The 56,577-nt window shown below is 68.3% G+C and carries 51 protein-coding genes and 3 tRNA genes (1 of these 54 only partly in view); 40 read left to right on the top strand and 14 right to left on the bottom strand.

The annotated features are described in order from the left end of the window. Positions 1-1,595, bottom strand: the 5' portion of a protein-coding gene (gene hrpB, locus AB1634_02360) for an ATP-dependent helicase HrpB (GenBank protein MEW6218358.1). Its footprint begins 997 nt before the window's first position; the window shows 1,595 of its 2,592 coding nt (coding positions 1-1,595); it begins with the start codon at positions 1,593-1,595; its stop codon lies beyond the left edge, outside the window. 95 nt (positions 1,596-1,690) lie between these two features. Between hrpB and AB1634_02355 the strand changes: the two genes are divergently transcribed. Both AB1634_02355 and AB1634_02350 read left to right on the top strand, forming a co-directional pair. Then, the gene (locus AB1634_02355) at positions 1,691-2,254 is read left to right on the top strand and encodes a metal-dependent hydrolase (GenBank protein MEW6218357.1); all 564 of its coding nucleotides are present in this window, start codon (positions 1,691-1,693) and stop codon (positions 2,252-2,254) included. Between the two features lie 27 nt (positions 2,255-2,281). After that, a complete protein-coding gene (locus tag AB1634_02350) occupies positions 2,282-3,466 on the top strand; it encodes a class I SAM-dependent methyltransferase (protein MEW6218356.1) in 1,185 nt (394 codons plus the stop codon). Positions 3,467-3,551: 85 nt separating this feature from the next. Here AB1634_02350 and AB1634_02345 read toward each other — a convergent pair whose 3' ends face one another. After that, on the bottom strand, positions 3,552-4,145 hold the full coding sequence (locus AB1634_02345) for a MarC family protein (GenBank protein ID MEW6218355.1): 594 nt from the start codon (positions 4,143-4,145) through the stop codon (positions 3,552-3,554). Positions 4,146-4,147: 2 nt separating this feature from the next. After that, complete coding sequence (locus tag AB1634_02340; protein ID MEW6218354.1) at positions 4,148-4,450, bottom strand: DUF503 domain-containing protein; 303 nt, start codon at positions 4,448-4,450, stop codon at positions 4,148-4,150. 178 nt (positions 4,451-4,628) lie between these two features. On the opposite strand from AB1634_02340, the gene AB1634_02335 reads away from it, so the two are divergent. The 5 genes from AB1634_02335 to AB1634_02315 all read left to right on the top strand — a co-directional run bounded on the left by AB1634_02335 (position 4,629) and on the right by AB1634_02315 (position 11,362). Continuing rightward, positions 4,629-5,963: a CheR family methyltransferase gene (locus tag AB1634_02335; protein ID MEW6218353.1), complete on the top strand. Its 1,335-nt coding sequence runs from the start codon at positions 4,629-4,631 to the stop codon at positions 5,961-5,963. Positions 5,964-6,182: 219 nt separating this feature from the next. Further along, a complete protein-coding gene (locus tag AB1634_02330) occupies positions 6,183-7,277 on the top strand; it encodes a radical SAM protein (protein ID MEW6218352.1) in 1,095 nt (364 codons plus the stop codon). A 45-nt stretch (positions 7,278-7,322) separates the two neighbouring features. After that, complete coding sequence (gene hemE, locus AB1634_02325) at positions 7,323-8,357, top strand: uroporphyrinogen decarboxylase (GenBank protein MEW6218351.1); 1,035 nt, start codon at positions 7,323-7,325, stop codon at positions 8,355-8,357. A 5-nt stretch (positions 8,358-8,362) separates the two neighbouring features. Beyond that, the gene (hemH, locus tag AB1634_02320; protein ID MEW6218350.1) at positions 8,363-9,349 is read left to right on the top strand and encodes a ferrochelatase; all 987 of its coding nucleotides are present in this window, start codon (positions 8,363-8,365) and stop codon (positions 9,347-9,349) included. Positions 9,350-9,358: 9 nt separating this feature from the next. After that, on the top strand, positions 9,359-11,362 hold the full coding sequence (locus AB1634_02315) for a CBS domain-containing protein (GenBank protein MEW6218349.1): 2,004 nt from the start codon (positions 9,359-9,361) through the stop codon (positions 11,360-11,362). A gap of 1 nt (position 11,363) precedes the next feature. Here AB1634_02315 and rodA read toward each other — a convergent pair whose 3' ends face one another. The 5 genes from rodA to AB1634_02290 form a co-directional block, all read right to left on the bottom strand. Beyond that, complete coding sequence (rodA, locus tag AB1634_02310) at positions 11,364-12,488, bottom strand: rod shape-determining protein RodA (protein ID MEW6218348.1); 1,125 nt, start codon at positions 12,486-12,488, stop codon at positions 11,364-11,366. Beyond that, positions 12,454-14,340: a penicillin-binding protein 2 gene (mrdA, locus tag AB1634_02305; protein MEW6218347.1), complete on the bottom strand. Its 1,887-nt coding sequence runs from the start codon at positions 14,338-14,340 to the stop codon at positions 12,454-12,456. The genes rodA and mrdA overlap by 35 nt, the downstream gene beginning before the upstream one ends. Further along, positions 14,337-14,843: a hypothetical protein gene (locus AB1634_02300; protein MEW6218346.1), complete on the bottom strand. Its 507-nt coding sequence runs from the start codon at positions 14,841-14,843 to the stop codon at positions 14,337-14,339. The genes mrdA and AB1634_02300 overlap by 4 nt, the downstream gene beginning before the upstream one ends. A gap of 5 nt (positions 14,844-14,848) precedes the next feature. Beyond that, positions 14,849-15,781 carry a rod shape-determining protein MreC gene (mreC, locus tag AB1634_02295; GenBank protein ID MEW6218345.1) on the bottom strand — a complete coding sequence of 311 codons (933 nt, stop codon included), beginning with the start codon at positions 15,779-15,781 and terminating at the stop codon, positions 14,849-14,851. A 142-nt stretch (positions 15,782-15,923) separates the two neighbouring features. Continuing rightward, positions 15,924-16,961 (bottom strand): rod shape-determining protein, encoded by a 1,038-nt coding sequence (locus AB1634_02290; GenBank protein MEW6218344.1) that lies wholly within the window; start codon positions 16,959-16,961, stop codon positions 15,924-15,926. 310 nt (positions 16,962-17,271) lie between these two features. Between AB1634_02290 and AB1634_02285 the strand changes: the two genes are divergently transcribed. The 3 genes from AB1634_02285 to AB1634_02275 all read left to right on the top strand — a co-directional run bounded on the left by AB1634_02285 (position 17,272) and on the right by AB1634_02275 (position 18,056). Continuing rightward, a tRNA-Ala gene (locus AB1634_02285) sits at positions 17,272-17,347 on the top strand. A gap of 132 nt (positions 17,348-17,479) precedes the next feature. Next, positions 17,480-17,692, top strand: coding sequence for a cold-shock protein (locus AB1634_02280; GenBank protein MEW6218343.1), 213 nt, complete (start codon positions 17,480-17,482; stop codon positions 17,690-17,692). Positions 17,693-17,837: 145 nt separating this feature from the next. After that, on the top strand, positions 17,838-18,056 hold the full coding sequence (locus tag AB1634_02275; protein MEW6218342.1) for a hypothetical protein: 219 nt from the start codon (positions 17,838-17,840) through the stop codon (positions 18,054-18,056). Here AB1634_02275 and AB1634_02270 read toward each other — a convergent pair. Next, complete coding sequence (locus tag AB1634_02270) at positions 18,029-20,515, bottom strand: response regulator (GenBank protein ID MEW6218341.1); 2,487 nt, start codon at positions 20,513-20,515, stop codon at positions 18,029-18,031. The genes AB1634_02275 and AB1634_02270 overlap by 28 nt on opposite strands. 556 nt (positions 20,516-21,071) lie before the next feature. Here AB1634_02270 and AB1634_02265 point away from each other — a divergent pair. The 4 genes from AB1634_02265 to AB1634_02250 all read left to right on the top strand — a co-directional run bounded on the left by AB1634_02265 (position 21,072) and on the right by AB1634_02250 (position 23,653). Further along, the gene (locus AB1634_02265) at positions 21,072-21,275 is read left to right on the top strand and encodes a hypothetical protein (protein ID MEW6218340.1); all 204 of its coding nucleotides are present in this window, start codon (positions 21,072-21,074) and stop codon (positions 21,273-21,275) included. Continuing rightward, positions 21,272-22,732, top strand: a complete 1,461-nt coding sequence (mpl, locus tag AB1634_02260; protein ID MEW6218339.1) for a UDP-N-acetylmuramate:L-alanyl-gamma-D-glutamyl-meso-diaminopimelate ligase — start codon at positions 21,272-21,274, stop codon at positions 22,730-22,732. Before AB1634_02265 ends, mpl begins: the two co-directional genes overlap by 4 nt. A 449-nt stretch (positions 22,733-23,181) precedes the next feature. Next, positions 23,182-23,394 (top strand): DUF6290 family protein, encoded by a 213-nt coding sequence (locus AB1634_02255; protein MEW6218338.1) that lies wholly within the window; start codon positions 23,182-23,184, stop codon positions 23,392-23,394. Continuing rightward, positions 23,378-23,653, top strand: coding sequence for a type II toxin-antitoxin system RelE/ParE family toxin (locus tag AB1634_02250; protein MEW6218337.1), 276 nt, complete (start codon positions 23,378-23,380; stop codon positions 23,651-23,653). Before AB1634_02255 ends, AB1634_02250 begins: the two co-directional genes overlap by 17 nt. Before the next feature lie 260 nt (positions 23,654-23,913). Here AB1634_02250 and AB1634_02245 read toward each other — a convergent pair whose 3' ends face one another. The 3 genes from AB1634_02245 to AB1634_02235 all read right to left on the bottom strand — a co-directional run bounded on the left by AB1634_02245 (position 23,914) and on the right by AB1634_02235 (position 27,077). Then, on the bottom strand, positions 23,914-24,207 hold the full coding sequence (locus tag AB1634_02245) for a nucleotidyltransferase domain-containing protein (protein MEW6218336.1): 294 nt from the start codon (positions 24,205-24,207) through the stop codon (positions 23,914-23,916). Between the two features lie 154 nt (positions 24,208-24,361). Continuing rightward, on the bottom strand, positions 24,362-25,708 hold the full coding sequence (locus AB1634_02240; protein MEW6218335.1) for an FAD-dependent oxidoreductase: 1,347 nt from the start codon (positions 25,706-25,708) through the stop codon (positions 24,362-24,364). Between the two features lie 31 nt (positions 25,709-25,739). Continuing rightward, positions 25,740-27,077: a S8 family serine peptidase gene (locus AB1634_02235; GenBank protein MEW6218334.1), complete on the bottom strand. Its 1,338-nt coding sequence runs from the start codon at positions 27,075-27,077 to the stop codon at positions 25,740-25,742. A gap of 278 nt (positions 27,078-27,355) precedes the next feature. Between AB1634_02235 and AB1634_02230 the strand changes: the two genes are divergently transcribed. Genes AB1634_02230 through AB1634_02170 form a run of 13 tightly spaced genes read left to right on the top strand, consistent with a single transcriptional unit; the run spans position 27,356 to position 38,674 of the window. Further along, complete coding sequence (locus tag AB1634_02230) at positions 27,356-27,748, top strand: NADH-quinone oxidoreductase subunit A (GenBank protein ID MEW6218333.1); 393 nt, start codon at positions 27,356-27,358, stop codon at positions 27,746-27,748. Continuing rightward, positions 27,718-28,215, top strand: a complete 498-nt coding sequence (gene nuoB / locus AB1634_02225; protein MEW6218332.1) for an NADH-quinone oxidoreductase subunit NuoB — start codon at positions 27,718-27,720, stop codon at positions 28,213-28,215. The genes AB1634_02230 and nuoB overlap by 31 nt, the downstream gene beginning before the upstream one ends. A 1-nt stretch (position 28,216) precedes the next feature. Continuing rightward, a complete protein-coding gene (locus AB1634_02220; protein MEW6218331.1) occupies positions 28,217-28,666 on the top strand; it encodes an NADH-quinone oxidoreductase subunit C in 450 nt (149 codons plus the stop codon). After that, positions 28,663-29,790, top strand: a complete 1,128-nt coding sequence (locus tag AB1634_02215; GenBank protein ID MEW6218330.1) for an NADH-quinone oxidoreductase subunit D — start codon at positions 28,663-28,665, stop codon at positions 29,788-29,790. The genes AB1634_02220 and AB1634_02215 overlap by 4 nt, the downstream gene beginning before the upstream one ends. A gap of 44 nt (positions 29,791-29,834) precedes the next feature. Beyond that, positions 29,835-30,830 carry an NADH-quinone oxidoreductase subunit NuoH gene (nuoH, locus tag AB1634_02210; protein ID MEW6218329.1) on the top strand — a complete coding sequence of 332 codons (996 nt, stop codon included), beginning with the start codon at positions 29,835-29,837 and terminating at the stop codon, positions 30,828-30,830. Next, positions 30,827-31,270 (top strand): NADH-quinone oxidoreductase subunit I, encoded by a 444-nt coding sequence (locus tag AB1634_02205; GenBank protein MEW6218328.1) that lies wholly within the window; start codon positions 30,827-30,829, stop codon positions 31,268-31,270. The genes nuoH and AB1634_02205 overlap by 4 nt, the downstream gene beginning before the upstream one ends. Continuing rightward, a complete protein-coding gene (locus AB1634_02200) occupies positions 31,267-31,791 on the top strand; it encodes an NADH-quinone oxidoreductase subunit J (protein MEW6218327.1) in 525 nt (174 codons plus the stop codon). The genes AB1634_02205 and AB1634_02200 overlap by 4 nt, the downstream gene beginning before the upstream one ends. Before the next feature lies 1 nt (position 31,792). Continuing rightward, a complete protein-coding gene (gene nuoK, locus AB1634_02195) occupies positions 31,793-32,113 on the top strand; it encodes an NADH-quinone oxidoreductase subunit NuoK (GenBank protein MEW6218326.1) in 321 nt (106 codons plus the stop codon). A gap of 18 nt (positions 32,114-32,131) precedes the next feature. Further along, the gene (locus AB1634_02190; protein ID MEW6218325.1) at positions 32,132-33,619 is read left to right on the top strand and encodes a monovalent cation/H+ antiporter subunit D family protein; all 1,488 of its coding nucleotides are present in this window, start codon (positions 32,132-32,134) and stop codon (positions 33,617-33,619) included. Continuing rightward, entirely contained in the window at positions 33,606-33,860 is a 255-nt protein-coding gene (locus AB1634_02185) for a hypothetical protein (GenBank protein ID MEW6218324.1), read from the top strand. Before AB1634_02190 ends, AB1634_02185 begins: the two co-directional genes overlap by 14 nt. Further along, on the top strand, positions 33,850-35,652 hold the full coding sequence (locus AB1634_02180) for a Na(+)/H(+) antiporter subunit D (GenBank protein ID MEW6218323.1): 1,803 nt from the start codon (positions 33,850-33,852) through the stop codon (positions 35,650-35,652). The genes AB1634_02185 and AB1634_02180 overlap by 11 nt, the downstream gene beginning before the upstream one ends. A 22-nt stretch (positions 35,653-35,674) precedes the next feature. Further along, the gene (locus AB1634_02175; GenBank protein MEW6218322.1) at positions 35,675-37,201 is read left to right on the top strand and encodes an NADH-quinone oxidoreductase subunit M; all 1,527 of its coding nucleotides are present in this window, start codon (positions 35,675-35,677) and stop codon (positions 37,199-37,201) included. A 51-nt stretch (positions 37,202-37,252) separates the two neighbouring features. Continuing rightward, on the top strand, positions 37,253-38,674 hold the full coding sequence (locus AB1634_02170) for an NADH-quinone oxidoreductase subunit N (protein MEW6218321.1): 1,422 nt from the start codon (positions 37,253-37,255) through the stop codon (positions 38,672-38,674). Between the two features lie 219 nt (positions 38,675-38,893). Here the strand turns inward: AB1634_02170 and AB1634_02165 are convergent. Further along, a tRNA-Cys gene (locus tag AB1634_02165) sits at positions 38,894-38,969 on the bottom strand. A 383-nt stretch (positions 38,970-39,352) separates the two neighbouring features. On the opposite strand from AB1634_02165, the gene AB1634_02160 reads away from it, so the two are divergent. Further along, entirely contained in the window at positions 39,353-41,068 is a 1,716-nt protein-coding gene (locus AB1634_02160) for a methyl-accepting chemotaxis protein (GenBank protein ID MEW6218320.1), read from the top strand. Between the two features lie 30 nt (positions 41,069-41,098). Here the strand turns inward: AB1634_02160 and AB1634_02155 are convergent, their stop codons facing one another. Continuing rightward, positions 41,099-41,695, bottom strand: a complete 597-nt coding sequence (locus AB1634_02155) for a DUF615 domain-containing protein (GenBank protein ID MEW6218319.1) — start codon at positions 41,693-41,695, stop codon at positions 41,099-41,101. Between the two features lie 134 nt (positions 41,696-41,829). Between AB1634_02155 and AB1634_02150 the strand changes: the two genes are divergently transcribed. From AB1634_02150 to AB1634_02095, 12 genes are all read left to right on the top strand, one after another. After that, positions 41,830-41,905: transfer RNA gene (locus AB1634_02150), tRNA-Ala, on the top strand. A 163-nt stretch (positions 41,906-42,068) separates the two neighbouring features. After that, positions 42,069-42,674 carry an acyltransferase gene (locus AB1634_02145; GenBank protein ID MEW6218318.1) on the top strand — a complete coding sequence of 202 codons (606 nt, stop codon included), beginning with the start codon at positions 42,069-42,071 and terminating at the stop codon, positions 42,672-42,674. Between the two features lie 93 nt (positions 42,675-42,767). Beyond that, on the top strand, positions 42,768-43,958 hold the full coding sequence (locus tag AB1634_02140; protein ID MEW6218317.1) for a glycosyltransferase: 1,191 nt from the start codon (positions 42,768-42,770) through the stop codon (positions 43,956-43,958). Positions 43,959-43,969: 11 nt separating this feature from the next. Beyond that, a complete protein-coding gene (locus tag AB1634_02135; protein MEW6218316.1) occupies positions 43,970-45,220 on the top strand; it encodes a glycosyltransferase in 1,251 nt (416 codons plus the stop codon). Positions 45,221-45,326: 106 nt separating this feature from the next. Next, the gene (locus AB1634_02130; protein ID MEW6218315.1) at positions 45,327-46,451 is read left to right on the top strand and encodes a glycosyltransferase family 4 protein; all 1,125 of its coding nucleotides are present in this window, start codon (positions 45,327-45,329) and stop codon (positions 46,449-46,451) included. Then, complete coding sequence (locus AB1634_02125) at positions 46,448-47,047, top strand: histidine phosphatase family protein (protein MEW6218314.1); 600 nt, start codon at positions 46,448-46,450, stop codon at positions 47,045-47,047. Before AB1634_02130 ends, AB1634_02125 begins: the two co-directional genes overlap by 4 nt. After that, positions 47,044-48,201: a glycosyltransferase gene (locus AB1634_02120; GenBank protein ID MEW6218313.1), complete on the top strand. Its 1,158-nt coding sequence runs from the start codon at positions 47,044-47,046 to the stop codon at positions 48,199-48,201. Before AB1634_02125 ends, AB1634_02120 begins: the two co-directional genes overlap by 4 nt. After that, complete coding sequence (locus tag AB1634_02115; protein ID MEW6218312.1) at positions 48,198-49,016, top strand: polysaccharide deacetylase; 819 nt, start codon at positions 48,198-48,200, stop codon at positions 49,014-49,016. The genes AB1634_02120 and AB1634_02115 overlap by 4 nt, the downstream gene beginning before the upstream one ends. A 13-nt stretch (positions 49,017-49,029) precedes the next feature. Next, the gene (locus tag AB1634_02110) at positions 49,030-49,731 is read left to right on the top strand and encodes an FtsX-like permease family protein (GenBank protein MEW6218311.1); all 702 of its coding nucleotides are present in this window, start codon (positions 49,030-49,032) and stop codon (positions 49,729-49,731) included. A gap of 68 nt (positions 49,732-49,799) precedes the next feature. Continuing rightward, entirely contained in the window at positions 49,800-50,537 is a 738-nt protein-coding gene (locus tag AB1634_02105; GenBank protein MEW6218310.1) for an ABC transporter ATP-binding protein, read from the top strand. Next, entirely contained in the window at positions 50,530-55,380 is a 4,851-nt protein-coding gene (locus AB1634_02100) for an ABC transporter permease (protein MEW6218309.1), read from the top strand. The genes AB1634_02105 and AB1634_02100 overlap by 8 nt, the downstream gene beginning before the upstream one ends. Beyond that, on the top strand, positions 55,377-56,577 hold a 1,201-nt coding region (locus tag AB1634_02095; GenBank protein ID MEW6218308.1), incomplete at its 3' end, for a DUF6785 family protein. The genes AB1634_02100 and AB1634_02095, both read left to right, overlap by 4 nt.

Genomic DNA, 56,577 nt, shown 5'->3' with positions numbered 1-56,577 from the left:
GACGCGTCTGACCGGTCGGATTCGCCCTGCCTTGCCGGCAACAGCCGCTCCCAGGCGCGGCTGGCCTGGGTGACCCGGCGGCAGGCCTCCGGGTCGGCGCCCCGGGAGCGGGCCGCGGCACCGCCTTGTTGGCGGAAGGCCGCCAGGGCCTGCAGCCGCAGCTCCAGGTCGCAGGGCCGGGGTTGGGCGGTGGGCAGCAGCAGATCCCGCTCGGATAAGATGGCCGCCAGGTCGCAGCCCAGGGCAGGGACACCCCACTGGGCCGCAGCCAGGAGCAGGCTGGCCAGCCGGGGCTCGGCCGGCAGCCGGGCCATGGCGCGGCCGCGCGCCGTGAGCTGGCCCGCAGCATCCAGGGCACCCAGCTCGGCGAGGAGCGCCCGGCCCTGCTCCCAGGCCGCGGCCGGTGGCGGATCCAGCCAGCGCAGGGCCGAAGGGTCATGAACCCCCCAAGCCGCCAGCTCCAGGGCCAGGCCGGCCAGATCGCTGGCCAGCATCTCCGGCAGCCGGTCCGGCCGCAGGCTGGGGGTGAGGGAGGCGGGCCAGAGGCGCAGGCAGCGGCCCGGCCCCAGGCGGCCCGCCCGGCCGGCCCGCTGGCTGGCCTCGGCCTGGGAGACCCGCACCGTCACCAGGCGGCCGAGGCCGCGGTTGGCATCGAAGCGGGGCGCCCTGGTCCAGCCGCAGTCCACCACCCCCTCCACGCCCTCGATGGTCAGGCTGGTCTCGGCAATGGCCGAGGCCAGGACCACCCGCCGCCGGCCACCAGGGTCAGGCATGAGGGCCCGCTCCTGATCGATCCGGGGCAGATCGCCGTAGAGGGGGGCGGTGAGGAGGCCTTCCTGGGGCCGTGCGGCCAGCTCGGCCATGGTGGCCCGGATCTCGCCGCCGCCGGGAAGAAAGGCCAGAAGATCACCGGTGGTCTCGGCCAGGAGCTGCCGGATTCCGGCCGCGGTCTGGCGGGCCAGGTCCTGGCGACGCTCCGGCAAGGCCAGGGCCACCCCCTCGGGCAGATGCTGGATCGTCACCGGAAAGGCCCGACCCTGGGCGGCGAGGACCGGGGCCCCGCCCAGAAGGCCGGCCACCGCCGCCGTATCCAGGGTGGCGGACATGACCAGCAGGCGCAAGTCTGGCCGCAAGACCTCCTGAACATCCAGACAGAGGGCAAGGCCGAGATCGGCCTCCAGAGAGCGCTCGTGGAATTCATCGAAGATCACCAGGCCCACGCCGGCCAGCTCCGGATCGCTTTGCAGGCGGCGGGTGAGCACCCCTTCGGTCAGGACCTCGATGCGCGTGCCCGCAGACACCTTTGTTTCAAAGCGGATGCAAAAGCCCACCGTGGCACCCACCGGCTCAGTCAGCAGCTCGGCCATGCGGGCCGCGGCAGCGCGGGCGGCCAGACGACGCGGCTCCAGGAGCAGGATCTTCCGGCCCGCCAACCAGGGGGCGGCGAGCAGGGCCAGGGGCACGGCGGTGGTCTTGCCGGCACCCGGCGGCGCCGCCAGCACGGCGGACTGATAGTCAGCCAGGGTGACGGTCAGCTCCGGCAGCAGGGGCAGGATAGGGAGAGCCGGGGGCAGGGCGGGCGCAAAACGGTCCATGGTCAAGGGTGGCCGGGGATAGGGTTTGGTGCCGGCCAGGAGAGAGTGTACAATGCCGGAAGGATTCCCCCCACCATCCGGATGACGCGACGCCCATGCCCATGCCCCTCGGACATGCGGCCGTGGGCCTTCTGGCCTATCGGCTGGCAAGCCTGCTCCGGCGCCGGCCCTGGTCCTGGGCTGTTGCCGGCGCCGTGGCGGTCCTGGCCAACCTGCCGGATGTGGACATCCTGGCTGGGCTGGTGCTGCGGGACAACGCCCTGGCCTTCCACCGGGGGCCCACCCACTCCCTGCTCTTTGCCCTGGTCCTGGGTCTGGGGACGGCGTGGCTGTGGCGCCGGGCCAGCGGGAGGGCGAGTCTCGATCCGGTGGCAGCGGTGGCGGTGGTCCTTTCCCATCTGGCCGCCGACGTTTTGTGGAGCGGCATCCCGATCTCCTTCTTCTGGCCCCTGGAGGTCTACTGGGCGACCGGCCGCCGGGGCTGGCCCCAGATCAGCCGCGCCCTGGCCGCCTCCGGTCGCCTGGACGCCTGGCTCATCGCCGGCGCCCTGGTCCTGCTTCTGCTCACCCTGCTGTGGCGCCGGCGGGGAGCCGCCCATCCCCCGGCCGGAGCCGCCTCCAGACCGGGCACCACGGATCCTGGCGGCAGCCAGGGCTAGAATCCGTTGCGTACAGGAGCAAGCCGCATGGCACAGGTGGTTCTGAAGCCAGGCCGGGACAAGAGCGTCCGGCGCCGCCATCCCTGGATCTTCTCCGGCGCTGTGGCGCGGGTGGACGGGGAGCCCGCCGCCGGCGCCACCGTGAAGGTGGTGGCCGCAGACGGCCGGCTCCTGGGCCGGGGGGCCTATTCCCCCCTTTCCCAGATCCTGGTGCGGCTGTGGAGCCTGGACCCGGTGGAGGCCATCGACGACGCCTTCTGGCAGCGACGTCTGGCGCGCTGCCTGGCGCGCCGGCAGGATCTGGCCAGCCGGGACGACGCGACGGCGTATCGGCTGGTCAACGGGGAAGGCGATGGCCTGCCCGGCCTGGTGGTGGACCGCTATGGCGATTTTCTGGTCTGCCAGCTGCTGGCGGCCGGCCCCGAGGCGTGGCGGGCGACCATCGTCGACACCCTGGGGGCGCTGGTGCCGGTGGCCGGGATCTTCGAGCGCTCCGACGCCGGGGTGCGGGCCAAGGAGGGGTTGGCGCCCCGGGTGGGGCTCCTGGCCGGCGAGGAGCCGCCAGCTTGGATCCCCATCGTCGAGGGCCCCTGCCGCTTCCAGGTGGATGTGCGCTCCGGCCACAAGACCGGCTTCTATCTCGACCAGCGGGACAACCGGGCGCGGGTGACGGCCCTGGCGGCGGGCCGGGAGGTGCTCAACGCCTTCGCCTACACCGGCGCTTTCGGCATCAGTGCCCTGGCCGGCGGCGCCACTCGGGTCACCAACCTGGAGACCTCGGCCGCTGCCTTGGCCCAGGCCGCCGTCCATGCCCGGGACAACGGCTTTGCTGCCGAGCGGCTGGAGAGCCTGGAGGCGGATGTCTTTGTCGCCCTGCGCCGCTTCCGGGACATGGGCCGCTTCTTTGACTGCATCATCCTCGATCCCCCCAAGTTCGCTGAATCGGCGAGCCAGGTGCCTGCTGCCAGCCGGGGCTACAAGGACATCAATCTGCTGGCCATGAAGCTCCTGCGGCCGGACGGCCTCCTGGTCACCTTCTCCTGCTCCGGCCATGTCTCCCCGGAGATCTTCGAGGCCATCGTCGCCGAGGCGGCCCGGGACGCCGGCCGGGACCCCCAGGTCCTGGCCCGCCTCGGCCAGCCGGCCGACCACCCCTTTACCCTCCACTTCCCGGAGGGCAGCTATCTCAAGGGGCTGATCTGCCGGGTGTAGGTGGACGGTATGGACGTCATGGACAGCATGGACGTGATGGACCCGGCCCGGCGGTCCATGGCGTCCATGTTGTCCAGATGGTCCATCACGGGCTGCCGCTGCCGGTGACCAGGGCCACCAGGCCCCGTCGCACCATCATGACCGCGATGGCGGCCAGGAGGAGGCTCGCGATCTTGGAGAGGGTCTTGGAGCCGGCTCGGCCCAGGACCCGGTGGATGGCGCCGGCGAAGAGAAAGGTGATGCCGGCGATGAGGATGTTGGTCACCACCGCCAGGGCGGCGATGACAAAGCCGTGCTGGTGCATGACCAAAAGGGAGGTGGTGAGGACCGCTGGCCCGGTGATGAGGGGCACGCCGATGGGCACCGCGCCCAGGCTGTCCGGGTCCACTTGGCGCAAGGCCTTGTCCGCGGTGAGGAGATCCCGCAAGGAGAGGGCGAACAGCACGCAGCCGCCGGCGATCATGAAGTCGGCGATGGTGAGCCCCAGAAGGCGCAGGATCCAGGTGCCGGCCACCAGGAAGGTCAGGGCCACCACGGTGGCCGTGGCCACCGACTGGCTGATGATCCGCCGCCGCGCCGCCTGGTCCAGGTCCTCGGTGAGGCCGAGGTACAAAGGCAGCACCCCCAGGGCATCCACGGCCACGAACAGGGGCACGAAGGCCAGCCAGAAGGCCTTCACGGCTAGCACCACTCCAGGCGGGCGGCCACGATCTCGATCTCGCTCTCCTCGTCGAACAGGCCCCGGACCAGATTCATCTGCTCGTCCACCAGGCGGCGGTCGTTGCCCAGAACCGCTACTCCGAGGAGCGAGCGCTGCCATTCCTCCAGGAGCCCCAGCTCCGCCACCGAGGCGTTGCACTCGTTGCGGATCCGGCGTTTGAGGCTGGAGGTGACCTTTCGCTTCGACTTCAGGGAGCCGGAGTGGGGGATGAAGATCTCGACGGTCAGGAGGGCGAGATGGATGGTGGCCGGGTGCGGGGTCATGGCGGCTGGGTGGGGAGCGGCAGGGCTGGGGACGCCTTGTCTGTCGCTGGGGCATTGTGCGATAATCCGGCGAGGGCCGGCAGTGGCCGGCCCTGGATGCCGGCGAAGCGCAGTGTAGCAACGAGCCGCGTTCGGCGTCCAGTCCTTTGTGGCCGGCCTTCCAGGCTCGGCACTGCTCATGCCCCGACACGCAACCGATTCTCAGCTGGCGACGGTGAGTCGCATTCTGGCCAGCCGCCTGGGCCTCCTGTTCCGGCCCGAGCGCTGGGACGAGCTGGACCGCCAGCTGGTGCAGGCCGCTGACCTCCTGCGGCAGGGCGACAGCGACCGGCTGGTGCACCGCCTCGTGAGCGGCCTCCTCACCCCGGAGGAGGCCGAGGCCCTGACCGGCTGTCTGACGGTGGGCGAGACCTACTTCTTCCGAGAGCCCAAGTCGTTTGCCACCCTGACCGACAAGATCCTGCCGGAGCGGCTGGCCGCCCGTGCGGGTAGCCGCCGCCGGCTGCGCCTGTGGAGCATCGCCTGCAGCACCGGCGAGGAGGCCTATTCCCTGGCCATGGTCCTGGATCGCTATCGGGCCGAGCTGGGTGGCTGGCAGGTGGCTGTCCTGGGCACCGACATCAACGCCGCAGCCCTGGCCACCGCCAGCCGCGGGGTCTATGGCCCCTGGTCCTTCCGGGGCCTGGACGAGGAGAGCCGGCAGACCTTCTTCCGGCCCCTGGCCAACGGGCGCTGGGAGATCGTCCCCCGTCTCCGGCGGCTGGTGACCTTCCGCCACTGCAACCTGGCCAAGGCGCCGCTGCCGGACGAGGCGGCAGCTCGCCAGGACCAGGATGTGATCTTCTGCCGCAATCTTCTCATGTACTGGGAGCCGGAGATGGCGGCAGCCCTGGTGGCCAGGCTGCACGCCAACCTGGCTCCGGAGGGCTGGCTGGTGGCCGGCCCCACCGACGCCCCCTTCTTTCTCGCCTCCGGGCTCTTTACCCTGGCCGGCCATGGCCCGATGATCTTCCGCCCCCAGGGACCGGCCTCTCCGGTAGCGGGACCGCCACCGGAGAGGCCGGTGGCTGCCGCCGAGGGACTGGCCGAGCCGCCGGCCGCAGACCGGGCCGCCTGCCTGCTTCTGGCCCGCTGCCACGCCAAGAAGGGGCAGCTTGCGGCCGCCGCCACTTGGTGCCAGCGGGCCCTGGCCCTGGAGCGTCTCGATCCCGAGGCCCATTACCTGGCCGCAGGCATTGCCCTGGAGCTGGGACAGGCGCACGAGGGGATCAAGGCCCTGGAGCGTTGTCTCTACCTGGCCCCGGAGCATCTGCTGGCCCATTTCACCCTGGGCAATCTGCGCTGCCAACAGGGGAACCTCCGGGCCGGCCGGCGGCACCTGGTAGCCGCCCTGACCCTTGCCCGCCGCTATCCCCCGGCGGCGATCCTGCCCGGCGAGACAGGCCTCAGTGCCGGCCGTCTGGTCGCCATCATCGCCACCATGCTGGGCGGCGAGGGCAGCGCCCACGGCTGATGGGGTCAGAACCGGGGCCGCCGGTTGCGACCTGGGGGACCAGGATGGCGCCAGCGCCCCCTGGGCCGAGGCCATGGGGCCAGGGCCGTGGAATGGTCTTGCCACCGGCCGGAATTGCCGCCAAACTGGGGCAGTCCTTCGTTGACAGCCTGGCCGGTCCGTGGCAAATAGCCCCGATCCCTTCACCGGCCGTAACAAGCCCTTCTTTGGAGGCTGCCTGTGGAATTTGTGCCCAAGTGGATCGCCTGGGAGATCACCCGGCGCTGCAACCTCAAGTGTGTCCACTGCCGCTCGTCCTCGGCCCTGGAGGTGGCGGGCCACCCGGATTTCTCCCTGGAGGAGGCCCGGCGGGTCCTGGACGACATCGCCTCCTATGCCCAGCCGGTGGTGGTGCTCTCCGGCGGCGAGCCGCTTCTGCGGCCGGATGTCTTCGAGATCGCCCGCTACGGCACCCAAAAAGGCTTGCGCATGTGCCTGGCCACCAATGGCACCCTGGTGACGCCGGAGATCTGCGACCGTATCAAGGAAGTGGACATCAAGATGGTGTCCCTGAGCCTGGACGGGGCCAGCGCGCCAGTGCACGACGACTTCCGCTGCCAGCCCGGCGCCTTCGACGGCACAGTGCGGGCCGCCGGCCTCTTCCGGGAGCACGGCATCCCCTTCCTCATCAACTCCTCCTTCACGAAGCGCAACCAGGCCGAGATTCCCAAGGTCGCCCGCCTGGCCAAGGAGCTGGGCGCCACCGCCTGGTACATGTTCATGATCGTGCCCACCGGCCGGGGCGAGGAGATCCTCTCCGAGCTCATCTCCAAGGAGGACTACGAGGAGCTGTTGCGCTGGCATTACGAGATGGAGAAGAACGAGACCGGGATGCTGGTCCGGCCCACCTGCGCCCCCCATTACTACCGGGTGGTGGTGCAAGAGGCCCGGGCCCGGGGCGAGAAGCTCGAGCGCCGCAGCCTCAAGTTCTCCACCGGCGGTGCCAAGGGTTGTCTGGCCGGCCAGCTCATCAGCCTCATTGACGTGGACGGCAATGTGCTGCCCTGCTCCTACTTCCCCAAGGCGGCGGGCAACATCCGCGAGCAGTCCTTCAAGGAGATCTGGGAGACCTCGTCCCTGTTCCAGGAGCTGCGGGATTTCAAATCCTATCGGGGCCGCTGCGGGGCGTGCGAGTTTGTCAATGTCTGCGGCGGCTGCCGGGCCCGGGCCTACGCCATGAGCGGTGACTACCTGGCCGAGGAGCCGTTTTGCGGCTATCTGCCCCTGAAGCTGGTGAAGGCCCAGGAAGCGGCGGGCCGCGACGCCGGCCGCTAGGGATCCCCGGGGCTGCTGCGGCCCCCTACCGGAGAGGAGCGAGTCATGAACGATACCTTCCTGCGGGCCTGCCGCGGCGAGGCGGTCTCCCACACGCCGATCTGGATCATGCGCCAGGCCGGGCGGTATCTGCCCGCCTACCACACAGTCCGGGATCGGGTTTCCTTCCTGGAACTGTGCAAGACCCCGGAGCTGGCCGCCGAGGTGACGATCCAGCCGGTGGACATCCTGGGCGTCGATGCGGCGATCCTCTTTTCCGACATCCTGGTGCCCATCGAGGCCATGGGCATGGAGCTGGCCTTCCATGAGAAGAAGGGACCGGTCCTGGGACCGGTGGTGCGCTCGCTGGCCGATGTGGGGCGGCTGTCGGTGCCGGACCCGGAGGAGCGCCTGGGCTTTGTCCTGGAAGCCATCCGCATCCTCCGGCGGGAGCTGGCCGCCAAGGTGCCCCTCATCGGTTTTGCCGGCGCGCCTTTCACCCTGGCCACCTACGTGATCGAGGGCGGCTCGTCCAAGAGCTTCTTTGAGACCAAGCGCCTGATGTACGCCGCCCCGGAGGTGTGGGCGGCCCTCCTGGACCGGATCACCGCCAGCACCACCCTGTATCTGGCGGCCCAGGTGTCTGCCGGTGCCCAGGCGCTGCAGATTTTCGACTCCTGGGTCGGGGTGCTGGGTCCGGAGGATTTCGCCCGCTACGCCCTGCCCTACGTCAAGCGGATCATCGCCGACCTCCGGGCCCAGGGGGTGACGGTGCCGATCATCTACTTCGCCAACAACGGCGCCAGCCTTCTGGAGCTGTCCGAGACCAGCGGCGCCGATGTCCTGGGCCTCGACTGGCGGCTCGACATCGCCCAGGCCCTGGAGCGGCTGGGGCCGGGGGTGGCGATCCAGGGCAATCTGGACCCTTGCGCCCTCCTGCTGCCGGAGGCGGAGCTGGAAAAGAGGGTGGCCCGGATCCTCGACCAGGGCCGCCAGGCCCGCGGCCACATCTTCAACCTCGGCCACGGTATCCTGCCGGAAACGCCGCCCGAAAAGGCCCAGTTCCTGGTGGCCTGCGTCCATCGCCTGAGCCGGCGGTAGCGGCCGTGACCCCAGCCAGCGGCAGCCAGGCCATCGCCATCCTGCTCCTCAATCTGGGCGGCCCGGAGCGGGGCGAGGAGGTGCGGCCCTTTCTGGTCAACCTTTTTTCCGACCGGGAGATCATCCGCCTGGGGCCGGCCCTGCTCCAGCCCCTCATCGCCCGTTTGATCGCCTGGCGCCGGGCGCCCAAGAGCCGGGCCAACTACGCCGAGATCGGCGGCTCGCCCCTGGCCCGCATCACCGCTGCCCAGGGGCAGGCCCTGGCGGAGCATCTGGCCCCCTGCGGCCCGTTCCGCTCCTTCGTCTGCATGCGCTACTGGCATCCCCGGACCGGCGCCTGCCTGGCCCAGGTGCAGGCGGCCGGCATCCGGCGGCTGGTGGCGCTCACCCTCTACCCCCACTTCTCCCGGGCCACCACCGGCTCCTCCTTGAGCGAGCTGGCCCGCCAGCTGCAAGTGGGGGTGCCTGATCTGGAGCTGGCGGTGGTGCGGGAATGGCCCACCCAGGCGGGCTACATCCGGGAGCTGGCGGCGGTGATCGCCGCCGCCTGGCAGGCAGCGGCCGACCCGGCGGCGGCGGTTCTGTACAGCGCCCACTCCCTGCCCGCCGCCCTGATCGAGGAGGGCGATCCCTATCTCGATCAGATCCGGGCCACCATCGCCGCGGTGGAGGAGCTGACCGGCCGGCCCGGGCAACTGGCCTTCCAGAGCCGGAGCGGCCCGGTGCGCTGGCTCGCCCCCTCCACCCCGGACAGCCTGCGGCAGCTGGCCGCCGGCGGCTGCCGCACCGTGGTGGTGGTGCCGGTCAGCTTTGTCTCGGACCACATCGAGACCCTGCACGAGATCGATATCCAGTACCGCCAGCTGGCCCACGGCCTCGGGATGCGCCTGGTGCGCACCGAGTCCCTGAACGTGCGGCCCGGCTTCATTGCAGCGCTGGGCGAGCTGGTGCTCGCCGCTTGCCGGGAGCGCGGCTGGCTGCCGGTGGCCTGAGGGGGCTCCATGGACACATCCAAGCTGGCCGATATCCTGACCACCGAGGTCATCAGTGTGGCACCGGCGACCAAGGTGTCGGAGGCGTTGCGGCTCATGCGGGCGCATCATGTGAGCTGCATCCTGGTGACCGAAGGTGGCCGGCCGGCCGGGATCGTCACCGAGCGCAACCTGGTCCGGCTCATCCCCGGCCAGGGGCCAGCGGTGGACAGCTGCGAGGTGCGCGCGATCATGAGCACCCCGGTGATCACCGCCGGCCGCCAGGTGGACATCTTCGAGGCCTACAGCCTTTTCTCGGCGCACCACCTGCGCCACCTGGCGGTGGTGGACGAGGACGAGCGGCTGGTGGGGGTGGTCACCCTCACCGACATCGTCGAGCATCTCTCCTTCGAGTCCTTTGTGGAGATGAAGCGCATCGCCCAGGTGATGACCAGGGTCGTCCTGACCGTGCCGCCCGAGACTGATGTCCGGGAGGCCCTGGTGCGCATGGCCGAGCGGTCCATGAGCTGCATCGTCATCACGGAAGGCCGGCAGCCGGTGGGCATCATCAGCGAGCGGGATGTCTCCCGGCTGCTCCTGGACTACCCGGACCTCAGTCAGGTCCGGGTGGGAGAGGTCATGAGCCGCTCTCTGCAGTCGGTGGCCGGCGATACCCCGTTGCCCCTCGCCATCGAGATCATGAAGCGAAAGAGGCTGCGGCGCCTGGTGGTGGCGGACAGCGATGGCACCATCGAGGGGCTGGCCACCCAGTCCGACATGGTCAAGGGGCTGGAGGGAAAATACATCCAGGCCTTGAACGAGATCATCAAGGAAAAGGATTTCGTCATCCGGGAGAAGGACTTCGTCATCCACTCCACCTCCCTGGATCTGGCCGAAAAGACCACCTACCTGGATAACATCCTCCAGTCCGCCATCGACTACGGCATCATCGCCGTGGGCCTCGACCAGAGGGTCACCTATTTCAACCCCGGCGCCGAGCAGATCTTCGGCCTCCGGTCCGCCACGGTTCTGGGCCGGGACCTCTCGTCCCTGCACGGCGGCCAGGGACCGGTCATGTCCCGGATCCATGGGGTGCTGGGCATTCTCCACAATGGCGAGCGCTCTGCCTTCCTCATCGAGCGGCAGCGGGCCGGCGGCAAGCAGCATCTCAGTGCCCGGGCCTCAGCGATCATCGACCGGCAGGGGAAGATCACCGGCTACGTGCTCATGGTCCACGACATCACCGAGCGGAAGCTGGCCGAGGAGGCGCTCCGGAAGGCCCATGACGAGCTGGAGCTGCGGGTGGCCGAGCGGACCGAGGAGCTGGCCAAGACGGTGAGCGGCACCGTGGAGGCCATGGCCCTGATCGTCGAGATGCGCGATCCTTACACAGCGGGCCACCAGCAGCGGGTAGCCAACCTGGCCGCCGCCCTGGCCCTGAAGCTGGGCTTCGATTCCCATCGGGTGGAGGGGGTCCACATGGCCGGGGTGCTGCACGACATCGGCAAGATCCGGGTGCCGTCCGATATCCTCTGCCATCCGGGCCGGTTGTCCGCCGCTGAGCTGGCCATCCTCAAGCCCCACCCGGAGATCGGCTTCAACATCCTCAGGGGCATCGAGTTCCCCTGGCCCCTGGCCGAGACGGTGCGCCAGCACCACGAGCGGCTGGACGGCTCCGGCTATCCCCACGGGCTGACCGGCGAGGGGATCCAGCCGGCGGCCCGGATCCTGGCCATTGCCGATGTGGTGGAGGCGCTCTCCTCCCATCGCCCGTACCGGCCAGCCCTGGGCCTGGATCGGGCCCTGGCGGAGATCAGCGCCGGCCGCGGCAGCCGCTACGACGTCCAGGCGGTCGACGCCTGTCTCTCCCTGTTCCTGGAGGACGGCTACACCTTTCCGGAGCACCGCCGGGACAGCGGGCTGACGTTCATGGGTGGCGGGGGGCCGGCGACGGCCGACGACCGGGTGCTGGCCGGCCCGGATCCGCAGCTGTTGGCGGCGGCACCGGCACGGCGGCCGGCGCCGCAGGGCTGATCTAGACGATCAAGAACCGCCGCATGCGGATGCTCATGAGGATGCCCAGGCCCATGAGGGTGGTGAGTAGGGAGGAGCCGCCGTAGGAGACCATGGGCAGGGGGATGCCCACCACCGGCAAGAGGCCCAGGACCATGGCCAGGTTGATGAAGGCCTGCCAGAAGAGGAGGGTGACGATGCCGAAGGCCAGAAGCACCCCAAACTTGTCCTTGGCGTGGAGGGCGATGTTGAGGCCCCAGAGGATGAGGAAGAAGTAGCAGCCCAGGAAGACGAGGGAGCCGACGAAGCCCCATTCCTCGCCCCAGACCGAGAAGGCGAAGTCGGTGTGGCGCTCGGGCAGGAAGTCGAGATGGCCCTGGGTTCCCTGCAGCCAGCCCTTGCCGAACTTGAGACCGCTGCCCACCGCGATCTTGGACTGCAGGATGTGGTAGCCAGCCCCGGACGGGTCCTGCTCCGGGTCGAGGAAGGTCAGGATTCGCTGGATCTGGTATGGCTTGAGCACGTATTTCCAGGCCACCACCGCTGCCGAGACGGCGCCGCTGGCCAGGACGATGAAGGTGGGCCAGGTCAGCTTCACGAAGAGGGTGATGGAGCCGAAGAGGATGGCCAGCATCATGGCGGTGCCCAGGTCCGGCTGCAGGAGGATGAGGACAAAAGGCAGGCCGGTGAGGGCCATGGGCGCGGCCAGCTCCGGCAGGGTGAAGCCTTTGCCGGTGTCTTTGCGGAAGTAGTAGCTGGCCAGGGTGATCACCAGGGCCAGCTTGGCCGGCTCCGAGGGCTGGAGGCGGAAGATGCCGAGATCGATCCAGCGCTGGGAGCCGGAGACGGTCTTGCCCATCACCGCGGCCAGGACCAGGGCGAAGACCACCGCCAGGTACAGGACCGGCGCGTACTTGCCCAGAAGCCGGTAGTCGAGGCCCATGAGGAGGACAAAGAAGCCCAGACCCACCAGGGTGTAGGAGAGCTGCTTGAGATAGACCGGCGTGCCAGCATGGCCGCCGTAGCCGGCGCTGTAGAGGTTGGCGATGCCCAGGCCGATCACCGCCAGGACCGCGACCAGGAGCACCCAGTCGAAGTTCAGAAGCAGGCGCCTATCGAACCGCAGCGTCGGCCACTTGCTGTGCACGGCTGTCCACCTCTCTGGCTTCGGGAATGTTGAAATAGGCCTTGAGCACCGCATTGGCCACCGGCCCCGCCGCCGAGCCACCGTGGCCGCCGTGCTCGACCAGGACCGCCACCGCGATCTCGGGCTTGTCGACCGGCGCGAAGCAGACGAACCAGGCGTGGTCCCGGTACTGGAGGGGCACGTCCTTCTCGGCGGTCTCCTTGTAGCGGGCCAGACGCACCACCTGGGCGGTGCCGGTTTTGCCGCCCACCACCACCTCCTTGAGACGGGCCGCGCTGCCGGTGCCCCGCGGCTCGTTGACCACCCCCGCCAGGGCCTTCTTCACCAGCTCCAGCTGCTTGGGTGTAAACGGTGCTCGGCCATCGATGATCGGGGTGAAGCTCCGCAACGGCTGGCCGTCGGGGCCTTTGACCATCTCGATGAACTGGGGGCGGTAGAGGGTGCCGCCGTTGGCCACCGCGGCCATCATCCGGCACAGCTGCAAGGGGGTGACGAGGTCAAAGCCCTGGCCGATGGCGATGGAGAGGGTCTCGCCCTCCTGCCACGGCACCTTCTTGGCGCGGGCCTTCCAGGCAGCAGTCGGGATAAGGCCTGGCTTTTCGTTCTCCAGGTCGATCCCGGAGAGGAGCCCGAGGCCGAGGCTGTTGGCGTATTTGGCCAGGGCATCCACCCCCACCTTCAGGCCCACCTGGTAGAAGTAGACGTCACAGGACTGGACCAGGGCATCGTGCAGGCTGACCTGGCCGTGGCCGCCCTTCTTCCAGCAGCCGTACGAGCGGTTGCCGAAGTACAGGGAGCCGCCGCAGAAGAAGGAGGTCTCGGGGGTGATGACACGCTCTGCCAGGCCGGCCAGTGCGGTCACGATCTTGTAGGTGGAGCCGGGCGGGTACTGGCCCTGGATCGTCTTGTTGAGGAGCGGGCGCAGGGGGTCCTGCTGGAGGCTGTCCCACTTGGGGCGGGAGATGCCGCCCAGGAAGTCCGCCAGGGTCAGGCCCGGGGCCGAGGCCAGCGCCAGGAGGCGGCCGCTGTTGACGTCCATGGCCACCACCGCCCCGGCCCGGTCGGCCATGGCCCGCTCGGCAGCCAGCTGCAGGTCGGCGTCCAGGGTCAGGACCAGGTCGTTGCCCGCCACTGGCAGACGCTCGTCCACCAGGCGCTGCAGGTTGCCGTGCACATCCACCTCCAGGTAGCGCTTGCCCTTTTCGCCCCGGAGATAAGGCTCCTGAAGCTTTTCCACCCCCATCTTGCCGATGAGGTCCCCGGGCTCGTAGCCGTCGTCCCCGTGCTGCTCCAGCTCCTTCTGGCTGATCTCGGCCAGGTAGCCGATGAGGTGGGAGGCCATGTCCCCGTACAGGTACTCCCGGCGGGGCACCACCTCCACCTGGCTGCCTGGCAGCTCGAAGCGGACGTTCTCCACATGCACCAGGGTCGGCCAGTCGATGTTCTCCTTGAGCCGCACCGGCAGATGCCGGGGATCATCGGCGGCATCCCGGATCCGGTCCAGGAGGACTGAGACATCCTCTCCCAGCACCCGGGACAGGTGCTTGATGACCGCGTCGGGATCCTCGGCATCCTCCCGGTTCCAGACCACGTTGAAGCAGGGCTGGTTGGTGACGATCTTGCGGCCCTTGGCGTCGAAGATCGTCCCCCGGGGCGCCATCACAGTGTGGGCGCGGATGCGGTTGCGGCGGGCCAGGTCGGCGAACTCGTCCCCTTTGTGGATCTGGAGGAACCAGAGGCGGGCGATGAGGATCGCCAGGCCGGTGATGACCACCACTGTGGCGATGTCCAGCCGCTTCTTGAGGAGCTCCAGCTCGATCTCCTCGGCCTTGTTGATGGTGAGTCGTCTCATGGGCGGAGGGTGTTGCGGCCCTTGGGACGCCCGATCACGAGCAGGCGGTCCAGGATGCGGAAGAGGGGAATGGCCAGGAGCCCCACCACCGCCGCTTGCAGGCCGGTGGCCAGCCAGGACCAGGCAAAGAGGCTGTCGGCGGCCAGCACCAGATGGAAGAGATAGAGGCCGCCGTTGACCGCCAGGGCGGAGGCCGCCGCCACGGGCAGCACCAGAAACGGGGATTCCACCAGCAGGTGCGGGGAGCAGAGCTTGAACAGGCAGAAAAGGCCCAGGTAGACGATGGGGTAGAGGCCGGAAAAGACCCCGGAGTAGATATCCGTGACCAGGCCCAGAAGCAGCACCAGGAGCGCCCCGGGCAACGGGTCCAGGCGCAGGCCGCAGAAGGTGACGAGGGCGGACAAGGGCTCCGGCCGGCCGCAGGCCGCCGGCAGGAGGGGCAAAACGCTGGTGGCCACGGCCAGACAGAGGAGGCCGAGGAGAAAGAAGCCCAGGTACACCACGACCGCTACTCGGCCAGGGGGTTTTTCTTGAGGATGATGATCACGTGCTCCAGCCCGGCGAAATCCACGGCCGGCACCACCTCGATGGCCTGGAACATGCCGGCCGAGTTGTTGACGACCCGGGTCACCCGGCCCACTGGCAAGCCCTTGGGAAAGATGCCGCCCATGCCGGAGGTGACCACGGAATCGTCCGCCTGGACATCGGTGCTCTTGAGCACGTAGTGGAGATCCAGGAGATTCGGCTCGCGGCCCTTGATCATACCCTGGATCCGGGAGCGCTGCACCAGAGCGTCAATGGCGCTGTTGGGGTCGTTGGCCAGGAGGACCTTGGCGTAATGGGGCGAGGCGTTCATGATCTGCCCGACCACCCCCTCCGGCGCGACCACCGGCATCCCCTTTTGCACCCCGTCGCTGGCGCCCCGGTCGATGATGATGGTCCGGAACCACAAGGAGGGATCCCGGCCAATGACCCGGGCGGTCAGGCTGGGGTCCTCCAATGATTCCTTGAGGTCCAGGAGCTTGGCCAGGCGGACGTTGGTGGCCACGGCCTCCCGGTACTCGGCGGTCAGGGCCCTGGCCTGGGCCAGGTCCTGCCGCAGCCGCTCGTTCTCCTGTCTGGTCTCGAGGATGGCCAGATAGTCCTGCCAGAAGCTGGTCAGATGGGAGGTCACGCCGGTCAAGCCCGCCTGCACCCGTCCCAGGATCTCCAGGGCCAGCTTCTGCGGGGCGGCCAGCTCCTGTTGCCGGCCGACGTTGGTGACGACAACGATGAACAGCGCGGTGAGGGCCAGCCCGAAGAGGGCGAACCCCAGCGCCTGCCGCCGTTGCTTCGGCTTCTTGCGCATGCGGGAGCTGCCGGCCGGATCCCGGTGGATGATGGCGGGCGACAAGGTGGCAAGGGGTGGATTACCGTGAAAGACGAACTGCAGAATATCCAACAAGGAATTTCGAAGGTTGAAGGGATCGGCAGTTGACGTTTCGGATCAGTTCTGCCGGTTCCTTTTTGCGGTTGGACATTCCTTGTCCGCTATTCGCTGTTCGTTGTTCTTTCGTGCTCAGAGGAGAGATCGGTCATGCCCGTTAGCTGATCATCACCTCACGCAGCACGTGGATGCTGTCGAGAGCGCGGCCGGAGCCGAGCACCACCGAGGACAGGGGGTCATCGGCAATGATGATGGGCAGGCCGGTCTCCTCCCGCAGGCGCTTGTCCAGGTTGCGCAGCAGGGCGCCGCCGCCGGTGAGGACGATACCTTTGTCGACGATGTCCGCGGACAGCTCCGGCGGGGTGAGCTCCAGGGCCATCTTCACCGTCTCGACGATGGCGTCCACCTGCTCGGCGATCGCCCCGGAGATCTCGTGGGAGTTGACGGAGATGGTCTTGGGCACTCCGGACACCAGATCCCGGCCCTTGATGTCCATGGTCTCGAACGGCTCCTCCGGCATGACGTTGCCGATGGTCATCTTGATGACCTCGGCCGTGTGCTCGCCAATGAGGAGGTTGTGACGCCGCTTGATGTGGTTCAAGACCGCCTCGTCCATCTTGTCGCCCGCCACCCGCACCGACTTGGAATAGACGATGCCGGCCAGGGAGATCACCGCCACCTCGGTGGTGCCACCGCCGATATCGACAATCATGTTGGCGGTGGGCTCGGTGATGGGCAGCCCGGCGCCGATGGCCGCCGCCATCGGCTCCTCGATGAGGTAGACCTCCCGGGCGCCTGCCGACTCGGCCGACTCCCGGACCGCCCGCTTTTCCACCTGGGTGATGCCGGAAGGGATGCTGATGATGATCCGGGGGTGCACCAGGGTGCGGCGGTTGTGCACCTTCTTGATGAAGTAGGACAGCATCGCCTCGGTGACCTCGAAATCAGCGATGACCCCGTCCTTGATGGGCCGGATGGCGACGATATTGCCGGGGGTGCGCCCCAGCATCATCTTCGCCTCTTTGCCCACGGCCAGGACCTTGTTGGCACGGCTGTCCCGGCGAACCGCCACCACGGAAGGCTCCCGCAGGACGATACCCCGGCCTTTGACGTAGACCAGGGTATTGGCGGTGCCAAGGTCGATGGCCAGATCAGTGGAGATCCAGCCCAGGATAAGATTGAGGGGCGAAAACATAATGGATTCCTTGGACGAGCGCTTTTCAGATATTGCGGGCTCGGGACAGGGGGAGAAGACGAAGGCCGGCCGGGATCACTGCCAGGGGGGTGGCCGGAGAGGCACCGCCTCGCCGCCGGCAGGGCGCTGGGCCGCGCCCCCTGCGACGAACGGATGCCCGCGGGCAGACTGTCAAAACGGCGCTACCTTACCAGACTGGCCCGGGCTTGGCAAGGGTGGTGGCAACCGGGTTCGGAAAGGGCTTGACACCTCGCCGGCCCCATGGTAAAAATCACGGCTCGTTTGCCGTCGTTCTTTGAGTTGATCGCGTGGGGCTATAGCTCAGCTGGGAGAGCGCTTGAATGGCATTCAAGAGGTCGGCGGTTCGATCCCGCCTAGCTCCACCAAAGGATACGTTCTATATGCGGCGCCCGGGTGGGTGCCGCGCCATCAGGGAGCTGACAGAAGGGGACCTGGGCAGATTACCGGGCCCCTTTTGCTGTTTCCCGACAACACTGCAGGCAGAAGGGAGCATCGCAATGCGCAACACCGGTACCGTGAAGTGGTTCAATGACAGCAAGGGGTTCGGGTTCATCACGCCGGATGGCGGGCAGAAGGACTGTTTCGTCCATCACTCGGCGATCCGGTCGGAGGGCTTCAGGTCCTTGGTCGAGGGCGAGCGAGTGGAGTTCGACATCGTCCAGGGCCAGAAGGGCCCGGCGGCGGAGAATGTCGTCAAAGTGGGCCGCTGAGAACAGCCGGCCTTGATCGCGTCATCGAGGTGGGGCTGTCTCCAGCTGCGGCTGGAGACAGCCCTCTTTTTTTGCCCGGAGTCCTGGACGGCTGGCCGGCCGCTCCACGGGTGGGTCCGGGCTGAACCGGGCCGAGGAGGACCCCATGGCCAAGAGCACGCGCCCCTTAAGCCACAAGCGGGATCGGGAAAGGGCGAGGCGGGAGAAGCAGAAGGACAAGGAGACCCGCCGCCTGGAAGCCAAAGAGCGGCGAGCCACGGCTACGCCGCGACAGGACGGGGAGGACCCGGACATCGCCGGCATCGTGCCCGGTCCCCAGCCCCTGCCGCCGCAGTTTCACGGCACCCCGCCGGAGGATGAGTAGCGCTCCTTGTCTTCATCCAGGACCCGGCGGAGCGCCTCTCCCAGCTCCCGCGCCAGGAGCGGCTTGCGGAGCACCGTCCGGATGCCCGCCTGCCGTACCAGCCCCGGGTCCAGGCCCTCGCTGAAGCCGGTGCACAGGACCACCGGCAGGCCTGGCCGGCGGGCCAGCACCTGCCGGGCCAAGTCGAGACCGGTGCAGCCCGGCATCGTCTGATCGGTGAGCAGGCAGTCGAAACGCTGCGGGGCGGCCTCGAAGGCGGCCAAGGCCGCAACGCTTCTGGTGTGCACCGTCACCTGATAGCCCAGCTGTTCCAGGATCCTGCCTTCCAGGCCGGCGACCGCCGGCTCGTCATCCACCAGCAGCACCCGCTCCCGGCCGCCCGGGCATCCCAAATGGTCCCGGCCCTCGTCCCCGATCTCCTCCTCGACCCGGGGCAGGAGAACAGTGAAGATGGCCCCCCCTTCCGGTGCATTGGCCACGGTGACCGTGCCACCCAGGTTGGTGACGATGCCGTGGGAGACCGCCAGCCCCAGGCCGGTGCCCTCGCCCTGGGCCTTGGTGGTGAAATAGGGCTCGAAGATCCGATCGATGATGGCGGCGTCGATGCCCGGGCCGGAATCGGTCACGAGCAGGCGCACGTACGGCCGGGGGGCCAGCTCGGGGTCGCCGCGGGTCGCGCGGGCTTGGAGATCGACGCGACTCAGCTCCACGGCCAGGATGCCGCCTCTCTCCCGCATGGCCTGGTAAGCGTTGGTGCACAGGTTCATGAGCACCTGGTGGATCTGGACGGGATCGGCCAGCACCGTGCCGGCCCGGGCCTCGATGTTCTGGCGCAGGGTGATGGTGCTGGGGATGATGGCGCGGAGCAGCTTCAAGACCTCCTTGACCACCAGATGGATCTGCAAGGGCTTGTGCTCCACCTCGGCCTGGCGGCTGAAGGCGAGGATCTGCTGCACGAGATCCTTGGCCCGCTGGCCGGCTTGCACCACCTGCTCCACATCGTCCCGGATCGGGCTGCCCTGGGGCAGGGCCGAGCGGGCCAGGTCGCTGTAGCCGAGAATGGCCGACAGGATGTTGTTGAAGTCGTGGGCGATGCCGCCGGCCAGGGTGCCGATGGCCTCCATCTTCTGGGCCTGGCGCAGCCGGGCCTCCAGGGCCGCCTGCTCGGTCTCCAGCTGCCGGGCCCGGCTGAGATCCTCCACCACCTCGATGAAGCCGGTGGGCCGACCCCCTGGGTCGATGACCGGAAAGGCCCGGATCCGCACGGCAACACGGCTGCCATCCGGCCGCACCCCTTCCCGCTCCGCCTCCTGCGGCTCGCCGGAGGTCATGGCCGCTGTGCCGGGGCAGCCGTCGCAGACCGTCGGCCGGCTCTCGAAGGCCTCATGGCAGGGCTGGCCCACGAACGAGCGGGCATCCCGGCCGAACAGCCGGCCCTGGGCGGCATTGGTCATGACGATCCGGTGCTGGGGATCGATCAGGGTGATGCCCAGGTCGATGTTCTCCACCAGGATCCGGTAGCGCTCCTCGCTGGCGGCCAGGGCCGCCTCGGTGCGCTTGCGGCTGATCACCTCGGCCACGACGCTGGCCGCCGCCAGGAGGGTCTCTTCCACCCGGCGGTCCCGGCGGGCGCCGGCCTCGGTGTACACGGTGAAGACGCCGAGGAGCGACCGGTCCCGGGCCAGAATCGGCACGCAGTAATGGCCGTGGGGGTGGATGCCCGGGTAGGCGATCTCGTGCTGCTGGTCGAGGTCGTCGGTGAAGATCACCTCGCGGCTGGCCGCGGCCCGGCCGCACAGGCACCGATCGAAGGGCAGCCGATCGCACCGGGACACGAGGGGCGGCGCCAGGCCGCACTGCGCCTTCATGACCAGGGTCGGGGACGCCTCATCCTTGAGGAAGATGGCACCCCGGGGCTCCAGGGCCAGCCAGGGGAAGGCGGTCAGGGCCGCGATCAGCTGCGCCAGGCACTTCTCCAGGGGGGCGTCCTCCAGGGCCAGATGCAGGAGGCGGTTCAACACTATCTGGGCCTGGTGGCTGCGCCGGAGCTCCTCTTCGGCCAGGCCCTTGGCCCGCCGGCCCGTGGCCTCCTGGATCTCCCGGCGCACGGCCGGCAGCAGCCGGCCGAGCCGGTCCTTGGCCACGAAGTCCCGGGCCCCGGCCCGCATGCTGGCAGTCACCGTGCCCTCGTCCGCCCGCCGGGCCACCGCGATGGCTGGCAGATCCAGCCGCCGCTTCCGGAGCAGGGCCAAGGCATAGCGCCAGGGGGAGCCGGCAAAGGCGCAGTCCACCAGCATGAGCTCCCAGGGCCGCTCCTCCTCCAGGGCCTCGGTCACGGCGGTGGCGGTCGCGGCGAGCCGCCAATCCACGTCGAAGCCGCCGGCGGTGAGCCTTTCCACCAGCAAGGCCGCCTCCTCCGGCGACTGATCGATGATGAGCACGCGCAAAGGCAGGGCCATGGGCCAAGGGCTCCTGGGATCAGGGACAGCGGGGGCGCAGCTCCCTGGTGTCATGGTAGTCCAGGACCGGGGAATCCACAAGGCAGGTTCGCCGGCGCCTGGTCCCGGCAGTCCGGACCGTCTGTGGCATAACAGCGATGCGCCCTGGCACCACGGGGGTAGAGGAGCCATCCCGCCCACCTGGCTGCTCGCCAACGCCAGGCCATGGCGGGCCGGCCTGGGGAACCGCTGCCGGCCGAGATTGCGGTGTTCATTCTGGTGGAGCGCATCCGCCATCCCAACCTCAGCTTCCTTCGCCCTGCTCAAGCTGCCATGGCTGTACGACCAGGCGGTGCGGCGGAATTGCCCGCCCCCCTGACGGGCCCAACGCCGGGCCGCTCCTCGGCTTGTGCCGGCCCTGGCAACCGGGTATATTGGCCCTGCCTCAGGGAGGGCCGTCACCGGTTTTTTCTGTCGGCAGAAGCCTCTGCTGGTAGTCCAGCCACGGCCTTCTTCCCCCAGCAGAGGCTTCCCTCTGGTCACCCCTGCGGGCTTTGGCCCCGGAGCTGTGCTCGTGATGACCCAGCCTGCCAAGATCGTGGTCCCCGGCCAGGAGCCGGCAGCCAAGCCGGTCTCCGAGGAGGCCATCCTCAAGGTGGCCAAGGAGATCGTTGTCAAGTTCATCGAGGTGGGCCGCCTGTCCCCCCCCAACTTCGACGAGACCTTCCGCAGCGTCTACGAGACGGTGGCCTCCGCCGTCCGCGCTTCCCGCCAGCCGTGACCCTTGCCCCGGAGCTGAACCGGGTGCCGGACGGCATCCGGCACATCCATGTGATGGGCATCTGCGGCACCGGCATGGCCGCCCTGGCCGGTCTTCTTCAAGAGGCCGGCTTTGTGGTCACCGGCTCCGATACCGCCACCTACCCGCCCATGAGCCTCTTTCTGGCGGAAAAGGGCATTCCGGTGGCCGAGGGCTACCGGGCCGCCAACCTCGATCCCCGGCCCGACCTGGTGGTGGTGGGCAATGTCATCCGCGCCACCAACCCGGAGGCGCAGGCCCTGGCCGCACTGGCTGTTCCTTATCTGTCCATGCCCCAGGCCCTGGGCCATTTTTTCCTGGCGGGTGCCAGATCCCTGGTGGTGGCCGGCACCCACGGCAAGACCACGACCTCGTCGCTTCTGGCCTCGGTTCTGCACCATGCTGGGCTTACGCCCGGCTTTCTCATCGGTGGCCTGGTGCAAGGCTTCGGCGCCAACCACGCCCTGGGGGGCGGCCAGTATTTTGTGGTGGAAGGGGACGAGTACGACACCGCCTTCTTCGACAAGGGGCCGAAGTTCCTCCATTACCGGCCCGGGATTGCCATCCTCACCAGCATCGAATTCGATCACGCCGACATCTACGCCGACCTGGCGGCGGTGGAGGCCGCCTTCCGGCGGCTGGTGGGCATCCTGCCGGCGGACGGTGGCCTGGTGGCCTGGGGGGATGACCCCAAGGTGCGGGCCGTGGCGGCTGGCGCTCTCTGTCCGGTGGAGCTCTACGGAGAAGGGCCGGCCAACGATTGGCGACTGGCCGCGGTGGAGCCCCAGGGCACCGGCAGCCGCTTTGCGGTGGAGCACCGGGGACAGGCGTACGGCACCTTTGTCCTGCCCATGCCCGGTCGCCACAACGCCGCCAACGCCCTGGCGGTGATCGCGGTCCTGCACCGGCTCGGCCTGGCGCCTGAGGCCATTGCCGCCGGCCTGGCCAGCTTTGCCGGGGTGCGGCGGCGCCAGGAGGTGCGGGGCACCGAGGCCGGGGTGACGGTGATCGACGATTTCGCTCATCATCCCACCGCGGTGCGGGTCACCCTGGCCGGCCTGCGCCAGGCTTACCCGGGCCGGCGCCTGGTGGTGGTCTTCGAGCCCCGCACCAACACCAGCCGCCGCAACATCTTCCAGGCCGAGTATGCCGCTGCCTTCGGCGATGCCGACCGGGTTCTCCTCCGGGAGCCGCTGCCGATGGACGGCCTGCCGGCCAGCGAGCGCTTCTCCTCGGCCCGCCTGGCCGCCGATCTGGCCGCCGCCGGCCAGCAGGCGGCGAGCTTCGCCGATACCGGCGCCATCCTCGCCGATCTGGGCACCACGCTCCGGCCAGGTGACCTGGTGGCCATTCTCTCCAACGGCGGCTTCGACAACATCCACCAACGGCTCCTGGCCCAGCTGCGGGCCCAGGCCGCGTCCTTCTGTCCGCCGGCCTGAGGCCGGCTTCTCCCTGCCCGTTCTTCCCGCCTCCCCCCGGCCGGCCCCGCATCGGGGGGGGCTTCTTCCCCTCGGCTTTCCGCTCGTCCGTTCGGCCGAGCCGCGGCGTCACCTGCCACAGCTCCAACGCCCTGCCGGGCACGGGCCTGTCCGGCATCTCCCCATACGGCCGACGTGCTCCGGCGCGAGGGACGGATCAGGGAGCCGTTCCGCAGCAATGCCCGGGCCGGCCGCACCACCTCGACACCCGCCGGTGGTTCTGGCAGGGTTGGGCAATCGAGCGGGGCAAGTGGCGCGCTCGCCCGTCTTCCCCTGCTAAATGGGGGAGAAAGGGCGCCCAAGAGGCCTCACCTTCAGTCAACGGCATTGGGAGGCAGGCCCCTCGTCCGATTGACAAACTCAGCCTCCGGGTTATACCCTGTAATACATATTTGCCAGGAGGATCTTCCATGTTGGCAATCCGATTGGAAAAGGAGCTTGAACAAGAGCTCGACCTGTTGGCCAGAGCCAAGGGCCGCAACCGCAGTGCCGTGGTTCGTGAAGCGATTGTCCGTTATCTTGAGGACAACGAGGACCTTGAGCTGGCCAGGCGGGCAATCGCCGAAAGCAGCGGCAGCAGAAGCTTGCGGGATTTGAGGAAAGAGCTTGGCCTGGACGGTTGAGATCAGCAGTTTTGCTGAAAAACAACTGCGCAAGCTCGACCATCCGGTCCAACAGCGCCTTCTGGACTGGCTGGATGATCGCATTGAAGGGTGCAAGAACCCCAGGCACTTCGGTGAGCCGTTGCGTGGAGATTTGGCCGGCTTGTGGCGCTACCGGGTAGGAGATTTCCGGATCATCTGCGAAATTCAGGAAGAGCGGCTCGTGGTTCTGGCCCTGGCCGTCGGCCATCGCCGGGAGATCTATCATCGTCAGACATGACGGCTTCGCAACCCGCCACGGCGTCCCCCTGGCTTGCCTCCTTCTCCTGGTACCGCTGGGCGGCGCGCTGCCCTCACCCCAAGAGCCTCTCCCCAGGATTGCCAGGAGGATCCGTTTCCCCGGCTGGTTGGTCCAGGGCCAGTGCGGCACGCAGCGCGGGGAGCAGGCAGGGAATCTCTTCGGTGATCGTCCGCCGTCCCTGAACAAAGCGAACGGCGTCCTCCATGGCTTCGACCATGTGCTGGAGTCGGGCGCGGTCCTCAGGCCTCATACCACACTTCCGCCTGTTTCAGGACGTCTGCCCGGAAATACCGGCTAAGGTCCTCAGGGGTAGGTAGATCGACCCGGGGCCCACCCAGCAGGTCGGCCAGTTCCAGCCCCATCCCCGCCAGGCCGATCAGCCCAGGCTCCTGGTCAACCTCGAACTCCACCAGGAGATCCAGGTCGCTGTCGGTCCGAGCCGAGCCTTTGCTACGGGAGCCGAGCAGGGACAGTCGGCGGATGTGGTGCCGCTGGCAGTAGGCGGCGAGGAGGTCTGGGGGTGGGGGGAGCATGGCGGGTCTGCGCACCCTCATTGAGGGACGGTTCGGAGCCTTGACACGAGTGGCTGCTCCACGTGGGAAGACTATTCGGCGCCTGGGAAGGGTGTCAACCATAAAGAATGCCGCAGCAGGCCGTGGTTAGGAGCAAGGCCGTTGGCGGCGGTGGTCAGCCTTCCGCCAGGCGCCTGGCGATGGCGCGGCCGGCCAGGATGCCGGAGGCGGAGGCCTGGATGAGGCCCCGGGTGAGGCCGGCGCCGTCGCCCACCGCGAAGAGATTGGCCACCGGCGTTTCCAGTTCCGGGCTCAAGCTCAGGCGGTTGGAGTAGAACTTGACCTCGACGCCGTAGAGGAGGGTGTGGCGGGAGTAGACGCCGGGGGCCAGCTGGTCCATGGCCTCCAGCATCTCCATGATGTTGGCCAGGTGGCGGTAGGGGAAGACGAAGGAGAGGTCGCCGGGGGTAGCGGAGGCCAGGGTGGGGCGGGTGAGCGACCGGGAAAGCCGCGCCCGGGTGGAGCGGCGGCCGGCCAGCAGATCGGCCAGGCGCTGGACAATGACCCCGTTGCCCAGGAGGTTGGCCAGGTGGGCGATGTCCTGGCCGTAGACGATGGGCTCCCGGAAGGGCTCGGTGAAGGCGCTGGAGACCAGGATCGCGAAGTTGGTGTTGGGGCTGCGGCGATCGGCAAAGGCGTGGCCGTTGACGGTGACGAGCCCGGCACTGGCCTCCTGCACCACCTCGCCGTACGGGTTCATGCAAAAGGTCCGCACCCGGTCATCGAAGCGCTTGGAGTGATAGACGAGCTTCACCTCGTGGCTGAGGTCGGTAAGGGCCTTCAGGACCACGGCCGGCAGCTCCACCCGCACGCCGATATCCACCGGCCCGGCCGCCGTGGGGATGCCCAAGGTCTGGGCCTGGGCCTTCATCCAGGCGGCACCGGCCCGGCCCGGCGCCGCCACCACATAGCGGCTGCCCAGCACCTCGCCATCGGCCAGCTCCACGCCCTGGATGCAGCCGGCCTCGGCGACCAGTCTGGCCACCGGACAGCCGGTGCGCACCTCCACCCATTCGCCCACCGACTGCCGCATCCGGCCCAGCACCGTCAGGCAGTTTTCGGTGCCGATGTGGCGAATCCGGGAGGGGATGAGCTCCAGCCCAGCCAGCCGCGCCCGGTCGCCCAGTTCCTCGATGGCTGGCGAGAGATCCCCGAACAGCCGGTCCGGAGCACCGTGCTCCACATAGAGCCGGTCGGCCTGGGCCAACAGCGCGGTCAGGGCGTCCGGCGGCACCAGATCGGCCAGGGAGCCGCCCAGGGCCGGCGACAGGGTGAGCTTGCCGTCGGAATAGGCGCCGGCGCCCCCCCAGCCGCACAGGATGCCGCAGTCCGCTCCCCGCTGGCGCTCATGGATATCCGGGCCTTGCTCCAGAAGGAGGATCCGGCCGCCGCCAAGCTCGGCCAGGGTCAGGGCGGTGAAGATGCCGGCCGGGCCGGCGCCGACGATGATGACGTCGTACACTAAGGGGCCTCCTCAGGAAGGGATGCCGGTCTTACCAGGGGCAGGGGGGAAGGGCCGGGATGCCGGCGCCGAACCGGTCGTCCCTGCCCGGCTCGCCGGCATCGCGGCTGATTTCCACCAGGAGGTCCGCCAGGCCCTCCGGGGTGAGATCCGTCTGGCCTCGGGACAACAGCACGGCCGCCAGGCCGGAGACCAGGGCGGTGGCTGCCGACGTGCCGCTGAAGAGCACCAGCTGGTCCTCGACCCAGGCGGCGTTGACGCCAAAGCCCGGGGCGACCAGGTCCAGGTCCTGGCCCTGATTGGAATAGGGGACGTGGGCACCCTTCGCATCGACGGCGCCCACCGCCACCACCTCCGGGGAGCGGGCAGGATAGAGGACAGCGCTGCCACCGTCGTTGCCCGCCGCCGCCACGACCAGAGCGCCCTGGGCGCTGGCATAGCGGATGGCCTCCTGGAGGACGGGGGGGTAGCCGTAGCCGCCCAGGCTGAGGTTGATGATCTGGGCGCCGGCGTCAGCGGCCGCCGTGATCCCCTTGGCCAAGGTGAAAACATCGCCGACGCCGTTGGCATCCAGAACCCGGATGTCCAGGATCTCGGCCTGGGGGGCCATGCCCGGGGCCAGGGGATGGCTGCCGGCGATCAGGCTGGCGATGGCTGAGCCGTGGCCGGCGTAGTCGCCCGCTGCCGCCGCCTGGTCGCCCAGCAGATCCAGGGATCTGATCCGCGCCGACGCCAGGGTGGGATGAGGCCGGATGCCGGTGTCCAGCACCGCCACCGTGACGCCACTACCTTGCCCGGGGCAGGCGGGGTCGGCTCCCAGCCATTCCGGCGCCGTGTCCCCGAAGGGCTGCAGGGAATCCACGTCTACGTCCGGAGGGGGCGGCGGCCGATCCGGGGCCGAGATCCGGAAGTTGCCGGCCAGCTCAAAGGGCCCGGTGCTGCCGGCCAGGGCCGCCTCCAGCTGGGCGCGGCTGCCCCGCACCCGCACCGCCAGAAGACCGTCCAGCCGATCCACCGCCACCAGTCCCAAAGCAGCCGCCCGGGCCAGGAAGGCCTCCAGGTCGGCCTGGCTGGCGAAACGGACGATCCACTCTCCGGGGATCCGGCCCGGCGCCCTTTCCTCCCGGCCGATGCCGGCCCGCTGCTGGATACGGTGGGCGGTGGGCGGAGCGTCCTCTCCAGGGCCCAAGCCTTTCTCCGGCCGCTCCTCGCCCGTCCCAGCTGCAGAGCCAGCTCCGCCCCCTGCGGGACGTGACCGGTCACCCCGAAGGGCGCTGCCATCCTGCCGGCCTGGCGGCGGGGTCAGGAAGAAGAGGACCAGGCCCAGGAGGGCCACGGAAAGGATCATGACTTCGAAGAGGCGGCGCATGGACGGCATTCTACCATGGTGGAGGCAAAAGGGGGCGCCTGGCCTCGGGCCACAACGGGCATCGAGGATGAATTGTTTTCAGCAGTCAGCCCATGGAGAGCCCGGCCAGGACGCTCCATGGCCGGGCCGCTGCCCGCCAGCCGGCACCGGCCGCGGCCTGGCGGGGATGAGCCTTTCTGAATCATCATTCAGTATTTCCTTGACAACCCTGATTGCATGCATTAAGAAACCCGGAACGCTGCCGCCCATGAACAACCCTTTTCCAAGGAGTGCGCGCCGTGCAGCAAACCGCTCTTTATGACCACCTCTTCGTGGTGGCCTTCTTCCTGGGCGGGCTGGTCTTTGCGATCGGCCCCTTCATCATCGCCAACCTCCTGGCCCCCCGAGGCATCCGCCCCAGGACGCTGCAGATCTACGAATGCGGCATGGACCCCATCGGGCCCGCCTGGATCCGCTTCGGCATCGTCTACTACCTGTATGCCCTGATGTTCATCGCCTTCGATGTCGACGTCCTTTACCTCTTTCCGGTGGCCCTGACCTACAAGGAGGTCGCCGGGATCCGGTCCCTGGTGGAGATCGTCATCTTCGTCGGCATCCTGTCCCTGGCCATCGTCTATGCCTGGAAGAAGGGAGTTTTCACGTGGGAGCGCAAAACCTACACTCGCCAGTAATCCAGTTCGCGGCTGTGGACAAGGTCCTGGCCATCGGCCGGGCCAATTCCCTGTGGCCTATGACCTTTGGCCTTGCCTGCTGCGCCATCGAGATGATGGCCACCGGTGCCTGCCGTTTCGACATCGACCGTTTCGGGGCCGGGGTTTTTCGCCCCTCCGCCCGGCAGGCGGACGTGATGATCGTGGCCGGCACCATCAGCCGCAAGATGGCACCGGCCGTCCAGACCCTCTATGACCAGATGCCCGAGCCCAAGTGGGTCATCGCCATGGGCAACTGCGCCATCTCGGGTGGCCCCTTCGTCTTCGAAGGCCAGTACGGCATCGTTGAGGGGGCGGACAAGTTCCTGCCGGTGGATATCTACATCCCTGGCTGCCCGCCGCGGCCAGAGGCCCTCCTGGAGGGCATCATGGCCCTGGAAGAGAAGATTACGGGCCATCGCCGGTGGCCCCGGGTGGAGGCCGTCTGACATGCTGCGCGACAAGGCCCGGGCCGCCCTGGCGGCCATCACCCCGGAAGGGGTCCAGGAGACCGATTACAAGGCCAAGGGCTACCACGTGGACGCGGCGGTGGCGGTGGACCAGGTGCTCGCCGCGGTCAAGGCGGTGGACGGGCTGGGCTTCTTCCTGGAGGATGTCTGCGGGGTGGACTGGCTGGCCGCCGGGGAGATGGAGGTGGTCTACCACTTCGCCCATGTCCAGGAGACCTGCCGGGTGGTGATCCGCACCCGGGCTCCCCGGGACAACCCGGAGGTGCCCAGCATCTCCGGCATCTACCCCGGTGCCAACTGGCACGAGCGGGAGACCCATGACTTTTTCGGCATCCGCTTTGCGGGCCATCCCTACCTGGTGCCGCTGCTCCTGCCCGAGGATGCCGATTTCCATCCCCTCCGGAAGGATTTCAAAGGACTGAACGGATGAGCCCCCTCGCCCACGTCACTCCGAGCTTCCAGAAGGAGACCTTTGTCCTCAATCTCGGTCCCCAGCACCCGAGCACCCACGGCGTGCTCCGGGTCAAGCTGGTGATGGACGGCGAGTACATCGCCGAGGCCGAGCCGGTCCTGGGCTATATCCATCGCATGCACGAGAAGATGGGTGAAAACCGCACCTACGCCCAGTTTCTGCCCAATCCGGCACGGATGGACTACCTGTCGGCCCTGTCCTACAACCACGGCCATGTCTGCGCCGTGGAGCGGGCCGCCGGTATCGAGGTGCCACCCCGGGCCGAGTACATCCGGGTGATCACCACCGAGCTCAACCGCATCTCCAGCCATCTGCTGTGGTTCGGGGCCTATGTCCTGGACCTGGGCGGCTTCACCCCGCTCCTCTACGCCTTTGACGACAGGGAGCGGCTTCTGGATCTTCTGGAGATGGTGACCGGTGCCCGGCTCACCTACTGCTACTTCCGCTTCGGCGGCGTGTACAACGACATCGACGAGGAATTCATCGCCGGCACCCGGGAGTTCGTGCAGCGGATGCGCGCCCGGGTGCCCATGTACCACAAGCTGGTGACCACCAACATCATTCTGATCAAGCGGCTCAAGGACATTGGCTACATCAGCCCTGAGACCTGCCGCAAGTACGGGGCCACCGGCCCGGTGCTGCGGGGCTCCGGGGTTTCCTACGATGTCCGGAAGAACGAGCCCTACTCGGTGTACAAGGATTTCGAGTTCAACGTGCCCATCTACTCGGAAGGCGACTCCATGGCCCGCTACATGGTGCGCATGGACGAGATGCTGGAGAGCTGCCGCATCATCGAGCAGGCCCTGGACAAGCTGCCGGACGGACCCTACAAGGCCGAGAAGGTGCCGAAGATCCTGAAGCCGCCCAAGGGCGACATCTATTGTGCGGTGGAGGCGGCGCGGGGCGAGTTCGGCATCCATCTGGTGAGCGACGGCACCAACACCCCATACCGCCTGAAGCTCAGGTCGCCGTCCTTCTCCAACCTGAGTCTCTTTGCCGAGGTCAGCCAGGGCTGCCTGCTTGCCGATGCCATCGCCATCATGGGCAGCCTCGACCTGGTCATCCCGGAGATCGATCGCTAGTCCTACAAGGCCCTGCCCACTGGGGTCGGAGGGTATCGTTGCCCATGAGCTCGCAATTCGAACTGTCCTGGTTGATCGGCGGCCTGGTGGTGGTGCTGGCCTTTGTCGCCCTGAACGCCTCCTTTCTGGTGTGGCTGGAGCGCAAGGTCGCCGGCCACATCCAGGTCCGGATCGGGCCCAAGGAGGTGGGACCCTTTGGCATCCTGCAGTCCTTTGCCGACGGCATCAAGCTCATGAGCAAGCAGCTCATCATACCGCGGGATGCCGACGCCACCCTGTTTCGGGTGGCACCGCTTATGGTCATGACGCCGGCGGTGATGTCCTATGTGGTGCTGCCCTTCTCCGAGAGCCTGGTGGTCCGGGATATCAACGTCGGTATCATCCTCATCCTGGCCTTCGCCTCGGTGACTGTTCTGGGCCTGCTCCTGGCCGGCTGGGGCTCGGCCAACAAATATGCTGTCATCTCGGCGGCCCGCGCCGTTTCGCAGAACCTGGCCTATGAGATCCCCATGCTCATCATCATCATCACCATGGTGATGGTGACCGGTACCATGAACCTCAACGAGATTGTCCGCCAGCAGCCCAACATCCTGCAGTGGTATGTGTTCCGGATCTGGGAAACGCCGCTTGCCCCGATCTCCTTTCTGCTCTTCTTCATCTGCTCCATGGCGGAGACCAACCGCGCCCCCTTCGACATGGTGGAGGCGGAAAGCGAGCTGGTGGCCGGCGCCTTCACCGAATACTCGGGCATGGGCTTCGGTGTCTTCTTCCTGGGTGAGTATGCCAACGTCTTTGTCGGCTGCGCCCTGGCGGTCATCCTCTTCCTGGGCGGCTGGCAGTGCCCCTTCGGGCTCTTCCCCGGCATCCACTGGTTCCTGCTGAAGGTTTACTTCCTGATCTACGTTGTGATGTGGGTCCGCTGGACGTACCCGCGTACCACCTTTTATGGCCTCCTGAATCTGTCGTGGAAGATCCTGATCCCTTACTCCCTGGTGAATCTCCTCCTCACCGCTGCAACGCTCAAGGTGCTCGGGTCATGAGTGGCTACTTCAAAGAGATCATCGACGGCGCCACCAGCCTGGCGGTCGGGCTGGGCATCACCTTCAAGCACATGGTGGGGCCGGTGGTCACGGTCCAGTACCCCCACCAGAGCCTCAAGATGAAGCCCCGCTTCCGGGGCCATATTGAGCTGACCCCGGATCCGGAGACCGGCGAGTCCATCTGCATCGTCTGTGGCCTGTGCCAGAAGGGCTGTCCCTCGGACTGCATCAGCGTCTCGGGCGCCAAGGACGAGGCCACCAAGAAGAAGGTGCTCACCGAGTACACCCTCGACTTCACCAAGTGCAGTCTGTGCGGCCAGTGTGTCGAGAACTGCAAGCCCGGCGCGATCCGCTTCTCCATGGACTACAACCTGGCCAGCCAACGCCGGGAGGACTTCGTCTTCGACCTGGTGAAAAGGCTCAAGGAGCGCAAGCCATGAACCCTGTCCTGCTCTCGGCCGACGGGATGTCCGGTCTCGTCTTTTTGGGGGTGCTGGTGGTGACGGTTGTGGGCGCCATCATTGCCGTCGGCTCAGCTCGCCTGGTGCGCGCGGTGGCCGGCCTGGCCCTCTCGTTCCTGGGGGTGGCCGGCCTCTACTATTATCTGGAGAGCCCCTTCGTGTCGATCATGCAGATCCTGATCTATGTCGGCGCGGTCTGTGTCACCATCGTCTTCGCGGTGATGCTTGCCGACCCCCAGCCCAGGGATGTGGCGGGCTCCGGGCCAGTGACCGCACTCCTGGGGGGCCTGACCGGCCTGGCCCTGTTCGCGGGCCTGGCCCAGCTGGGTGCCCTGACCAACTGGCCAGCGGCGGCGGAGCGGGTGGGGGACGGCTCCATTGAGCGCATTGGCCAGGAGCTCTTGACCAGCTACAGCATGGTGTTCGAGCTCATCTCGGTGGTGCTTCTGGTGGCCATCGTCGGCTCCCTGGTGCTGGCCCGTTCCGGAAGGGGGACCTGAAATGCTGACCCTCGCAGCCAACCTGCAGACCTACCTCATCGTGGGTGCCTTCATGTTTGCCATCGGCATCTACGGTATCATCCACCGCCGCACCCTGATCGGTATGCTCATCGCCTCGGAGCTGATCCTGTCCGGCGCCTCGATCAACTTCATGGCCTTCAACCGCTTCCTGGTGCCGGATCCGGTGTCCGGTCAGGTCTTCACCCTGTTCATCATGGGCATCGCCGCCGCCGAGGCGGCCATCGCTCTGTCGATCATCCTGGCCGTCTACCGCAACTACAAGTCCATCGTCGTTGACGATGTGGCGGAGCTGAAAGGATAGGAGGGAAGGGAGACCGTTATGGAGACCGTCGTATCGCCCGCGCCCGTCTGGGCCCTCCTGACGTCCTTGACCGGCGTCATCGGCATCCTGCTGACCCGCCGGAACGGCAACCTGCGGGAGGGGGTGCACTTTACCGCCGCTGTCGTCAAGTTCGGGATTATCGCCTACTTCATCCTGCCCATTGTCTGGGCCGGCAACCGGGTCGAGTACACCCTGTTCAAGATCCTGCCCGGTCTGTCGGTGACCTTCCGGGTTGACGCCTTCGGCATGGTCTTCGCCCTGGTGGCCTCCTTCCTGTGGATGCTGGCGGTGTGGTACTCCCTGGGCTACATGCGGGGCCTGCACGAGCATGCCCAGACCCGGTTCTCCGCCTGCTTCGCCCTGGCCCTCTTTGGCGCGGTGGGTGGCGCCATGGCCGGTAACATGTTCACCCTGTATCTCTTCTATGAGATCGTCTCGGTGTGCACCTACCCCCTGGTTGCGCATCACCAGGACACCGAGTCGTACGAAGGCGCCAAGAAGTACATCGTCTACCTGACCACCACGGCCAAGGGGATGGTCCTGCCCACCATGGCGCTTCTCTACGTCATGAACGGCCACCTGGAGTTCCCGGACAACATCCGCACCGGCATCATCCCGGCGGATGCCAACCCGCTCCTGGTGACCATCATGTTCGTCTGCTGCATCTTCGGGTTTGCCAAGAACGGCGTCATGCCCTTCCACAACTGGCTGCCTTCGGCGATGGTGGCGCCTACCCCGGTCTCTGCCCTCCTCCACGCGGTGGCCGTGGTCAAGATCGGCGTCTTCTCCACCACCCGGGTGATGCTCTACGTGTTCGGCGTGGACACCATGACCCGCCTCAACCTGGGCATCCCCACCGCCTATCTGGTGTCGTTCACCATCCTCACCGCCTCGATCATCGCCCTGTCCAAGGACAACCTCAAGGCGCGGCTGGCCTATTCCACGGTGAGCCAGCTCTCCTACATCATCCTCGGCGTGGCGCTCCTGACGCCGTCCGGTATCGAGGGCGGCATCGTCCACATTGCCAATCACGCCTTCTCCAAGATCACGCTGTTCTTCTGCGCCGGCGCCATCTACGTGGCCACCCACAAGAAGCAGATCTCGGAGATGAGCGGCCTGGGCCGGGCCATGCCGTTCACCTTCGGCGCCTTCGCCATCGCTTCCCTGTCCATGATCGGCGCGCCGCCAGTGGCGGGCTTCATCAGCAAATGGTACCTGCTCATGGGCTCCTTGGAGGCGCACCAGATCGGCATCCTCCTGGTGCTCCTGAGCTCGACCCTGTTGAACGTCGGCTACTTCGCGCCAGTGGCCTTCAAGGCCTTCTTCGGCGCGCCGCCGGCCGGCGTGGTCTACAACAAGGTGGAGGAGGCGCCGATGGCCATGGTCATCCCGCTGACCGCCACGGCGATCATCTCGGTCATTATGGGTATCTATCCGGACTTCTTCATGCAGTTCATCAAGGCGGTGACCCATGGACTTGGTTAAGCTCATCGACTTCCTGCGCGATCGGCTCAAGACCGTCGTTCTGGTCTGCTACATCGTGCTGGCACTCCTGGTGGTGTGGGATGCCGTCTTTGTGAGCAAGGAGCACGCGCACACCAGCCCCGAGCACTGGCCGGGATTCTGGGCGGTGTTCGGCTTCATCTCCTGCACCCTCATCATCTTTGTCTCCAAGTGGTTCGGCCATCTCGGCATCATGACCCGGGAGGATTACTATGACAAGTGATCTGTGGATCCACCCGACCTTGATCATGGTGGCAGGCGCCCTGCTCCTGCCCCTGGTGCCGAGGCCGGTGAAGAAGATCTTCCTCATGGCGGTCCCCATCGCCTCCTTCGCCGACGTCCTCTACATCCAGTACGCCATGCCCCAGGGCACCTATGGCGTGGTGCAGGTCCTGAACTGGACCCTGACCTTTGGCCGCGTCGACCGGCTGACCCTGGTCTTCGCCCATATCATGAGCCTCATGTGCCTGATCGGCACCCTGTACGGCCTCAATGTCGAGGAGGACGGCCAGCATATGGCGGCCTGGCTGTATGTGGCCGGCTCCCTGGGTGTGGTCTTCTGCGGTGACTACCTGGTGCTCTTTGTCTTCTGGGAGCTCATGGCCTTCTCCTCGGTCTTCCTGGTCTGGTACCGGCGGGGTGCCAAAGCCCTGGCCTCCGGCTACCGGTACCTTCTGGTCCACACCGCCGGTGGGCTCATTCTCCTGGCCGGTTTCGTGCTCCGCTTCCAGGAGACCGGTGGCGACCTCTTCTTTGGACCCGCGGGGGTGGACAACCCGACACTGGCCACCTACCTGATCATGATCGGCTTCATCCTCAACGCCGCGGTGCCGCCGCTGCACGCCTGGCTGCCGGATGCGTATGCCGAGGCCACCGTCTCCGGCTCGGTCTTCATGTGCGCCTTCACCACCAAGACCGCGGTGTACACCCTGGCCCGAGCCATGGCCGGCATGGATATCCTGGTGCCCCTGGGCGTGGCCATGGCCCTCTACGGCGTTGTGTACGCGGTGCTGGAGAACGACGCCCGGCGACTGCTGGCCTATCACATCATCTCCCAGGTCGGCTACATGGTGGCGGGGGTCGGTATCGGCACCGAGCTGGCCATCAACGGCACCTGTGCCCATGCCTTCGCCCACATCCTCTACAAGGGCCTCCTGTTCATGGGCACCGGCGCCGTGCTCTACGCCACCGGTACCGCCAAGTTTTCGGAGCTGGGCGGCCTCTATAAGCGCATGCCCTGGGCCTTTGTCTTCACCCTCATCGGCGGGCTGTCGATCTCCGCCTTCCCCCTGTTCTCGGGCTTTGTCTCCAAGGCGATGATCGTGGCGGGGGCTTTCCAGTCCCACATCCTGTGGGCGGCCTTCGGCCTTACCCTGGCTTCAGCCGGTACCTTCCTCCACACCGGCCTCAAGGTGCCGTACTTCATCTGGTTCGGGAAGAACAACTGTTCGGAAGAGACCTGGAACAAGGCCCGGGAGGCGCCCTGGAACATGAATGGCGCCATGATCATTGCCTCGATCCTGTGCATCTTCATCGGCTCCTACACCCCGTACCTCTACCATATGCTGCCCTACCCCGAGGTGGCGGCGAACTACCATCCCTACGACACCTACCACCTGTCGGAGACCTTGAACATCCTGCTCTTCACGGCCCTGGGCTTCTTTCTCTTCACCAAGAAGCTGGCCCCGGAGCCGACGATCTCCATCGACCTCGACTGGTTCTACCGCATGGGGGGCCGTGGCTTCCTGTGGCTGGCCTCGAAGCCGATCCAGGGTATGGACACCGCCTGGGGTGAGGCCTACCGGTATCTGGGACTCATTCCATTGATGGCCAAGGCCCGCTTCGCCTCCTGGTTCGACTGGAACATCATCGACCTGATCATCGACGGCATCGCCCGCTGGGTGCGGTCGGTGGGCTCTGACCTGCGCCATCTCCAGACGGGTCAGTTCCAGTACGGCATCTTCATGGCAGCGGCCGGTGTGGCAGCCATCGTCATGATCTTTGTTTTCGCCTAACAGCGTTCTCCCGGGGTAAGCCATGGAAGATTTTCTGATCCTGAACCATCTGGGCTGGCCGATCCTGTCGGTGCTCATCTTCCTGCCCCTGGCGGGGGCGGCGGTGCTTCTGGTCCTCCGCTCCGAAGAGGGCTCCAAGTATTGGACCTTGGCGGTGACTGCCGCCAACGCGGCCCTTTCCCTGCCGCTCTATTTCAACTTCCAGACCGGGACCGCCCAGTACCAGTTCGGCGAGCATCTGCCCTGGATCCGGGCCCTGGACGTAAACTACACCCTGGGGGTGGACGGGATCAGCCTGCTGCTCATCCTGCTGACCACCCTGCTCATGCCGCTGTGCGTGCTCTGCTCCTGGCGCTACATCACCCGCCGCATCCGGCATTTCATGATCTGCCTTCTCATCATGGAGACCTCCATGGTGGGGGTATTCGCTGCCCTGGATTTCGTACTCTTCTACATCCTCTGGGAAGCGATGCTCATCCCCATGTACCTCCTGATCGCGGTCTGGGGCGGGCCCCGCAAGGTCTACGCCTCGGTCAAGTTCTTCTTGTACACCCTGGCCGGATCGGTGCTGATGCTGGTGGCGATCATCGCCCTCTACTTCGAGGCCGGCACTTTCTCCATCCCGATGATGATGGGCAAGGGCTACTCGCCGATCTTCCAGCTCTGGGTGTTCCTGGCCTTCTTCCTCGCCTTCGCCATCAAGGTGCCGATGTTCCCGTTCCATACCTGGCTGCCGGCCGCCCACGTGGAGGCGCCGACCGCCGGCTCCGTGCTTCTGGCCTCGGTGCTGCTGAAGATGGGCACGTACGGCTTTGTCCGCTTCTGCCTGCCCATCACGCCGGAGGCTGCTGTCCTGTTCATGCCGTACATCCTCTGGCTGTCGGTGATCGCCATCATCTACGGCGGGCTTACCGCTCTGGGCCAGAGCGACATGAAGAAGCTGATCGCCTATTCTTCGGTGGGGCACATGGGTTTTGTCACCCTGGGCATTTTTGTCCTCAACAAGAATGGGATCGAGGGCGCCATCCTCCAGATGATCAATCACGGCATCACCACCGGCGCTCTCTTTATCCTGGTCGGCATGATCTACGAGCGCACCCATTCCCGGGAGCTGTCCTCCGCTGCAGCTATCGGCCGGTTGATGCCGGTCTATGTGCTGTTCCTGGGCTTCTTCTCCCTTTCTTCCCTGGCCTTTCCAGGCACCAACTCCTTTGTTGGCGAGTTTCTGGTTTTGGCCGGCGCGTTCTCCAGCCACAAGCTGATCGCCGCCTGCTCCATCCCGGGCGCCGTGCTGGCGGCCGCCTACATGCTGCGCCTTCTGCAGAAAGTGGTCTGGGGTGCGGAGAGCGATCATCCCCACGAGGAGCACCTGCGTGACCTCAACCTCCGGGAGATGGTCACCCTGGCCCCCCTCCTGGTGTTCATGCTCTGGATCGGGCTTTCTCCGGAGCCGTTCATGAATGTCATGCACGCCAGCGTCGAGCACCTGGTGGCCCAGGTCCAGGCCGGGCAGTTTTCCCAGGTGGCGATGAGCGTGCCCATTCCCTGAATGACGATCACGCCCGGCTGACGAACAAGACGCCTACGACAAGGACCCACGATGAAGGCCATCCTCTTTGCCCCGGAACTGTACTATCTCGGCTTCTGCCTGCTCCTCTTTCTGGTCTCCCTGGGCCGGTCGGCGGCGGCGGCCGCCCGCAACCTGGCCCTGGCCGGATCAGTGCTGGGGGTGGGGGCGGTGGCGGCGTGTCTTTCCTTCGAAGGCAGCCTCTTTTTTGACGCCTACCGGGTGGATCTCTTCTCCCAGGGCTTCAAGCTGGCGGTGGCCATCGGCCTGGCAGCCGTGATCATCTTCGGCCGGGGCCTCAAGGGGGTGCGGCCGGAGGTGCACGCCGAGTTCTACATGTTCATGGTGCTGTCCGCCCTGGGCCTGATGATGCTGGTCTCTTCGGTGGAGCTGTTGACCATCTTCATCGCCCTGGAGGTCTCGTCCTATTCCCTGTACGTGCTGGTGCCGATGCGCGACGACCGCCCCGGCCTGCACGCCCAGATGGAGGCGGGCGTCAAATACATCCTCTTTGGTGCGGTGGCTACTGGCGTGATGCTGTTTGGCATGAGCTACATCTTCGGCATCACCGGGACCACCTACCTGGCGGGTATCATGCCCAAGCTGGGCAGCCTCATGGGCCAGCCGGTGGCGGTGGTGGGCATGGGGATGCTCCTGTGCGGCTTCTTCTTCAAGCTCGCTGTCTTCCCCTTCCAGTTCTGGGTGCCGGACGTTTACCAGGGCGCCTCCAACGAGACCGCGGCCTACTGCGCCACGGCGCCCAAGCTCGGCGCTGTGGCCCTCCTCATCCGCCTGGTCACCTTGGCCGGTCCCGACGCCCGGGCACTGACCGAGATGCTCATGATCCTGTCTGTGGCGTCGATGTTCTACGGCAATCTCATCGCCCTGGTGCAAAAGGACATCAAGAGGATGCTGGGCTTCTCCTCGGTGGCGCATGCCGGCTACGTCCTGATCGGCATTCTCACCCTGCGGGAGGCCGGTTACGGCGCCGCGATCTACTACATCGCCGGCTACCTGATCATGAACCTGGCCTGCTTCCTGGTGATCTGCCAGGTGTCGCGGGACGGCGAGAACGTGGCCATCGAGGATCTGGAGGGCCTGCACCAGCGTTCGCCGATCCTGGCCTTGACCCTGGCGGTGGGCATGTTTGCCCTGGCGGGTATCCCGCCCTTCGTCGGCTTCATGGGCAAGTTCATGCTCCTCTATAACGCCTTGCAGGAGGGCTATCTGTGGCTGGTTGTCTGCGCGGCCATCAACACCGCCATCTCCATCTACTACTACCTGTCCGTGGTCCGGGTGTCCTACACCAAGGACGCCAATGACCGGCCGGCGGTGGCGGTGGATGGGCTGACCCGGGTGCTGTCCTACGGCCTCATGGCGCTCATCGTCGTCATGGGCCTCCTGCCCCAGCGTCTGGTGGACATGGCGGCCACCGCCATGAAGGGCATGCTGTAGGCCGGAATACCGGCGGCCGGGCAGAAGGGGGGGCGCCCGCTCGGTCGGGCGCGGTCGGGGAGGCACACAGGGGCTGGCCTGTCGCGGCGCGACGGGCAGCCCCTGCAGAGTTTTTCCTGGGGGTGAGGCCCCTTTGCGAGATTGGCGTGGGGGGCGGGCGGGGAAGAGGGACAGCAAAAAGGGGCTGAACGGATCGCCGTTCAGCCCCTTTTGCGTATCTGGAGGCGGCGGGCGGATTTGAACCGCCGAATAACGGTTTTGCAGACCGCTGCCTTGGCCACTTGGCTACGCCGCCGGACGATCCGGCCACCCGAAGCGGGACCGGAAAGACCCCTTCTTTAACACAGCCGACCCGGTTTGACAACAGTCAAGGGCGCGGCTTGCCGGAGTATGGGACAAAAAGTTCTCGCTCGGAGGCCGCTGGGGACGCCCCTCGGGTCGGGCTGCCTGCCCCGCTATTCGCGCTGAGCACCGGCGCGGTCCGGATGGCCCTCCCAGCAGTAACTGCTCATGATCACTTGAGGAATCAGCCTGGATTCTCCGCCGCTGCCCTGATAGCTCCCTTGACGGACGAGGACGGTTTCCCTACACTGAGGCGATGGGCCGTCAGGAAGGGCCTGGAGGCCAGGGCGTCGCGCGTGGTGCCCTGTCACATGCAACCGAACCATGGAGATGGCGATGAGGCAGTGGACGGTGGGCAGGCGGTTGAGCGCCGGTTTTGGCTTGATGATTCTTCTTTCTGTCCTGGTGGGGGGGATCGCCTGGTGGGCCTCCCGGAATGTGGCCATCGAGGTGCAGGACATGAGCGCCGTGCACCTGCCCGTCAGCCTGGCGGTGGGGAATCTCACCACCCAGATGAAGGCCCAGGAGGCGACGGCCCTGCTCTTCGTCGTCCACCGGGAGGAGCGCTATCCGGAGACCTTTGCCCAGCTGGGGCAGGAGGTGGACCGGCTGCTGGGTGAGATCGCTGCGGCGGTGCAGTCTGATCCCGACTTGGTGGCCGCGGGCTGGCCGCTGATGCTCGCCGAGGCGGCCAAAGAGCGCGATGCCTTCAACCAGGCCGCCCAGGCCCTTTGGCCATTGGTGCGCCAGGGCAACGCCCAGGTGGTGGCCAGCCAGGCGGACCGTCTGGAGGAGGCGGGTGTGGCCTTCGCCGCCCGGATGGGCCGGCTGAAGGAGGCCAATGCCGCCGTTTCTACGGAGAAGGCGCAGCTGGCCTTGTCGGCGAGCGATGCGGCCCGCCTGGGGGTCTCGGCGACCGGCCTGGCCAGCCTGGTGGCTGGCATCGCCTTGGCCCTTGTTCTGGGCCGAGGAATCGTCCGGCCGGTGCGGCGGGCGGTCGCCGATCTCACCGGCAATTCCGGCCAGCTGGCCACCACCGCCGGCCAACTATCCGGCACCAGCCACAGCCTGGCCGAGGCTGCGGTGGAGCAGGCGGCGGCCCTGGAGCAGACCTCGGCGGCCCTGGAGGAGATGTCCTCCATGGTGCGGCAGAACGCGGACAACGCCACCCAGGCTCACGCCCTCATGCGGGACGCCGGTCAGGCCATGGACAAGGCGGCCTCCTCCATGCAGGACCTCACCCAGTCCATGGCCGAGATCTCCAAGGCCAGCGATGAGACCTCCAAAATTGTCAAGACCATCGACGAGATCGCCTTCCAGACCAACCTCCTGGCCCTCAACGCCGCGGTGGAGGCTGCCCGGGCCGGGGAGGCCGGCGCGGGCTTCGCGGTGGTGGCGGACGAGGTGCGCAACCTGGCGATGCGGGCTGCGGAGGCGGCCAGAAGCACCGCTGACCTCATCTCCGGGACCTCCCAGAAGGTGGCGGACGGCCGGGTCCTGGTGACAGCCACCGGCGAGGCCATCGACGAGCTGGTGGATCGGGCCGGCCGGGTGGCGGCCCTGGTGGGTGAGATCAGCTTGGCCACCAACGAGCAGGCCCAGGGCATCCAGCAGGTCAACGAGGCGATCGCCCACATCGACACCGCCACCCAGCGCCTGGCGGCCTCGGGTGAAGAGTCGGCCAGCGTCGCCGCGGAGCTCAATTCCCAGGCCCTGGGGATCCACGAGGTGGTGCAGGAGCTGGTGGCCCTGGTCGGCGGGTCAGCCGGTGCGGGTCGCGAGCAGGAGGTGGGGGCGGCCGCTCCCCGCGTGCCACCCCGTGGCGCCGACACGGCTGGTGCCGTGCAGTGCTGGAGCATCAAGAACTGCCCGCCCGAGCGCCGGGACGGCTGCCCGGCGTACCCCCGTCACGGCGACAGCTGCTGGATGGTCACCGGCACTCTGTGCGGGGGCAAGGAGCAGGGCTCCTTCCACGACAAGATCAGCAACTGCCAGAGGTGTGAGGTCTATCTCAAGGTGCATGGGGGGCGGCCGGCCCTGCCCGCGGCCTGAGGCTGGCACTGATCGCTGCCGGCTGCTGGCTCAGGCAGCCGGGGTGCCGCCGGCACAGCCGGGAGGCTCTTCGCCCGCGCCCGCAGCCGCTGCCAGGCGCAGCCGTTCGTGGGCGGCACGCAAGAGCTGGAGCACCTGCCGGCGGGCGGAAGGATGACCGGTACGGGCGTGGCGCCAAGCCGCCTGTTCCACGGCCCGGGCATCCAGGGACGGCAACTGGCTGGCCAGCTCCTGCACCGAGGCCAGGGCCGGGGCTGGTGCCCCGCGCTCCGGGGTCTGGTGGCGGGCGATGCCGTACGCCTCGGCCAGGATGGCATTCCGCTGCCGCTCCAGCTCCTGGAAGGCCAGGGCGGCTTCCCGGCGATGGCCCTGGCGCTGGGCCTGCCAGAGAGCGATCCCCTCCAGATCGTCACTGGCCCGCAGGAGGCTGGCGACGGTCTTGGCTTGGCGGCGACGGGCCGCCCCCGGCTTCATGGCCTGGCCGGCGGCGACCAGGGCCTTGAGCTCCGCCGCCGCCGGCAGGTCGCGGAGGGCGGCGGCCGGCAGGGCGAGCAGGGCCTCCGCCAGATCGAGGATGGACCTGGCCCAGCGGCGCTGGGCGGAGCGACTGGGCTGAAGAGTATCCATAGGCGGGGTGGCAAGCTCGCTGGCAGCGGCGGACCGCCAGCGGTGCGGGGAACTGGATCCTTGTCAGGCCGGAGGGTTCGTGGTATAGAAGCCCCACCGGCGGGCCGGAGGTGCCCGCGCCAAGCGGCATTGCGGGGGATGTAGCTCAGCTGGGAGAGCGCCACGTTCGCATCGTGGAAGTCAGGGGTTCGAATCCCCTCATCTCCACCAGAATCGCATTGGGGCCGTAATCCGAAGGGGTTACGGCCCCTTTTTTCTTTTCTGGGGTTGCGCTCGGGGTGCAGGTCGTGGCATCGTCGGCCAAGTCGGCGGCGGCAACGTGCTCCCCGGCAGTATGCGATCCGCCGTGTCCATCGTCAAGGAGATTGAGCCCATGCCGTATCCTCTGGAGACCCTGACCCGGGAGCAGTTGGCGGTGGCGGTGGCGGCGGCCCGGCGCTTTCCCCACAAGAAATTCCGCAAAGGGGACCTCTATCTGGACCCGGCGGTCTTTGCCACGCCCGGTCTTGAGACCAACATCATCCTCAGCCGCTTTGCCCTCCTGGACTGCACCGGCTCCATCCATCTTGGGCCCTGGTGCAACATTGGCCACCGCTGCCGGATCTACACCCATGATCATCTCCATCTCGGCCGCAAGCCCCTGGCCCGGACCGAAGCCGAGCACGGCCTCCTGTGGCAGGACAAGTACATCGGCGCCGATGTCTGGATCCATGACGGCGCCCTGGTTCTCTACCAGGTGAGCGAGATCCCGGACGGGGTGGTGCTGGGCGCCGGCTCGGTGCTGACCAGGAATCCCGGCCCTTACGAGATCTGGGCCGGGGTGCCGGCCCGCAAGATCGGTGAGCGGGGGCCGGACGATGCCGAGGCCATCGCTGCTCGCCTCAACCGGCCCCGCTTCCGGCTCAGCGACCGGGGAGTGAGCTTGCCCCCGTTCCGGCCGGAGATCGATTCTGCCGGGAATCCCCGGTTTCCCCGGTGACACCCGCCGGTGCGGTATGCTATGGTTCTGCCCTGGCCGAGGGGCCGCCAGCAGTGCCAGCCAGCTTGTTCTCCTTTCATCAAGGAGCTCTCGATGGTCCGTAACGGCACGTACGACATCCTGATGTACTCCCATGACACGTATGGCCTGGGACACATCCGGCGGACCATGGCCATCGCCTCCCAGCTCATCGGGCCGGAGGTCAACATCCTTATCCTCACCGGCTCGCCCATCGTTGGCCGCTTCAGCTTCCCGGAGCAGATCGATTTCGTGCGCATCCCGGGCATGATCAAGAAGACCAACGAGGAGTATCTACCCCTGTCCATCAAGATCCATCCCCAGCATGCCTTGAGCATCCGCAAGAGCATCATCACCGCCACCGCCCGCACCTTCCGGCCCCACCTGTTCATCGTCGACAAGGAGCCCCTGGGCCTCAAGCGGGAGGTGCTGCCCACCCTGCACTGGCTGAAGCGCTGCTTTCCCGAGGCCCGCACCATCCTGGGCCTCCGGGACATCATGGACGACGCCGCCACCGTCCGCCAGGACTGGGAGGACAAGAAGGTCTACTCTGCCCTGGCGGATCTCTACAGCGAGATCTGGGTCTACGGCAACCGGGAGCTCTATGACCCCATCGTCGAGTATGGGATCCCGGAGGCGGTGGCCCGCAAGATGATCTTCACCGGCTACATCCCCCGGAAGACCCCGGAGAACGACGCGGTACGACGGCTGAAAAGGGACCAGGGGGTGGCCAACGGCGAGCGGCTGGTGGTGGTGACCACCGGCGGCGGCGGTGACGGCTTTGCGGTCATGGACACCTTCCTGGCCATGGTCGAGGCCGCGGCGGGCCGGCTGCCCTTTACCTCCCTCCTGGTCACCGGGCCTTTCATGCCCAGGCAGGAGCGGCGGGACCTGGCGGTCCGGGCCCGCCGGCTCGGGGTGCGCATCCTGCCCTTTGTGCGCCACATGGAGGGCCTGCTGGCCGCCGCCGAGCTTGTGGTCACCATGGGCGGCTACAACACCATCTGCGAGATCCTCACCCAGGGCAAACCTTCCCTCATCATCCCCCGGGAGACGCCGCGCAGGGAGCAGCTTCTGCGCGCCCAGGCCCTCAAGCGGCAGGGGCTGGTGGATTTCATCCCCTGGGGCGAGTGCACCCCGGCCACCATGAAGGAGAAGATCCTCCGTATCCTGGCCGACCCCGAGCCCTTTCGCCAGGCCATGGCCCGCTTCCCCCTGACCGGTCTGGATGTGATGCGCCAGCGCCTGGCCCTGTTCCGCGCCTGAGTCGAGCCCTGATGGACGCCCCAAGCCCGGTGCTGGGCATGATCCTGAAGGGCTATCCCCGCATCTCCGAGACCTTCATCTCCAACGAGATCCTGCTTCTTTCGGAGCTGGGGCTGCGCATCCGGATCTTCTCCATGCGCCAGCCCCGGGAGAGCTTCAGCCACGCCAGCGTCCAGCGGATCCGCGCCCGGGTCGACTATCTGCCGGAAACCCTCCTGCGGCCCCTGCCGCGGCTCCTGGCTCACAACCTGGCCCTGGCCCGGCGGCAGCCGGGCCGCTACCGCCAGGCCCTGGGCCTGGCCCGCCGCCGGCTGGCCGCCGGCCGGCCCCTGGCGACGATCAAGCATCTCCTCCAGGCCGGCTATCTGGTGGGTCATCTCCTGCCTGGCTCCGGGGTGGGCCATCTCCATGCCCATTTCGCCCACTCCCCCACCTCGGTGGCCCGCTTCGCCAGCCTTCTTGCTGGCCTGCCCTTCAGCTTCACCGCCCACGCCAAGGATATCTACACCAGCGAGCCCAGCTCCCTGGCGGAAAAGATCGCCGCCGCCGCCTTTGTCGTCACCTGCACCGAGCACAACCGCCAGTACCTGGCCCGCTTGGCTTATGGCAGCACCCCGATCCACCGGATCTACCACGGCATCGATCTGTCCTTGTTCAGCGCCCCGGCCGCCGGACCGGCCGCCCCGGCGGCACCGTTCCAGATCCTCACCGTGGCCCGCCTCACCGCCAAGAAGGGACTGGACACCGTGCTGCGGGCGGTGCGCCGCCTCGCCGACCAGGGACTGCCGGTCCGTCACACCCTCATCGGCGCCGGGGAGGAGCGGTCGGCCCTGGAGACCCTGGCCCGGCAGCTGGGCCTGGCCGGCATCTGCTCCTGGCTGGGCACCCAGCCCCACCAAGTGGTGCAGGCCCAGTTGGCGCAGGCGCATCTCTTTGTCCTGGGCTGCCGGATCGCCGCCAACGGCGACCGGGATGGCATCCCCAACGTCCTGGCCGAGAGTCTGGCCATGGGGGTGCCTGTTGTGGCCACCACCGTTTCCGCCATCCCCGAGCTGGTGGAGGACGGCGCCAGCGGCCTGCTGGTGCCCCCGGACGATCCTGCCGCCATGGCAGCGGCCATGGCCCGGCTTCTCACCGATCCCGGGCTCCGGCAGCAGGTGATCGCCGCTGGCCGGCAGCGGGTGGCCCAGGGCTTCGACAACCGGCAGCTCATTGGCCAGCTGGCGGCCCTGTTCCGGGGAGCCCTGGCAGCGCCGGATTGAGCTGGCCGCCGGGGGCGGCGAGCGTAGGTCTTGTGTTGGTCCTGTGGGACCTGGAAGAAAAGCGCCGCGGCCGTACGGAAAGGCTGTTCTTGCGGAGGCATCAGCTGTGCGCATCGCCTTGTACGCGCCCATGAAGCCGTTGGATCATCCGCACCCGTCCGGGGATCTGGTGATCGGCAGTGGGCTGCGGGATTTTCTGCGGCGGCAGGGGCATGCGGTGGCGGTGGCCAGCCGCCTGCGGGCCCGCTGGCTGCCCTGGAAGCCCTGGGCATGGCTGGCGGTCATGGCCGAGCGCCGGCGGCTGCGCGGCGAGCTTTACCGCCAGCGGCCGGATCTGTGGCTCACCTACCATGCCTATTACAAGGCCCCGGACCTCCTGGGGCCGGTGGTGGCCCGCCGCTGCCGGCTGCCCTATGTGGTCTTCCAGGGCATCTATTCCACCAAGCGGCGCCGGGACTGGCGCACCTGGCCCGGGTACATCCTGAACCGCCGGGCCCTGCTGGCGGCCGAGTTGGTCTTCACCAACCGCCGGGCGGACGAGGTCAACCTCCGGCGCCTGCTGCCTGCCGAGCGGGTGGTCTATGTGGTCCCCGGCATCCGGCCCGGGGATTTTGTCTTCGACGCCGGTGGCCGGGCAGCCGTGCGCGCCGCCTGGGAAGCCGGCGAGCGGCCGGTGGTGGTGAGCGCTGCCATGTTCCGGCCCGGGGTGAAGGCGGACGGCCTGGCCTGCACCATCGAGGCCTGCGGCCGCCTGGTGCAGTCGGGGATCGATCTCCTCCTGGCCATTGCCGGCGATGGCGAGGAGCAGTCCCGCCTCCGCGCCCTGGCAGACCGTTGGCTGCCGGGCCGGGTGCGCTTCCTGGGGCGGGTGCCCCGCCTGGAGCTGGCCCGGGTCTATTCGGCGGGTGACCTCTTTGTGTTTCCCGGCATCCGGGAAAGCCTGGGCATGGTCTACCTGGAGGCCCAATCCTGCGGCCTGCCGGTGGTGGCCTTTGCCAATGGCGGCATCCCGGAGGTGGTGGCGGATGGCCGCACCGGCCTGCTGACTCCGCCCCTCGACATGCCGGCCTTCGTCGCCGCGGTCAGGGGGCTGCTGGCCGACGCCGGCCGCCGCCAGGCCATGGCGGAGGCGGCCCGGGAGCACGTCCGCCGCGACCACGATCTGGACCGGAGCTACGGCGTCGTGGACCAGCTTCTGCGCCAGGTGGCGGCCAGGTGGGGCAGGGGATGACGGATTCCACCCTTTTTGGCCTCATGCGCCACGCCACCACGGTATGGAACCAGGAGCGCCGCATCCAGGGCCAGGCCGACAGCCCCTTGGCCTCCGGGGCCCAGGCCGAGATCAGCCGCTGGGCTGCAGCCCTGGCCGGCCACGGCTGGCAGGGCGTCCTGACCAGCGATCTGGGGCGCGCCCGGGCCACGGCCCTGGGGCTGGCCGACCAGCTGGGCCTGCCGGTCCTGGTGGATGGCCGGCTGCGGGAGCAGGACTGGGGGACCTGGACCGGCTGCCGCCTTGCCGACCTGGACCGGCAGGCGGTGGCAGCCCAGGAGGCGGCCGGCTGGGGGTTCCGGCCCCCCGGCGGCGAGGACCGGGGCCAGGTCTGGGAGCGCAGCCGCCAGGCCCTGCTGGCGGCTGCCGCGGCCCGGCCCGGCGGCCGGATCCTGGTGGTCGCTCACGAGGGGGTGGTGAAGTGCCTTGTCTACCGGCTGACCGGACATGACTTTGTGGCTGGCCGGCCTTCACCGCTGGCGCCGCGCCATCTCCATCTCCTGACCGCGACCGCCGGCCAGCTGGCTGTCACCAGGGTCAACGCCCAACCGTTATGAAGGTCCTCCACTACTGCCAGCATGTCCTGGGCATGGGGCATCTCTTCCGCAGCCTGGCCATCGACGAGGCCCTGGCGGGGGAGCATGTACTCCTGGTCACGGGCGGCGCCGCCGTGCCGGTGCGCTTGCCGGCCCATGTCCGGGAGATCCGGCTGCCGGCCCTGATGATGGACGCCGCCTTCACCGGCTTCCAGGCCCAGGACGCCCCGGTGGAGGCCATCTGGCGCCAGCGGCAGGAGGCGCTCCTGGCCCTTTGTGCCGCCGAGGCACCCGACCTCTTCCTGGTGGAGCTCTACCCTTTCGGCCGCAAGGCCTTCCGCCGGGAGCTCGACCCGGTTCTGGCTGGCATCCGGGACGGCCGTCTGCCTGCCTGCCGGGTGGTCTCCTCGCTGCGGGACGTGCTGGTGGAGAAGAAGGACACCGCCGGCTACGAGGAGCGGGTGGTGTCCACCCTGAACCGGTTCTTCGACGCCGTGCTCGTCCACGCCGATCCGGCGGTCCTGTCCCTGGCGGAAACCTTTGGCAGCCTGGGGGCCATCCGGCCGCCGGTGCGCTACACCGGCTTCGTGGCGCCGCGGCCGGGGGCTGGGGCTTTTGGTCGCGTGCGGCAGGAGCTGGGGCTTGCGGCCGGCGACATCCTGGTCGTGGCCAGCGGCGGCGGCGGCGCGGTGGCCGGCCCCCTCCTGCGGGCGGTGGCGGCGGCCTGGCCCCTGCTGCAACGGCCGGGTCTGCTCCTCGTTCTGAGCGGCCCGTTTCTGCCGGAGGCGGACCTGGCAGCCCTCCAGGCCCAGGCCGGGCCGGGATTGCGGGTGGAGCGCTTCAGCGACCAGTTCCTGGATCTCTTGGCGGCCGCCGACCTGTCGGTGAGCATGGCCGGCTACAACACGACCATGAATATCCTGGCCACCGGCGTGCCGGCTCTGGTGTGGCCCTTTGACCAGAACCGGGAGCAGCGGCTACGGGCCGAGCGGCTGGGCGCCAGGACCGGCCTGGGCATTCTGGAGGACGAGGACCTGGAGCCGGCGCCTCTGGCCCGTCGCATGGCCCAGGCCCTGGGCCGGCGGGCCGCCGCCCCGCCGGCCGTGGATCTGGACGGCGCCGCCCGGACCGCGTCCTTGTTGCGGCAGCTGGTGCAGGAGGGACGCCTGCCATGACCCGGCCCCCCGTGCCCCTGTGGCAGGCGCCGCCTGCCGACCTCCTGCCCCGCTTGCAGGCCCTGCTGGCTGCGGTGGCCCGCCGGCCGGCGGCAGCGCCGGTGGCGGTCTTTTTCCGGGCCGACGATATCGGTGTGCCGGGCCGCAACCTGGCCCGGCTCCTGGCCACCTTCGCCGGGCATCACGTGCCCCTGGCCCTGGCGGTGGTGCCGGCCTGGCTCACCAGCCGGCGCTGGCAGGAGATCCGGGCCCTGGTCGCCGGCGTCGATCCGGATCTGTGGTGCTGGCACCAGCACGGCTGGCGCCACCGCAACCACCAGCCCGCGGGCCGCAAGGAGGAGTTTGGCGCCGCCCGGCCGGAGGCAAAGCTGCGCGCCGATCTGGCCAAGGGCCGGCAGCGGCTGGCCGGGATCCTGGGTGAGGCCTTCTTCCCGGCGTTCACGCCGCCCTGGAACCGCATGAGTGAAACGGCCCTGGCCCTGCTGCCGGGGCTGGGCCTGCCGGTGCTCTCCCGCTGGCAAGGCGCCCTGCCGCCGGCGCAGCCGGGCGTGACCGAGCTGCCGGTACGGGTGGATCTGCACACCCGCCGGCAGTCCGAGCCGGCAGCCGCGGCGGCCATTCTCCTGGAAGAGCTGGCCCAGGGGCTGGCCGCCGACCGCTGCGGCATCATGATCCACCACCAGCGGATGAACCAGGCGGCCTTCGTCTTCCTGGACGCGCTCCTGGCCGGGTTGGCACGCCTGCCAGGGGTGCGGCTGGTGCATTTCGGTCATCTGCTGCCAGAGGGTTGGACAAGCCCCACCGCACCAGTATAGAATCTCCTGTGCCATGACCCGTACCCTGTCGTCTTCCGACCCTGCTTCTGTCCCGACGCATGCTGCCGGCCGGCAGGTGCGGCTGCCCCTCGCCAAGTCGGTGCTCATCGCCTTCCAGAGCATCCGGGTCCGTTTCCTGCGCTCTCTCATCACCACCCTGACCCTGGTGGCAGCGGTGGCTTTTCTGGCCTTTGTCCAGAGCAGCATCGAGCTGGCCAACGGCCTGCTGGCCACCGGTGACGAAGGCCTGCGGGAGGCCCTGATCCGGGCCGGCCACGATCTGGCGCCGGGCCAGGCCAGCATCGGCAGCAGCGCCAAGGAGCGCTGGATCGTCATCCTCTCCCTCCTGGTCTGCACGGTGGGGATCGTCAATGCCCAGCTCATGGCGGTCACCGAGCGCTTCCGGGAGATCGGCACCATGAAATGCCTGGGCGCCCTGGATCGCTTCGTGGTCCGGCTCTTCTTTCTGGAGGCTGGCATGCAAGGCCTGGCTGGCGCGGCGGCCGGCGCCCTCATCGGGGTGCTCGCCGCTTTCCTCACCGCCTGGGTCCGGTTCGGACCGGCGGTTCTGGCGGGCTCCGTCTGGCCAGCGCTTCTGGCCACCGCGGGCCGGGCCACGGCGGTGGGCTGTGGCTTAAGCCTCCTGGGGGTCGTCTACCCGGCGCTGGTGGCGGCCCGGATGCAGCCGGTGGAAGCCATGCGCGTCGAGCCGTGATGCTGCGGGATGGAGGAGGACGCTATGGACCTGATGGACAACAGGGAGCGGAGCGCCGGGGCACGGTCATGACGAGCGGTCACGCCATTGTCCGGGTCGCCGGGGTCACCAAGACCTTTGCCATGGGCGGCACCGAGGTCCAGGCCTTGAAGGGCGTCGACCTCACCATCGCCGCCGGCCGTTACATCTCCATCATGGGGCCCTCCGGCTCGGGCAAGAGCACGCTTTTCAACATGATCGGCGGCCTGGACAAGCCCACGACCGGCAAGGTGTTCATCGACGAGGTGGACATCGCCCAGTTGGATGCCTACGAGCTGGCCTGGCTGCGCTGCCGGAAGATCGGCTACATCTTCCAGACCTTCAACCTGATTCCGGTGATGACCGCCCTGGAGAACGTCACCCTGCCCATGGTCTTTGCCGGCATGGCCAACGACGCCGCCGTGGACAAGGGCCTTGGCCTCCTTGGGCTGGTCGGCCTGGGCGAGCGCTTCCGTCACAAGCCCTCGGAGCTGTCCGGCGGCCAGCAGCAGCGGGTGGCGGTGGCCCGCTCCCTGGCCAACGATCCGGCCATCATCCTGGCCGACGAGCCCACCGGCAACCTGGATCTCGCCACCGGCGAGGAGATCATCGCCCTGCTCAAGAGCCTGTCCCAGGAGCGGGGGGTGACCATCATCTCCGCCACCCATGACATCAAGATGCTCAATGTCTCGGATCAGGTGGTCTGGATCCGGGACGGCCGCATCGAGCGCATCGGCGACCGGGAGGAGCTGTCCATCTCGGTGGGTGGGATCGCGGCCCATGGCTGACTGGCGCCCCGGCTTCGTGGTCGCAGTCGGGCTGCTGGTGGCGAGTCTGGGAGCGGCGCCGGCCGTCGAGGTGGCCTGGGCCGCGAACGACCCGCTGGTGCGGGTGGTGGAGGAGCTGGCGGCCCTGGGCGACCGCAGCACCGGCAGCCCCGGCGCCGGCGAGGCGGCCGATCTGCTGGAGGCGGAGCTGCGGGACCTGGGCCTTCATCCGGCCCGTCTGCCCATGGCCTTGCCGGTGCTGCGGGCCGGCCCTGCCCGGCTCACCGTGGCCGCGGCGGGCCTGACCATCCCGGTGCAGCCGCTGGCGGCCAACGCCATCGCGCCGGGCAGCATGCCGGCGGCCGGCCTGGCCGGACCCCTGGTCTACGGCGGCCGCGGCGAGTTGGCCGACCTGGATGGCAGGCCGGTGGCCGGCGCCATCGTCCTTCTGGAGCTGGATTCCGGCAACGCCTGGCTCACCGTCGCCTCCCTGGGCGCCCTGGCGGTGATCTATCTCGACCGGAGCAACACCGACCGCCTCCTCCTGGCCGACAAGCTGGAGCTCTCCCCCCTGACCTTTCCCCGCTTCTGGCTGCCGGTGGCGGCCCTCGGCGCCCTGGGCGAGCCCGGGGCGCGATCCGACGGAATCCTGGCCGGCCAGGCGCGGCTGACCGCCTCGGTGGCCTGGCAGGAGGTGGAGGCCGACAGCCTCTATGCCCTCGTCCCCGGCGCTGACCCCAGGCTGGCCGGTGAGCTTCTGATCCTGGAAACGTTCTACGACAGCACCGCCACGGTGCTGGGCGCCTCCCCTGGGGCGGACGAGGCCCTGGGCATCGCCACCCTCTTGGCCTCGGCCCGGCGGCTGGTCGCCGCCCCTCCGGCCCGCTCGGTCCTGCTGGTGGCCTCCGCCGGTCACGCCCAGGCCCAGGCCGGCATGCGCCAGCTGGTCTGGGCGGTAAGCCTCAGGGCCAAGGAGCTGCGGGACCGGCAGAAGGAGCTGCAGGCGGCGAGCGACGAGCAGGAGGCGGTGCTGGCCGGCCTGGCGCAGGCCGCCGATGCGCCGGAGCAGGCACCGCTGGCGGTGCGGCTGGCGGTGGCCGAGCGGATCAAGACCGAGGTGGATGATTTGTCCGGCCAACTCATGCGCCTGCGCATGGAAGAGGCCGGTCCGGAGCGGCGGGCCCGCATCGAGGCCCTGGCCGGCCAGCGTCTCGTCCTGCGGCGGCTGGGCTGGCGCAGCTCCTGGGGCGGGCTGCCGGCAGAGGAGAAGGCCCTGCTGGCCTGGCTGGTGCCCCGGGCGAAGGAGGACAGCCAGGGGCTCCTGGCCGCCAGCCGCCGGGAGGCCCGCCTGCTCAAGGCGGCAGCCAGCCTGCGCCGCCAGGTCGGGGAATTCGAGATCGCGGCCGCGGTCTCCTTGCATCTGTCCAGCCACGGCCAGGGCTTAGGGGCCTTCCACTCCGGCTTTCTCTATGCCTTGAAGCCTCAGGTCAACCGCACCCCGGCCTACAGCCTGGTGGATCGGGCCCTGGCCGCCGCTGCCGCCGGCTCCCCGGCCGGGGATCTCTACCGGGACACCCTGCGGCCCAGCCAGAGCCGTTCCTGGCAGAGCCATTTCCTGGACCGGCCGGCCCTGGCCGGCGAGGTGAGCGCCCTGGCCGGCCTGCGCGGCCTGACCCTGGCCACGGTCCATGACGGCCGTTCGGCCTGGGGCACCCCCTATGACCTGCCGCAAGGCGTGGACTGGGAGCGGGCCCGCCACCAGGCCCGACTGGTGCACGACCTGGTGACCGGTCTGGCGGCAGCGCCGAGCCTGGCCGCCGGCGAGCCGCCGCCGAACGGCTTTTCCGTGCTGCGGGGCCGGGCCAAGTTCCTGCGTCATGGCGAGCTCTTTGCCGACCAGCCGGCACCGGGCACCGTGGTCCTGGCCTTCCAGGGGCCAGCCCGCTTCCATGCCATGGTGGATGCCCGGGGCGGCTTCGAGCTCCTGGGGGTGGCCGACAAGCGCCATGTGCTGGACAAGGTGATCCTGGAGGCCTACCGCTTCGATCCGGCCACCGGCGAGACCCTGTGGGCGGTGGACAAGAAGCGCACCGGCAAGGACGCCTACCGGGTGAAGATGCAGCGGCGGCAGATGGAGACCGACCTCGTCATGTTCGCCTGCCGCCAGCTCACCCTCTTCGATCTCCTGGAGCCCCGCACCCTCCGGCCGCTGACCAAGATCGAGCTCATCGACGGCCGCCGGGAGACCCTGCCGGTCCGCTACTGGTACAGCCGCATCGACACCCGGGTCTCCACCGTCGCCTCGATCTTTCTGGAGCCGGGCACCCCGTTGAAGCTCACCCTGTCGGACACCATCCTGCGCAAGAAGATGATCCTCCTGAACAGCGACCGGGAGCATCCCGAGGGCCGCGGCTACCTGGTGGACGACTGGCCGGTGGTCTACTACACCGCCTTCCGGGCCGCCTCCGACATGTGGCATCTTCTGGGCCCCCGCATCGACGCCCTGGAGGAGCGGGGGGTGGTGGACGAGCGGATCCGCAACCTGCGCGCCAGCGGCCGGGAGGCCCTGGCCCAGGCCATGGCGGCGCTGTCGGCCAGCAGCTATTCCGGCTTTGTGGCGGCCAGCAACCGCTCCCTGGCCCTGGCCAGCCGGGTTTACGACCAGGTGGACAGCACCGGTCGGGATGTGCTCTTCGGCGTGCTGTTCTACATCGCCTTGTTTGCCCCCTTCGCCTTCTGCCTGGAGCGCCTGACCGTGGCCGCGGTGGACATCCACCGCCGCATCCTCGCCTTTACCGGCATCCTGGTGGCCCTCATCGCCCTGGTCTACCGGGTGCATCCGGCCTTCCAGCTGGCCTACAGCCCCCTGGTCGTGATCGGCGCCTTCTTCATCCTTGGGCTCTCCCTCCTGGTCACCGCCATCATCGTCGCCCGCTTCGAGACCGAGATGGCCGGCCTGCAGCGCCGGGCCCGGCATCAGCTGGCCACGGAGATCAGCCGCGGCAAGGCGATGCTGGCCGCCCTTCTTCTCGGGGTCAGCAACCTGCGGCGCCGGCGGCTGCGCACGGCGCTGACCTGCACCACCCTGGTGATCCTCACCTTCACCATCATGAGCTTCACCACGGTGAAGGGGATCCGCCACCACGCCCGGCTCCGCTTTGCTCCGGAGGCCGGCTACCAGGGCCTGCTGGTGAAGAACGTCTCCTGGCAGAGCCTGCCGCCGCAGGCTGCCGACCAGCTGGCGGCCTTCTTCGGCGGCCGGGAGCGGGTGGGTCCCCGGGTCTGGCTGGAGGACGACGACCCCAGCCGGGCGCTGCGCTTCCCGGTGCGGCACGGATCGGCCCAGGTGGAGGCCCAGGGTCTCCTGGGCCTGGCGGCCAGCGAGCCCCGGGTCACCGGCCTCGATCGGACCCTGGTGGGCGGCCGTTGGCTCAAGGAGGGGGAGATGGATGCCCTCCTTCTGCCGGCCCCCCTGGCCCAGGCCCTGGGCATCGACCCCGCCGAGCCCCAGGCGGCTCCGGTGGAGATGTGGGGCCGGCCCTTCCGGGTGGTGGGCTGCTTCGCCCCGGAGCTGCTGGAGAGGCGGCCGGACCTGGACGGTGAGAGCCTGACCCCGGTCATCTTCCCCGGCGAGGCGGCCATGGAGATGACCGAGGCGGAGATGGAGGCCCTGGAGTCCGGAGAGGAGGTCCGGGCCTTCCACAGCCGCTGCCAGCATGTGCCGGCCGAGGAGACGGTGATCGCCAGCGCCGGCTTCCTGCTGGCGGCCGGCGGTCATCTCAAGGGCCTGGCCGCCCGGCCGCCGGACGGCACCGACCTGGCGGCCCTGGCCCACGAGATGGCCGACCGCTTCGGCCTCGCCCTGTTCACCGGCGAGCCCCAGGGCACCTTCCTCTACCATGCCAGCGACACCCTGGGCTATTCCGGGGTGCCCAATATCGTGGTGCCGGTGCTCATTGCCATCTTCATCGTCCTGAACACCATGATCAGCTCGGTGTTCGAACGGCGCCGGGAGATCGGCATCTACACCTCGGTGGGGCTGGCGCCCTCCCATGTCGGCTTTCTCTTCATCGCCGAGGCCCTGGCCCTGGCAATCCTGAGTGTGGTGATCGGCTATCTCCTGGCCCAGACCTCGGCCCGGCTCTTTGCCGGCACCCCGCTGTGGGCCGGCATCACGGTCAACTACTCCTCCCTGTCCGGGGTGGCGGCCATGCTGCTGGTGATGGCAGTGGTTCTGGTCTCGGCGCTCTATCCTGCCCGGGTGGCGGCGGCCATCGCCATCCCGGACGTCAACCGGGCCTGGTCCCTGCCGCCGGTGACCGGCAACGAGCTGGCCATCACCCTGCCGTTTCTCATGCGCCTGGCCGAGCATGAGAGCATCGGCGGCTTCATCTATTCCTATCTCATGGCCCACCGGGACGTCTCCCACGGCCTTTTTTCCACCGGCGAGCTGGAGATCACCCAGATCTGTCCGGAGCGCCTGAGCGCCGAGCCGGGCGCGGCCTGTGTCCGGGCCACCTGCCCGCACCCGGCCTGCCTGCACCTCCATGCCCGGGTGTGGCTGGCGCCGTTCGATTTCGGGATCATGCAGCGGGTGGACGTGCAGTTCTGCCCGGCGGCGGAGGCGGAAGGCTATCTGGAGATCCGGGTGCGGCTGGTGCGGGAGGCCGGGGAGGCCAATGTCTGGCTCCGGATGAACCGGGCCTTCCTGCATGCCCTCAGAAAGGAGCTCCTGGTTTGGCGCTCCCTGGATGTCGAGGCCCATGGCCGCTTTGCCGAGGTGCTGCGGCAGGCCGAGGCCCGGGACATCTATGAGCAGTGCCGGCCGGCCGGCTCCGGCCTGGCCGCAGAGGCCAGCCCATGACCGCAGGCAAGCCCGCGCCCGAGGATTTCAGCGGCCGCTTTCTGAGCCGGCAGGACAGCCAGCCGGCCGCCCGGCTGCGCCTCCGGGCCCTGGTCGCCGGGCTGGCCGGCGCCGTGCTCCTGGCGGCGGTCACCCCGTTCAACAACGCCTTTCTCCAGGGCACCCCGCTGGGCGGCGGCCACTTCCCCCTGGCCCCCTTCGTGCTCTTTTTGCTCCTGGCCCTGGCCACCTGCCTGGTCCGGGCGCTCTTCCGGGGCTACCGGCTGTTCTCCGGCCAGGAGCTGCTCTATGTCTGGGTGCTCATGGCGGTGGTCTCCGGCATCGCCTACACCGGCCTGGTGCGCACCCTGTTCATCAACCTCACCGCACCGTTCCAGTTCGCCACCGCCGAGAACCGCTGGCAGGAGCGGCTGCAGCCGCTCTTGCCCGACGGCTGGTATCCGGAGCCGGCGGCCATCGAGACCCTGTACAACGGCCTGCCCGAGGGCCGCAGCCTTTCCTGGCTGGAGGTGGTGGCCCGCATCCCCTGGCCAGCCTGGAGCCAGGCCCTGGTGGCCTGGGCCGGCTTTGTGCTTCTGGCCTACCTGGCCATGCTCTGCCTGGTGCACCTGGTGGGACGGCAGTGGCTGGTCAACGAGCGGATGAACCTTCCCCTGCTCCGGGTGCCCATGGTCCTGGCCGAGGCCGTGGACAGCGGCGGCCTGGCCCGGCTGCTCCGGGACCGTTATCTCCTGGCCGGCCTGTCGCTGCCGGTCTGCCTGCACCTGGTGAACGGCCTGCACTTCTACTACCCGGCAGTGCCCCAGATCCCGACCCTGATCCTGGCCGGCATCTACTTCCCGCCCGCCGGCCTTCTTGCCGGCTTTGCCAAGCTCAAGATCTGCATCTACCCGGCCTTCATCGGCTTCGCCTTCCTGGCCGCCCGCCAGATTTCCTTCTCCTTCTGGTTCTTCCACCTGGCCGCCGGTCTTCTGGTGGGCCTCCTGGCCGTACTGGGCTACCACGTGCCGGCCGCCGCCCTCGGCGTCACCTTCGGCCCCACCCTGAGCCGGCCAGAGGAGATGCAGATGATCGGCGCCTACGGCGTCTTCTTCCTCTTCCTGCTCTGGCTGGCCCGGGCCAACTGCCTCCTGGTGCTCCGGCAGGCCGTGGGCCTCGACCGGGCCGCCGGCGCCGCCGGCATCCGCCGGGCCTTCT

This window comes from Thermodesulfobacteriota bacterium, from assembly GCA_040755095.1.
Taxonomy (GTDB): Bacteria; Desulfobacterota; Desulfobulbia; order Desulfobulbales; family JBFMBH01; genus JBFMBH01.
Note: the sequence above shows the minus strand (reverse complement) of the source record. Positions and strands in the feature narration are given on the sequence as shown.

Bases quoted from the DNA above. Each gene is read 5' to 3' on its own strand.
- AB1634_02355 (MEW6218357.1), top strand. From the start codon at position 1,691: ATGCCCATGCCCCTCGGACATGCGGCCGTGGGCCTTCTGGCCTATCGG.
- AB1634_02350 (MEW6218356.1), top strand. From the start codon at position 2,282: ATGGCACAGGTGGTTCTGAAGCCAGGCCGGGACAAGAGCGTCCGGCGC.
- AB1634_02340 (MEW6218354.1), bottom strand. From the start codon at position 4,450: ATGACCCCGCACCCGGCCACCATCCATCTCGCCCTCCTGACCGTCGAG.
- AB1634_02335 (MEW6218353.1), top strand. From the start codon at position 4,629: ATGCCCCGACACGCAACCGATTCTCAGCTGGCGACGGTGAGTCGCATT.
- hemE (MEW6218351.1), top strand. From the start codon at position 7,323: ATGAACGATACCTTCCTGCGGGCCTGCCGCGGCGAGGCGGTCTCCCAC.
- AB1634_02315 (MEW6218349.1), top strand. From the start codon at position 9,359: ATGGACACATCCAAGCTGGCCGATATCCTGACCACCGAGGTCATCAGT.
- mrdA (MEW6218347.1), bottom strand. From the start codon at position 14,340: ATGAGACGACTCACCATCAACAAGGCCGAGGAGATCGAGCTGGAGCTC.
- AB1634_02290 (MEW6218344.1), bottom strand. From the start codon at position 16,961: ATGTTTTCGCCCCTCAATCTTATCCTGGGCTGGATCTCCACTGATCTG.
- AB1634_02280 (MEW6218343.1), top strand. From the start codon at position 17,480: ATGCGCAACACCGGTACCGTGAAGTGGTTCAATGACAGCAAGGGGTTC.
- AB1634_02275 (MEW6218342.1), top strand. From the start codon at position 17,838: ATGGCCAAGAGCACGCGCCCCTTAAGCCACAAGCGGGATCGGGAAAGG.
- AB1634_02270 (MEW6218341.1), bottom strand. From the start codon at position 20,515: ATGGCCCTGCCTTTGCGCGTGCTCATCATCGATCAGTCGCCGGAGGAG.
- AB1634_02265 (MEW6218340.1), top strand. From the start codon at position 21,072: ATGACCCAGCCTGCCAAGATCGTGGTCCCCGGCCAGGAGCCGGCAGCC.
- AB1634_02255 (MEW6218338.1), top strand. From the start codon at position 23,182: ATGTTGGCAATCCGATTGGAAAAGGAGCTTGAACAAGAGCTCGACCTG.
- AB1634_02245 (MEW6218336.1), bottom strand. From the start codon at position 24,207: ATGCTCCCCCCACCCCCAGACCTCCTCGCCGCCTACTGCCAGCGGCAC.
- AB1634_02235 (MEW6218334.1), bottom strand. From the start codon at position 27,077: ATGCGCCGCCTCTTCGAAGTCATGATCCTTTCCGTGGCCCTCCTGGGC.
- AB1634_02220 (MEW6218331.1), top strand. From the start codon at position 28,217: ATGCTGCGCGACAAGGCCCGGGCCGCCCTGGCGGCCATCACCCCGGAA.
- AB1634_02215 (MEW6218330.1), top strand. From the start codon at position 28,663: ATGAGCCCCCTCGCCCACGTCACTCCGAGCTTCCAGAAGGAGACCTTT.
- nuoH (MEW6218329.1), top strand. From the start codon at position 29,835: ATGAGCTCGCAATTCGAACTGTCCTGGTTGATCGGCGGCCTGGTGGTG.
- AB1634_02205 (MEW6218328.1), top strand. From the start codon at position 30,827: ATGAGTGGCTACTTCAAAGAGATCATCGACGGCGCCACCAGCCTGGCG.
- AB1634_02200 (MEW6218327.1), top strand. From the start codon at position 31,267: ATGAACCCTGTCCTGCTCTCGGCCGACGGGATGTCCGGTCTCGTCTTT.
- nuoK (MEW6218326.1), top strand. From the start codon at position 31,793: ATGCTGACCCTCGCAGCCAACCTGCAGACCTACCTCATCGTGGGTGCC.
- AB1634_02190 (MEW6218325.1), top strand. From the start codon at position 32,132: ATGGAGACCGTCGTATCGCCCGCGCCCGTCTGGGCCCTCCTGACGTCC.
- AB1634_02185 (MEW6218324.1), top strand. From the start codon at position 33,606: ATGGACTTGGTTAAGCTCATCGACTTCCTGCGCGATCGGCTCAAGACC.
- AB1634_02180 (MEW6218323.1), top strand. From the start codon at position 33,850: ATGACAAGTGATCTGTGGATCCACCCGACCTTGATCATGGTGGCAGGC.
- AB1634_02175 (MEW6218322.1), top strand. From the start codon at position 35,675: ATGGAAGATTTTCTGATCCTGAACCATCTGGGCTGGCCGATCCTGTCG.
- AB1634_02170 (MEW6218321.1), top strand. From the start codon at position 37,253: ATGAAGGCCATCCTCTTTGCCCCGGAACTGTACTATCTCGGCTTCTGC.
- AB1634_02160 (MEW6218320.1), top strand. From the start codon at position 39,353: ATGAGGCAGTGGACGGTGGGCAGGCGGTTGAGCGCCGGTTTTGGCTTG.
- AB1634_02155 (MEW6218319.1), bottom strand. From the start codon at position 41,695: ATGGATACTCTTCAGCCCAGTCGCTCCGCCCAGCGCCGCTGGGCCAGG.
- AB1634_02145 (MEW6218318.1), top strand. From the start codon at position 42,069: ATGCCGTATCCTCTGGAGACCCTGACCCGGGAGCAGTTGGCGGTGGCG.
- AB1634_02140 (MEW6218317.1), top strand. From the start codon at position 42,768: ATGGTCCGTAACGGCACGTACGACATCCTGATGTACTCCCATGACACG.
- AB1634_02135 (MEW6218316.1), top strand. From the start codon at position 43,970: ATGGACGCCCCAAGCCCGGTGCTGGGCATGATCCTGAAGGGCTATCCC.
- AB1634_02125 (MEW6218314.1), top strand. From the start codon at position 46,448: ATGACGGATTCCACCCTTTTTGGCCTCATGCGCCACGCCACCACGGTA.
- AB1634_02120 (MEW6218313.1), top strand. From the start codon at position 47,044: ATGAAGGTCCTCCACTACTGCCAGCATGTCCTGGGCATGGGGCATCTC.
- AB1634_02115 (MEW6218312.1), top strand. From the start codon at position 48,198: ATGACCCGGCCCCCCGTGCCCCTGTGGCAGGCGCCGCCTGCCGACCTC.
- AB1634_02110 (MEW6218311.1), top strand. From the start codon at position 49,030: ATGACCCGTACCCTGTCGTCTTCCGACCCTGCTTCTGTCCCGACGCAT.
- AB1634_02105 (MEW6218310.1), top strand. From the start codon at position 49,800: ATGACGAGCGGTCACGCCATTGTCCGGGTCGCCGGGGTCACCAAGACC.
- AB1634_02100 (MEW6218309.1), top strand. From the start codon at position 50,530: ATGGCTGACTGGCGCCCCGGCTTCGTGGTCGCAGTCGGGCTGCTGGTG.